Genomic DNA, 57,047 nt, shown 5'->3' on the forward strand with positions numbered 1-57,047 from the left:
CTGGCGCTACGATCCTTCGTAGAATTTCGATGTCATTTTGCAGGGTTATGGCATCAAGTCCCTCGACTGCGGTGAGCGCGGTCTTCAACCAGCTACTCGCGTGCGGGCTCTCGAGCATTGATGCAATCATTTGATTGGCCGCGACAAGAACGGGGTTGGATCGATGTTCCACAATGTCTTCCAATTCCGGACTGTAATACCGAGGTTAATTTGGCTGCAGCGCGTCTCGACCGAAGCGCCGCCTCTGATCTCACGCAGCAATGTCCGATACGATCGCTTCAGCGTCGATCGTTGCTTCTGGCTCCCAGCGTAGATCGCCAGCGTAGCGCCAAGCCATCCGCCCGGTGTCGTCTAGCGCGAACAGGTGCAGCCAGCGGTTATCGAACAGGTCGCGCAGGCCGGGGTGGCGCTCGAGTATTGCACTCATCGCGTCGCGGGGGGCGGCGATGGCGACGGTTAGGCGCAGCGGCTCGTGAACAAACCGGTGGCCGTCGTGCACCGACTGCCACGGCAGCCCGGTTCGCAAGGTGCCGCCGTTGCCCTCGACGACCCCCATCCCGCCGACGACGTTGTGAATGAGCTTGTTGCCGCCGCCGAACAACGAAGGGGCGACGACGGAGCCGTAATATTGCAGGCTGATCCAGCTGGCGACGACGACCGGCGCCGTCAGGATCAGCTCGAGCACGCCGAAGCCGCTATCTTTGTGCCAGTCATAGTCGTGAAGGAAGGCCCGCCCGGCGAGGTCACGGCCCGTCGTGCGCGTGCGCGGAGCGGCGATGAACGCGCTGCATCCGGCGAGCGCCCATTCAGGCCGCGTCTCGGCCCAATCGCGACTGCGCCGGACGACACCTGTGGCATCCGCCGCGCGGGGCAGGCGCAGCGCCCTCTCGCCGCGGGCGATGGCACCGGCGGCGGCAAACCAGCCGCAGGCGTCGGCGATTGCTGCGGCCGGAGGCGGAATGGCAGCGTCAGCGGAATAGAGCGTAACCGCATCCGTCGTGGTGTCGTGGAGCGCCGCGATGAAGTAGGTTGTCGCGGGGATGACGATACCGTGATCCGCGAGCCCGGCGCGGACGTCGGCACCACTGAGTAGGGCGGCAAGCAACCGGGCATTGACCTCCCCCGAATAGCCCCCGCACGCGCCGCAATGGAGGGCGCTGGCGTGCGGGTTATTGACGACGCTGGCCCCATGCCCCGCGAGCACCACCAGCGGCGCGAAGTCGTCGGTCAGCCCCATCGCGCGCAATATGGTCGCCGCCATCGTCACCCGCGCCGCCGGGTCGATCGCCGGGTCGGGGTGCGGCGCGGGGTCGGCCTGCGCCGCCGCGTACTTCAAGCCGAGCGCATCGCCGACGAGCTTGACGACATAGGTGGGTGCGGCGGCCTCAACGAAGGCGAACGACGAGATGGCCGCCAGCTTGAAGCGCTCCCACGCCCGGGTGACGCGAACCGCGAGACGGGTCTGCGTATCGGCGGGGCGGTCGGCCTCGTCACCGGCCCGCGTGACGAGGCCGGGATTGAGCAGCACCGGCAGGCGGTGCTCGGCGACATCCGAGCCAAGCCGATAGTGCGACGCGGTCAGGCCAAAGAAGCCGGCGAAACCGAGCGTCTGGATGCCCGGGTCGACCGCTTCGAGCGCGCGGCGGATGACTTCCGACCGGACGTCGATGCAAAACGCGACCTGCAGTGAGGGTCGCACGGCGACGGCCGGGGGGCGAGTGTCCGCGAGGGTGGTCGCCAGTGCGCGTTGCCCGGCGCGCTCGGCGGCGTCCTGCAGAATCGCATCGACGCGCTGGCCGACCGTCGGAATTAACGGCGCCGCAAACGCCGCCAGTGTCACCGCCCACTGCTCGCCGATCTGCTCGCCGTACTGCCCCAATAAGGCGGCGTCCCAATGCAGACGGATGGCGAGAAAATCGTCGATCGTCGCGTCCTCGCCGCCGCCGAGCTCGGCCTGCCAGCGACGATAACGCGCCGCCTGCGCCCAGCCGCCGAGTGTGGTCAGCAGCCGGTGAAAGTAGCTCGCCGCTGCCGCCGCCGGGACGCCCAGACGCTCCGTCGACTTGCGCAACGCCGCAGCCGGAGCTTCGGGGGCCTCTGCCACGGTCGCCGCAAAGCCGTGCGCCCCCAGGATTTCCGGCGTCAGATCGTGGGTCGCTGCCGCCCGCCACGCGGCATAGGCCGATCGCCCTTGCGGCGCGGCCCACAATGCCTGCCCCTCGTCGAACCACCCGGCCGCCCAAGTGCCGAAGCGATCGGCGACGATTGCCGGCCAGTCGATTCCTGAGGCGGCGGCGGCAAGGTCGGCGACCGTCGGCAGAGCCGCGGGCAGCGGCCTAGGTTCGCGGAGCGCCGCCTTCAGCGCGGCGACGCTGGCGGGGCGCTGGGCCGGGCTGGCCACCGCCAGCGCCGCCGCGAGATCATCGTCACCGATGGTGCCGGCGGCGATGCGGTCGGCGTACCACGCACGCGGCATAGTTACCGACACCCCGGCGACTCGGTCTAGCCGTGCGGCGACGTACGCCAAATCCTCGCCCGACTGGCCGAGGAAGGGATTGACGGCGACCGTCGCGGCAAGAGGCCACGCCGGTGGAACGGCGTCGGCGGCGGCCCTGACTGCGCCGGTGAGGTCATCGGTCGTTGGGACAAATGTCATGCTGCAAGGCCTTGCGGTAAGGTGGAGCGGAGACGCCAGCCGCCGAGCAGACGATCGGCGAGGGCGTTGACGTACAGTCCGTGGCTCAGGTGGACCCGCAGGCCGGCCGCCGCCGGGTGATAGGCCCACAACGGAAACATCGCCTGCGCGACCGCGACCAGCCCGAAGCTGATGACCGCGAGGACGATGAGCACCCATTCTAGCGGTCCGGGAACCGGAGGTGGCGGTACGGTGCCGCCGAGAAGCCACTCAGACGAGAGGTGAAGGGCGAAATAGCCGACCGCCGCTCCGGTCGCGAGCGCTGCCAGCCGTCGGGTCAACGCCCGCGGGGCCGCGTCGGCGAGCCCCTGCGCGAGCAGGTAGGCGATGCCGAAGATCAGGATCGCGCCCAGGGCCAGTGCTTGCGCCGACTGCCCGAGGATCGCCGCGGCGGCACCGCCGATCACGCCGTAGATGGCCAGCGCGATCAGGAAAGCGCGGCCGACCGCGGCCGGGCTCGGCACCGCGACACGTCCCGGGCGGCGGAACATGGCGATCCGCTCGACAGCCCCGCCCGAAGACAAAAAGGCGTGCGCCTTGTACAGCGAGTGCGCGACGATATGGAGGAGCGCGAGCGGAAACAGCGCCAGCCCGCACTGCATCGTCATGAAGCCCATCTGTGCGATCGTCGACCACGCCAGCGAGGTCTTGACCGCAGATTGTGTCAGCATGACCAGCCCGCCGAACAGCGCGGTGAAGCCCCCGACCATGACCAGCGCGGCCAGCACCCCAGGCGACTGCACCATCACATCGGCGAAGCGGATCAGCAGAAACCCGCCGGCATTGATCACTCCTGCGTGGAGCAGCGATGATACCGGGGTCGGGGCCTCCATCACTTCGGTTAGCCAGCCGTGAACCGGGAATTGCGCCGAGTTGAGCATGGCTGCAACCGCGAGCAGGGCCGCGGCCAGGGTCATGCCGCCGCCTGCCCGCGCGCCGGCTGCAATGGCGGCGATATCGCCGGTGCCGAAACGGACCGCCAGAAGCACAGCCGCGATCACCAACGCTCCGTCGCTCAGCCGGGAAATAACGAACTTCTTGCGCGCGACCCGCCGAGCGGCCGGGCGATCGTGATAGAACAGCAGCAGCCTCGTCAGACCGAAGCTCGTCAGGCTCCACGACGCGACCAACACCACGAGGTTGCCTGCGATCACCAGCACCAGCACGCTGGCGAGGGTGAGGCACAGCCAGGCCATGAACCGGCCCTGCCGCGCTTCACCGTCGAGATAGGTCAGGGAAAAGCGTGTGACGATCCAGCCGACGAACGTCACAAGCAGAAGCATCACCGCGCTGACGACATCGAGGCGAATTGAAAGGCCGAAGCCGTCTACACCGGCCAGCGGGCTCGTCCCCGGACCGACTGCAACCAGCAATGCCACCGCCGCAACGGCGAGCGTCAATGCGGAAAGAAGCAGCGCCTCGATGATATGGCCGGCAGAGGACGGCAGCCGGCCGCCCCAGCCGGCACCGACCGCGGCCGCGATCAGAACCAGCAACGGTGCCCCGAACGGGATAAGATAGATCATCGATGCGTACCCGTTGCCCTGAACTGACCACCGATTTAAGGCGCTGCCTGACGGGCTAAAAATACATTACATCGCAATGATCATTCTTCTTTGGAGAACGATCGATGGCCGAGTTGAATTACAACCATCTGCGCTATTTCTGGGCGGTGGCGCTCGACGGCAATCTCACGCGGACGGCGACGCGGCTCAACGTGTCGCAATCCGCGCTGTCTACGCAGATCCGGAAGCTCGAGACACGCCTCGGGGTCGATCTGTTCGAACGGCGCGGCAAGGCGCTGCATCTGACCGAGGCGGGTCGGGTAGCGCTCGATCACGCCGACGCGATCTTTACCGCCGGACAGGATCTACTGGGGACGCTGCATCAGACCGGGACCGCCCGCAAGGCGGTTCGGATCGGCGCGCTGGCGACCCTGTCGCGCAACTTTCAGATCGGCTTCCTCCAGCCCCTGCTGCGCCGCACCGATACCGAGATCGTCCTCCGCTCCGGCAGCAACGACGAGTTGTTACGCGGCCTGCAATCGGTGAACCTTGACGTCGTCCTGACCAATCAGCCGCCGGATAGCGACGCGCTGACACCCTTCATCGTTCATTATCTGTCGGCGCAGCACGTCGGCCTGATCGGCGCGCCGGCGCTGCTCGGCCAGACGCGGCGCATCGCCGATCTGCTCGCGGCGCACCCGGTCATCCTGCCGACGCGGGGGAGCAGCGTCCGCACTGGCTTCGATGCGCTCGCCGACCGACTCGGCATTCGCCCGCAGATCGCCGCCGAAGTCGATGACATCGCGATGATGCGACTGCTCGTCCGTGAAGGGGTGGCGCTCGCCGTGCTGCCGCCGATCGCGGTGCAGGACGAGCTCGCGTCGGGGGCGTTGATCGTCGCCGACGAGTTGCCCGGTATCGTTGAGACCTTCTACGCTGTCACAATCGAGCGTCGGTTCCCGAACTTGGTCGTTAGGTCTCTGTTGGAAAGGGCACGAAATGCCGACTTTGCGTAGCTGCAGAAGCAGCGGGTCGCAGTTTAACCCGCGGTTCTCGGTTGGTCGGCTTGGTCAAACGTCAGCGTACCCCCGAGAGGATCCGGCAAGGGGACAGTCCACATCCGGTCCCCTTGCCGTGCCGGCACCGTTCAGCGTCATCAAACTCGCGGAACATGTAGGCGGCAATTAGCCTAACCGCATTCGGACGCAAACTTGCCCAGGCGTGTCCTTATCGATGCGTACTTCATCTCCACCCGTCGCTCGAGCCGATCGCGTCGGCATTGGGCGCGGTGACCCCCTCGAGCGTGAAACCCGCCGCCACGACAATGCGATACGCCGCCTCGCCGTTCTTCCGCGGCTCCCATGCGATCGAACGACCCTTCCTGCGCAACCCCGAGAGGAGCGCCCGAACGCTGTTCGGCTGCCAGTCGGTGACCGCGATCAGCTCGAGCGGCGTCGCGCCCTTGGTCCGCAGCAGCTTGATGATGGTCGCCGACCTGGTCGGCCCAGCGGTGGCGGGCACTGCTAAGGTGGGCTCGGATGCGGCTCACAGTGGTGTAATTGTCCCGCACGGCGATAAATGGTGATCCGGCTCTATAGCAATGCCTACCCCCGCCGTGACGGCCAGACATCCCAGCACAAAGGTCTAGATTGCCTGCCGCTCCGAAAGTGTGCTTCCCATTTTATTCATCGGATTTCGCCACTTGTCCCGGTTGGCTTTGCCGCGCGCATGGAAGCGTGGAACTCAACGCGTCGAAACAGCAGATCAAGATCTTCCCGGCTTACGTCGAAGGTTTCGCCAAGGTCGGTCAGCGCAAGGTCGATATCGGCAGGGTGCGGCATGCCCAATCCGGACGCCGCAAGTTCATGGCCCACGATAGGAACCGGGCGGTGCGGATAGGAATGGCCGGAGGCCCTGTGGAACGCGATGCCAGTCAAAATCAGGAGGAGCGAGTTGATCCCGACGGGCACGAACGGAAAGGCGTAACCGGCGCCGAGCACCGCTGGACCTCCGATCACGGCCGTCAGCGCGGCAGCGCCTCCGGGCGGGTGCAGACAGCGGAGCAGCGACATGGCGAGGACTGCGCCGCCCACAGCAACGCCGACCGCCAAATAGGGTATGGGCACGAACCGGGCCGCTGTTACGCCCACCAGCGCCGAGACGACGTTACCGCCCACCACCGACCAGGGCTGTGCCAATGGGCTCGCCGGCACGGCGAAGACCAGCACCGCGGACGCGCCGATTGGCGCCACCAACAGCGGGAGCGGTGCCCATCCGTGCAGGGCCGTCGCGCATACGAGGCTCGTTAGCGCAACGCCGATCAACGCGCCAATGCACGCGAGAAGCCGGTCACGCAGCGTCGCACCAGCGAGGATAGGCACAAAAGGCAAAGACAACTTCATGTTTTCAGGTCACCCGCTCCGACCGGTATGCCTTCTACCAGCAATACCCGTCGCGATAGTCTTGCTAGTTTCGGTCGATCTCTGCGCGCTTGCGGGCGCTCCGGACCTTGAGTAAATCGTGGCGCGAGAGGATGCCGAGGACTCGATTGGTCCCTGCCTCGACAATGGGGATACGCCCGACCCCACTCTCGACCATCAGGTCAGCCACCTCGCCGATCGGCGAGTGAGGATAACCGATCGCTTGCGATGAATCGGACAGCGTCTCGGCGAGTGAGGTATCGGGTAAATCGCCTTCTACCTGCCAGCGCAGAGCATCGGACCGCGACACCATTGCGACCAGGTGCCCGCCATCGTCCACCACGGGATAGGTCCGGTGCGTTGCGGCACCACCGAAAAAGGCGACCGCATCCTTTATCGACATAGCGCTCGGCAGCACGGCAGGGTCGTGTGTCATCACCTGCTCTGCTTGCAGAAACTCGTGCGGATCAACGGTATATTCCTGGAGAATATGGCGGCCGCGCCGCGCGATCTTTTCCGTCAGAATCGACCGGCGCATGATCAGGACGCTAATCGCGTACGCTCCGGTCGCTGCCGCGATCGTCGCGGGCAGGGCATCGAAGTGACCGGTCAGCTCGACCGCGAACAGCGCGCCGGTAAGCGGTGCGCGCATAGCTCCGCTCATCATGCCGGCCATGCCGATCATCGCCCAAAACCCTACCGACCCGGGCAGCAACTGCCCAAGCAGGGCACCCAGGGCACCGCCCATGATCAGCAAGGGCGCAAGAACGCCGCCCGACGTTCCTGAACCCAGTGCGACGAGCCACACGATCGCCTTCACGACGAGCAGCGCCAGGATAACCCGCACCGCCAGCGATCCGTCGAGCAGCGCCTGGATGTTCGCGTAACCCGCGCCGAGGACGCGGGCATCAACCAGCCCCCCGATCCCGACGACGATACCGCCCAACGCCGGCCACCACATCCAGTGCACGGAGAGTCGGTGGAACGCGTCCTCGACGCGGTAGAGTAGCGCGGATAGCAGAGCCGCCTCTAGCCCGACGAAGACACCCATGCCCAGTGCCAGGCCTCCGATCGGCCACCACGCCTGCACGGGTGCCGCCACGAACGGAAAGAGCGGTGCGGCCCCCAGCAGCATGGGCCGCCAAGCAAATGCCACCAGCGTTCCGATGACCACGGGAACAAAGCTACGGGGCTTCCACTCGAATAGGAGGACCTCGATCGCCAGCAGGATCGCCGCGATCGGCGTACCGAATATGCCGGTCATGCCGGCCGCGGCACCGGCGACAAGCAAAGTCTTTCGTTCGGCCGCGCTTAGGTGGAAGCATTGAGCGAAGAGCGATCCGATCGCCCCCCCGGTCATGATGATCGGACCTTCGGCGCCGAACGGGCCGCCGCTGCCGATCGAGATCGCCGAGGACAGAGGCTTGAGGACCGCAACCTTGAGCGACAGGCGGCTTTCGCCGCAGAGAATGGCCTCGATTGCTTCGGGGATGCCATGTCCCTTGATCTTCTCGGAACCAAAGCGCGCCATCAGGCCGATCAGCAGACTACCAACGACCGGTATCGCGACGACCGCCAGACCGACATGCGCGTTCGTGATTTCAGCGGGTGCGGACGATATCCGGCCGAACCAGAAGAGGTTGGTGACGATCGCGATCAGCTTTAGCAACGCCCAAGCCCCGAACGCAGCGCCGGTGCCGACTACGACAGCGGCTCCTGCGAGCATGATCATCCGCCCGTCGGCGCTATGATCAGCAAGCCGCTTGGCTTTTGGGATATTGATGGTGGAAGCCGTCATGCACACTCGCCGGTTTGAAACGACGATCACTATATCGTGACGCGATATAGTTCAACGGTTAGGATCTGAACGATGGTCGGTAGGGATGAGCTGACGGACGCCGACTATGCGGCGCTCGCGGATTTCCGGTATGCGCTTCGGCAGTTTCTGGTGTTCAGCGAACGCGGCGCGGCAAGCTGCGGCCTGGCTCCCCAACAACATCAAGCGCTGCTCGCCATTCGGGGGGCTACGCATGCGAACGTCAGCGTTGGCTATGTCGCCGAGCGACTTGCTTTGAAGCCACACAGCGCAACCGGGCTGGTCGATCGTCTGGAGACGCTCGGCATGGTCGCACGTCGGCCGTCACCCGACGACGGCCGACAGGCGCTGCTCGAACTAACGCAGAAAGCCCAAAGCCTGCTGCGTCAGCTATCAAACACGCATCGCGAGGAAATCGTGCGGCTCCGGCCGATGCTGACCGAACTGCTAGCCCGCGTAGACTAATCCAATTTGCAAGCCGTTCTTGATATGATATGTGTCGTAGCACGATATTTATCACCAAGGAGTCGGCGACATGCAGTTGATCCTCATGGTGGTCGAAGGCATCGGCCTGGTCGTAGGCAGTTTGGCCCTAGCCGTGCTGCTTTGCTGGTTTCTGTGGTACGCGTTCCGTCTCGTGCGGCATCCGGAGTGGGGAGCATCGTTCGTTTTGATGCTGCTTTTGCTCGCCGTCGCGGGAGAGCTCCCGAAAAGCCAATTTCTGGATATGACATTAACGTTCGCAATGTTCGTTGCGGTACCCCTCTGGATTGCGGGTCGCGCTTGGCGTGACGAACGCCGACACCCTTTGAAAAAACCGAGCGGCCAATTGGCGGAGCTGGGGCTCAGCAAAGGAACTGGACCCATCAAATGCGCGACTCTGCCCCCGCCGTACCCGGCGATCACCGCCTGTATTGGCGAGGCACGCTCGCCAACTCGCGAGGAAGTTCGCCTGGTCGCCTCACGACTTTGGCGCGAGGGATTGGCGCACAGGCTCGGGTCGCAGGCCGAGCCGGCTAATTTCGCTGTGCGACGAGCGCTGGTGCGGGCCGCCAAAGCCGCTCTGAGTGGCTGGGGTGTAGAAAGCACGCCTATGCGAGGTGTTGTAAAACTCTGAAGGGCTTCGACTACAAGGCATTTCGTGTCTGCCCGCGCAGCTCGCTACGGTTGAACCCTGCTTCACAATGTCGGCTGCAGGAATCGCTAATCAGTCTGGGTAGACCGCCATAGGTGCGGGAGTGACGCTTGTCAGCAGGCTCGCCCCTTGGCGAATGTCAGCTTTTCCCAAATTCGTTGCCGGAAGCGGTCAGTCCGGGGACGGCCCCTTAGGGATTTTTCGCGGGTGTCGTAATAACTCAGTGTGATCCCCGCTGCCGCGACGGCAATCATCGTCGTAAACGGAAGCGATTGCGGTCGCTTTAGTGCCGCGTTGGCGCCCCGATCGGTAAGCTAGCGACGACCTCACCGTCTTCGTCGACGATTTCCAAAACGCTCCCCGAAAGCTTTAAAGCGTGGTCGGCATGGCGTCGTTCCTGCCTGGCTAAGGTGAAGCGACCGATTGCGATCGCATCGGAGAGGTCACCGAAATCTGCTTCCCCGCCGTTCAAATGCGTGGCACCGCCCGTACGTACCTGAAAACTATATCGTGTCATTGATGCCTCTCGTTGTGTAACGTAACGCTTGTCCAGTCTGATCGCTATGGTCCTGGAGATCAGCTGACTCATTCGTAGAGCCGCGACGTCGGCCGCCTGCGGTGCAGTTTGGTGTGTCGGCTGAAGCCAGCTTTTTCACATTCATAGCCCGGAAGCTACCTGTCCAGAGCGGCTCCTCTTCGTGGCGTACACAGTCGCTCGACAAAATGTTACTAAAGTTCCCTGGCCTACCTAAGCGACCGGCGTCCGCCGCAGCGCGACCCCAATCAGTCGCTTGTATTCGTGCTCGGCCAGCCCGTAGCCTCCGGCGGCCGTCGTCTCGAGGCCGCGGCGGTCGCGAACGATGATGATGCCGCGTCTGGTTTCGATCATGCCACTGCCGGCTAGCGCAATCATCGCTTCGGTGACGCTAGAACGCCGAACGCCGAGCATCATTGCGACGAACTCGTGGGTCAGCGGGATATCGTCGTCATCGACCCGGTCGTGGCACATCAAGATCCAGCGGGCGAGCCGCTGCTCGATGCTCTGCCCGGCGGCGGTTATCGAGCTCGACAGCTGGATTACCATTGCCTGGACATAGCGGAGCAGGTGGCGGCGCAACGTCGAGCTTTTCTCAAAAGCCGTGGTGAGCACCGCGCTGGGAAGCTTTAGCCCCGAAACGCCTGCGGATTGGACATACGCCGCGTGAGGAGAATGGTCGGTGCCGAGCACCGTCGCAGTCTCCGACATGCCTTCGCGACCGAAAACGCCGACCTCGCACTCGTCGCCGTCAAGCGTGATGGCGACAATGGAGATGATCCCGTCCTCGGGAAAATAGACCTGCTCGATTTTTTGCCCCGCGACGTGGAGCTGCATCCGAACCGGCAACGGGATCCGCTGGAGATACGGTTCGAGCAGTGAGAAGTCGCTTGCTGCCATCGTCGCCAGTAGCGTGTTGCGCACCGATGTCTGCTGCAGCGCCACGCTCGTTCCCCGATCTGCTCCACGGTACAGCATCGTACGCTAGCTTAAAAGCGGGGACCGCGCCTGGATCTTAAGCGCTTTCTCGGCTGACACGACAAAAGTAAGCGCTGTGCTGCCCCCGCCTTGCTGATGACGACGTAACCCGCGAGGCTGTTTACCTGGCGGCGGCAGTTGCGCCGTCCGGTGGAGACCGCCGAACCGCTATTGTTTGTGCCGGCGGTCGTCGAGCGTGAAGCTGCTCCGGCGCCGCTACCGGCACAGCGGCAGCAGCGTCGCCGATCAGCTCGCCGTGGTAGCAGTCCGGCGCCGATCGAGGTTAGCATGGATGGCATTTCGGTGCGGATCGGCCGCGGGGCCGATGCGACCCTGATCGCGGCGGTGCTGGATGCGCTGAAGGCCAGCCGGTGACAGGACCGGGCCCCGCTGGCGCAACCCGGGTCCTGGTCGCGACCCGACCGGTGGACTTTCGCAAGGGGATGGACGGGTTGGCGGCGCTACATGCAGGTCGAGATCGCGGGCGGCCTGCACCGCCGTCATACGCCGTTCCCGCACCTGCTTCACCGCCTCGAGCTCAAACTCCCGGCTGAACTTCCGTCGTTGCATCGTACCCTCCAGCTTCATGAGACACCTTATCTCGGTGTCCACGAAACCCGAGGCAGCTCACGAAGACACGTCTAGCGAGAGTGTGAAGCGCTTACATCCGCGCTGCTCCGAGCCTAGCACTGTCGGAAAACTTTACACCTTGGTCGTTGGCCTTGTGGAACGATCCTTGAAACAATTCGACTTTTTCGACTGGCACGAATTTTGCTTAATCGTTGTTAAGCAAAACTAGGGAGTGCAATATGCCGAAGAGTTTCTACGCCGTCGCTGCAGTCGCCGCCGTTGCAATTGCCAACGTTGCCAGTGCCGGCACGACGACCATTGACTTCAATAATCACACCGCTCCGCATTTTACGGGCAGCTATACGATTTACGATTCCAGCATCACGAACGTCGCAGCGGCAGTCAACGACACGCCGTTCCTCGCAGTACCCGTCGACGGTGCCCGTTTCGGCCAAGCCTACTACAACAGCGACAAGGCGATCACATCGATCTCGTTCGACTGGGGCAGCCCGGATTCGTACAACACGATGGCGTTCATTAGCCCTGATCACGGCAACGCGTTTGTCAACCCGATGGGCTACAACAGCCAGGTGACGGGATCGAACGTTACCCTTGTGAACGGTCGTGCGACATTCAACTTCCTTGCCAGCGACAAAGTGACGAAGGTCGCCTTCGCCTCGTCCGAGCGTGCATTCGAGATCGACAATTTGTCGGCCACAGCGGTTCCTGAGCCGGCTGCTTGGACGCTGATGATCGTCGGCTTCGGCATGGTCGGCTTTGCAGCTCGTCATCGTTCGCGATTCGTGGCCGCCTAGAGCGATCGACTCATTTCGTTAGAAAGGGCGGGGGCTGATGCCTCCGCCTTTTTTTTTGCCATGAGCACAGGGCGGTGCGGTGATCGAGCAGTTTACGTGAGCGCTGGTTTCTTGCTGATTGCGGGTAAGTAAAATCAGGCCAGTGGTGCGTTTTCCTTTCGGCGCAACTGGGGATGTTTGCCGTAGAGCCCTATTCCAATGCCACGGCTTTTATTTGTCGAGGGCCACAGGCGGCGCGAGGCGACCTGGGCTTGTGGGTTAAGCCACGAGACGGAGATGACGCTCCATTGACGTTAAGAAAGAGTAATTGTTCATGGTTAACCTACCTTAAGATCATTTTACGAGAGGCTAATATCTGCTAGGTGTGCGAGATCGACATGCAGGGGAGTGTTTCGCCATGAACCGTATATTTTATGCAGCGTGTATCGCGTCAATTACGCTCACAGCCGCTCAAGCAGGCGCGTCGACGACGATAATCGATTTTAACGATGGCTCAGCACCAGGATTTTCCGGGAACTATAAGGTTACATCCGGGACCGACTCGACGGCGGCCGCTCCCGTCATCGGCGGCGTTCGAGACGAGACGCGTTATCTCGCTGTGCCCGGGACTGGCAGCTCGGGTAGCGCCTTCCTTGATGTCGGCGCATTGGGCGGCGGCAGCGTATTGACCCGTTTGAACGCCGACTGGGGGTCGATCGACAGCTATAATACCCTGACCTTCTACGCCGGCAGTACTTTGGTTCAAACGATTACCGGGAGCATGTTCCCGCCCGCAAACGGTGATCAGAGCTCTGCCACTACCAATCGTAACATTACCCTCGATTTCAACCGCAATCTCGGGATTACGCGCGTCGGGTTCAGCTCCGGCCAACTGGCCCTTGAACTGGACAACCTTTCTGTCGGAGCAGTTCCCGAGCCGGCAACTTGGGCGATGCTGGTGCTGGGCTTTACCATGGTCGGCGCTGCCGCACGGCGTCGCTCAAAGGCAGTGACTGCCTGAACAAACTGGCAGGTTGCAGCATTTGCGAGCGCTTCAATCTGCCAGCTCATTCTTCCAGATGCCTGCTGCCAGACTTGTTTGCAGGGCGGGACGTTCGTTATCGCGCTCTTGGGCCCGCGGATCGATGCCCCAAGGCGGTCGAACAGAAATCCTAGAGCTCGCTATTTGGCACTGGCCTGGCCGAGCCGGGCTAAGAGCAGCTTGCGAAGTGTTTCGGTGACGGGTCGACTATGTAGGTGGCGAGGTACCCTGCGGCCGTCCGGCGCATAGCCGCGGATACTGTCCTCGGCGGCCGTCGACAGATGAGACGAGTCACTTCAATGTCGATGATTGGATGCGGGAGCCGGCATCGGATTTTTGGTTCGTCGAACGGCAGCTATGCCGCATTTGATACCGGATAGCGGACAGGCGGCTTCCGGCCCCATTCCGGCCCGACAACAGGTTATAAGCGTCCGCTTTCGAAACGCGGTTGACCGGCCTCTAGCTTGACTTCTGGGTGTTAAAACAAGGCGTCAACGCTTGCATATCGGTGATCACTCAATCGACTAATAGAACACCGACGGTCGGCAAATCCGTCGCTATAGGCTAGCGGCACAGACGCTTGTGGTTTCCTGGCCTGGATTATCGAGAGCTATAATCGTAATTACGGAAGACGCCGGAATGCCGTTCTTGATGAGCGTAGAGCACGCGTTGCTTCGATAGGATGACACGGCACTTCGCGATTTGACGGTCAAAATCCACCCTGCGGAAACAATTTTGACCGATTTGGTTCGAGGATCGGCTCGCAAGGCAATTTCGGAGCGTGCCAGCGGCGACGTGTCGATCAAACCATCGAATGGACCGCCGCGCGATACTCGCAGAGGTAGCCCACCCATCATGTTCAGCGGTGCGGCCGCGACCGTGAGCGACAGGGCAGCGGTCAAGGCCATAAACTTTACGCGGCACATGACAGACTGTCCTTTTGCCAATGCACAATGCCTAATTTGATGGGAGAGCCGCTTGAACAAGATTTGTAACCGCGGGCCTCGAGCGTTCGTCCGATTAAACCCGAAGCGATCAGCGCCGCTATGATGGACAGGAGCGCTACAGCTGCCGTCGCCCATGTCCAGCGCCCCATCTTCTCACTCGGGCGTTGCCGAGCTGGCAGCGATCGAGCCGTAGCAATCGCCAGCGCAGCCAAAAATAACGCTGCGAACGGCAGAGCGAAAACCGCACCTGCCCCAACGGTAATTGCGGGTGACTGCCATTGATCGACAAGAGAACGGACACTGTCGAAAGCGACGAGTGCGGCACCGACCGTCATTGCCGTGAAGGCGGCGGTGCCGATCAAGAGCGCAAGCCGTGAGGGACCGGCCACAGTCAATAGCGGGGCATCGGGAACCAGACTAGACGTTCCACACCCCGCGACACATATCGCACGAAACGCCGTCCGGCTTCATCGACAACTTCATGTAATACGGCACCTGCCATACGCGCCGCGGCCTCGAGCATGCCTTCTTTTGCATCGTCGACGGCTTGACCCGCCGCGGCTTTGGCGTCCTCAACTTTTCGAGCTGCGACCGCGATGACATCGCGAAGCATAGTCGTGCATCGCTCCTTCAGCTTATAGCGATCGTCCAGATAATCGAGTGCCATGCCAACAGCGAAGCCAACGATAACCGCGACCGCAAGGGGGCCGAGAGCGAAGCTAGCGCCAACCGCGCCTGCTCCATAAAGCAGCGACACCGCGGCAAAACCGGCGCCCGCCCCAATGGCCACTTTGGCAACATCGACGGCGAGTGTGCCGATAAGACGGGTCAAGCTGGGATGGTCCGAAAGAACCTCGGTCAGCACATCGACCACACTTACGAGCACCGCTGTTAGGATGCCGCCGCCCCGAATGGAGTCCACAGCCCCCTTATAACCCAGGCCCATGCTCAGGATTTTCGCGTTTTCCACGCCATAACGAGGGCCGGTCAAAACTGTCCGAAGCTTCGCATTTCCTTTCAAGATCAGAAACAGTTTTCCTGTGTATTCCTTGACATAAAACGACTCTAAAGGCCCAAAATCTCGCGCGAGGCGAACAAGCGTTTGCAGATCACCAGCAGTTGAAAAATAGGATGCAGCCTTCTCGGGAAAAACTTCCATTCGTTATAAAGCTTCTTTGCCCCGACAGCGGATATTTTGCCCTGATTCATTTGGTCGTTCAGCCACGCTCCCCACGCCTCATCGCGCGAGTATATATAAATAGTGGAGTCCTGAGGTAGATCGACACGCGGTTGGGGTTTAGGTTCAGCCATATGCGCACAACCTTACATCGTGAGACGGACCAGCAAAGTCAGACCAACGCTTCCCCATAACGTATCAATCTTACCGTCCGGATCGTTCTCCCGTCAACGATTGGGGTGATCTGCCGGCTCTAGGCGTGGGTCCAAGAAGGTATCGAAACACGTTGTCGATCAGCGCGCACGCTATGGTGGCGATCGCCGGTCACCGACATGGTACAGCGGTCTTGTAGGTTACCTTTCGCCCGCTCGAGCACGGCATCTAATGCGTCCCACGCGACGTCAGCCGGCACGATATGCAACCGATTAGCCTCCGCCACCCGCGCGCGCTGATCGGACTAGTCTCTCTGTGAATTGACCTGCGACCCACTCAACGAATAAACGGCAATTCCGATCGTCGACACGGTGGTGGATAGGCATCGAAAATGAAGACCTTGGCTCTTGCGCTCGCGCTGCTCGCGGTAGTGTGACCTACCGCCGCGCAGGAGGCTCCCCGGCATCGCTTGACACCGGCTGACGCGGCCCCTTTGCTGGCGAACCCCGCAGCGCAGGACCTGATTGCGCAAAAGCTCGCTTCGCTCGCGAGCATCGTACTTGACACCAAGGTCGGGCCGCTTGCGGCGATGACAGACCCGCGCGAAGATGTCCGCCCCGACGACACGCTGTACTCGATCGAGCAACGCCACGACCCCGATCTCGACCGCCATCTTTACGAGAGATCACATCGTGCCGTCGCCACTGCAGGTGCGATAGCTGGCGGCGCGGTGACGGAGGCGGCCGAGTTGCGCCGCACGACTGCCCGTCTGCGCGACGCGCTCGCCCCGTTAGTCGATGCGTCTGGGGCGCCCAACTCTGGCCAGCAAATACCCGGCTACTAGATGGAAAGCATCTAAGGGGACCCCGCCGCACAATAGCGGCAAGGCTCGCAGATCTGAATGAACGGTTGGTTGGAGAAGGGGTTAGAGCGCCTCGTCGGTTGCTGGGTTTTCTCAGCGCACAGAGGTGACTGAACGAAAGTCCGCTTTGCCACGTCGGACGCCCATAAGCTGCCAGGCGGCAACCGGCCCCTAAGCCGAAATCGACATATGAACAATCGCGACTTTCGGGAAGCAGCGGGGCCCGGCTTGATTTCCGATTTGGTTTGCTACGCCGCAAAAGCCGACGGACGCAAGCTCCCTATCAGTGAGTTGGCTGCTTTTGCATACCAAAGCTATTGGAAACGATCGCTGCACCAGCTGCGTCTGTCAGCCGAAAACGAAAGGGGCCCGAGCCCCAATACATATTGCTATGACAATGGGTTTCGCATTGACCACTGCATGACCAACCGCGCCAAGGAGGCGGACTAAGGGTCTGCTTCGGATTAAGCGTGATCGTGGCGACGGGTACAGCGATCCCGTCGATGGGACATGAGCCTGCCAAGCTCATCTCCGTGATCAGTGGCTTCCAAGTCTTGCCGTCCGAGCCTTCGACAATCACACTGCCCTTGATTGTGATCACTGTCGTGGTTGGATTGGAGACGACCAGCGTACCGCCGTCATGAGCAGCAATGACGAGCGAAGACACACCTGCGGCTGCAGAGGATGTGCACCCGTTCGACAGGAGTGCCGCCAAGGCTGCTGACGCGATCGCTAGCCGAACGGTCATCGATGAACTCCTTCGGTGACGATCTGCTGAGCAATTTCCTGGTTCGCGATGGTATTGCAGGTCGTGACATTCGCCGCTGTAATAAGCGCCGCGAACCGATGATCGGTTACAGCGCCCTCGATGATTGGCCCGAAGTTCATCACGTTTTTGCCCTTGGAAGCGACCGGACTTACCGTCGCTCCCGCGCCTCCCGCCGAAGGCACAGCGGTGAAATTAACATTCCAGTGCACGTTCCAGTAAAAGCACTTGAGCTGATGAAAAGTCCCATCCTGTCGCCTGACGAGTAGGACGGTACAGAAATGGAATTCCAGCTGCGCCCAGTCGAGATAATTCGGCTTATTGGTCTTGGAGTTTACTCTTCGGATGGGCCATGTGTCGGCTGGCGAGTCGGCGTGCGAGACCTTGACTGTTTTTGGCAGGCCGGATACCGTGGCAAAATCGATATTCAATAGGTTCTGAGGTGAGTAGCCCTGAAGCGGCTGCGATCTGGGCGGATAAGTGAATGGATCAGTGCTGGACGCGACATCCCGACACGCCTGCGCCGGACGTGCCGGTGGTCGATCGCGCTTCACCTCGGACCACCCGTCGGCTTTGGTTAGCCCACTATAAGTCGCTCGGTTGGTCTCGATCCATTAAAGTTGGGTGTATCCTAGTCGGTATCCGGCTCCCGTCTCCGTTGGTCCACCTTGCAGATTAACCTCGGCTACGGCCTCAAAGAAATCGCAGGTGAAGACGGCTTGTGTGCCATTTACCGAGACATGGGACTTTGTACCTGGCTTGACCAAGCGTAGCCGCGAATCGGTCACTACGACCATACAGATAGCCTCCATTTACTCCCGCATTGTGCCGCGCCATACGTTCGGCGACAACGCAATCCAAGTAGGCCGTATCGGAGATAAACAGGCGACTGCTCTCGGGAAGCGATTAAGAGCGCCGGAGTAGCGGCTTCCGAGTCATCCCGGTGCACGGAGGTGGCTGAATGAAGGTCCGCTTAGCTGCATCCGATGCCCGAAAGCTGCCAGGCGGTAACCGGCCCCTTTGCGCGCCGTACTGGGCTAATTGCTCGAAGACCGAAAACTGCGTGGCCTCGGTCCAGCACAAAAAATCGATGAAGAGGATCGTCGAAGGTTACAACAACGCCTGCATAACTCACTGTCCGGGCCGACGGCGGTAAAGAGCGAGCTTACACAGTCTCAAGCAGAGACTTATCTCTTTCCGCTCGACGCACAAACTAGGGAGCGCAATGCCAAACCTAGACGTGAGGCTCTCCGTATCTCCTTTTGGATGTCGCCCACTGCCGGCGTGGGCTCGACACTAGAGGCGGAAGCGAATCCCAAGCGAGAAGACGCTCTCTTCGTAGCGGACCGAACGAGGCAGAACGACCGTCGGGCCGCCGGTGAAAATGGTTTGCTCGTAAATTCGCACCGGATGCCCGAGGATATTGGTGGCGTCCGCTGTCAGCGTCAGATTCTTGAATAAATCGTAGCTCGCCGAGACGTCGAGCCGGCCGATCGGACTTGTCGACTCTGTATAGTTGCGGAATCCGTCATTATAGCCACTGCTTGACGGGAAACCGCTGCGCAGGTTGTACGACAGACGCGTCGACAGGCCAGCGTACTCGTAGATCAGGTCGGCGTTATAGGTCCACTTCGACACGCCCACGATCCGCTGTTGCGCCGTCGCGGCGGTGCCGCCGAGTGCCGCCGGGAAGCCGGTCTTGGCGTCTAGGTAGGTGATGTTGGCCTGGACTCCGAAGCCGCGCGCCCATGCCGGCAGGCTGGCGATGTCGGCGAACGCCGTGACCTGCGCCTCGGCACCGTCGATCCGGCCTGCGCCGCTATTGTACGGGCGGGTGACGAGGACCGGCCCCAACGCGTCAGTTTCGGTCGTTTGGTAATTCTGGATGAAGCCATTGAGATCGCGCCGGAAAATGGCGACCGATGCAGATCCAGCCTTGGCAAAATAATATTCGAGGCTTGCATCGTAGTTGTCGGATTTCAACGGGTTGAGCTGTGGATTGCCGCCGGTACCGAAGCGGCGTGCAGACGGATCGGTCTGCGTGGGATCGACCGCCACGCCTGGGTTGTACTGACCGAAGTCAGGCCGCGTCCGGGTTTTGGTCGCCGAAAAGCGAAACTGAAGCTCGTCAGTAAAGCGCACGCGCAAGCTCGCGTTGGGTAGCCAGTCATCATAGCGCTTGCCGACCGTCAGAGGCGTCACGGGTCCGCCGCGCACGACGGTCGACCCAGCGATCGACAGGTCGGTGCCGACGTAACGCAACCCGACCGCGCCGTCGACGCGGACACCGCCCTCCTGGCCAAAGGCATAGTGCGCCTGGACGTAGCCGGCGTACGACTTTTCGTTGCCGGAATAGGTGATGCTCGGATCGACCGGGGGCGTGCCCGCCGGGAAGCCGACGAAGGCGCGAAGCTCGGCGATGTTGCTCCGGAGACTGTCGTAGGTCGGCGATAGATAGCTGCGCAGCGTCTCAGGGTCCTCGCTGGGGAAGCCGGCCTTGGTTAGCGCGAGCGACACCGGCGCCGCGGACAGCGGGATGCGGTTGCCCTCCTGTGCGCTATAGCGGCTGCCATCCTCGAAATGAGAATCGCGGTCGACGTAGCGTGCGCCGAACTCGATCTTGGGCAGGAATCCGAAGCCTGTGTCGTAGACGAAATCGAGCCGCGCCTGAAGGTCCTCGCCGCGAGCGATCAGCTGGCGGTCGTAGAAGCCACGGAAAATATAGGTCGACGCCGCCTTGGGATCGAGCGGACTGCGGATCGTGAACTGCGGCACGGTGGTGACCGCATCGACCGTGACCGGGGCAATATAAGCCGTGTCGAAGCTGTAGACCGAATCGAGGAAGCGGCTCGCGGTGCGCGCAATGTCGGCCGAGATCTTGAGCGGCCCCGCGTCGTAGTTGCCGCCGATCGCATACTGGTAGGTGTCGGTCGTCCCGAAGGTTGCCCCTTGGAAGCCTTCCGGGCGGTTCGGATTGATCGCCGTCAAGCTCTGGGCAACGTTGTTCGGACCGAGGACGACGTTCGAGTATGACCGGGCCCCGTAAAGTGGGATCGAATATTCGTGGTCCGACACCTTGTTGCGGAAGCCCTGCCACAGCGTCTCGCCGTAGAGCGTCAGTCGGTCACTTGCCTTCCACTGCAGCGCGCCGTTGACCGACGGCCGCTGCCGGTCGCCTTCGCCGAAAGTGGTCCGCTGGATGTCGGGGAACAGCACAGCCGACCCGCCGGTGCCGATGCCCGGGTTCGCGACGAAGTCGGTGTTGGACCGCGTCGAGTCGAGGTAGTGCAGCTCGGTAAAAGACACGTTGATCAGGGCGCCGATTTCGCCGATCCCGGTCTCCCAGCGGTCGGTGACGAGAAGGTTGCCGTTGGGATCGACCTTGCCCGACCGCTGGGCGTATTGGCCCCATGCCGAGCCGGCGACGTGGAAGCCGTCGAAGTCGAATGGCTTGCGCGAGCGGACGTTGACCTCGCCGGCGAGCCCGCCCTCGACAAGGTCGGCGGTCGTCGTCTTGAAGACCTCCAGCGCGGCGATGGCGCCGGCAGGGAAGTCCTGGAGAGCAACCGAGCGCGCTTCGGCGGTAAAGATTTCGCGGCCGTTGTAGGTGGTGGTGAAGTTTGGCAGACCGCGTACGAGGACGCGCGATGCTTCGCCGCCGCCGCGCTCGACCTGAACGCCGACGATGCGCGCGGCAACGTCGGATACGGCGACGTCAGGCAGTTTGCCGATATCCTCCGCCACCACGGAATCGATGATTTGTGTTGAATCCCGCTTGATCGTCTGCGCCGACTGGATGCTGCGCTTGACGCCGGTGACGACGATATCGGTTGTATCGGCGACGGCCTCACCGCTCGCTGGCGCGGAAGTTGCATTCGATGCGCCGGCGAAGCCCGCTGGGTCTTGGCCCGCCGGCACGACCTGGGCGGATACGACCACGGCCGAGGCAAGGGCGAATACTGCCGTCGAGGCCAAGATAGTCGATTTGGTGCGCATATTGCTCCCCTTTGGACCCGCGCCGCGCGTTTTATCGCGAATGCGCCTTTCGCTTGCCGATAAATCAGGCGTCTCGACAGCAACAACTCATTTATCATATCAATCGCACCGACGAACGGATTTGCGCGGCGCTCGTGGTTTCCGGGACACAGGTTTGGTACGGCAGCACACGGAGTGCACGCGATGAAGTTGGGTAAGCTGACGAAGCTCACGGCGGCGGCGACACTGACCGCGATGGCGAGCATGCCCGCGGCCGGGGTCGAGGTAGCGCGTTCGGTGTTCGGCACGCTGCCCGATGGCCGTGCCGTGCCGTCGGTGACGCTGACCAACCGCCACGGCGTGGCGGTGACGGTGATCGGCTGGGGCGCGGCGATCCAGTCGCTGGTCATGCCCGACCGCAATGGTCATCGTGCCGACGTCGCGCTCGGCTATGCCGCGCTCAAGGACTATCTGGGGCACCCGCAGTATTTCGGCGCAACCGTCGGCCGGTTTGCCAACCGCATCGCCGGCGCCAGGTTTACCCTCGACGGCAACGCCTACCAGGTGCCGGTCAACGATGGTCCCAATTCGCTGCATGGCGGCACAGCCGGCTTCGACAAGCAGCTATGGACCGTGGTCGACACCGCCGGCGGGGCATCGGGTCACGTCACCCTGCGCCATGTCAGCGTCGACGGCGAGCAGGGCTATCCCGGCACGCTCACCGTCGATGCCACCTACACGCTGGGCGAGGACGACCGGCTGACGATCGAGTATCGCGCGACGACCGATCGGCCGACGATCGTCAACGTCACCAATCACAGCTACTGGAACCTCGGCGGCGAAGGTTCGACCCCGGGGGCGATGGGCCATCTCGTGACGATCGCAGCCGATAGCTATCTGCCGACCAATGCCACCGCGATCCCGACCGGCGAGGTCCGCCCGGTCGCCGGCACCGCCTTCGATTTTCGGACGCCGCACGCGGTCGGTGAGCGGGTGCGCGATGCCACCGACCAGCAGCTCGTCTTCGGCCGCGGCTACGACCACAACTGGATCGTCGGGCGCACGGTTACTGCCGACGAGCACCTGATGGCGCGCGCGGTCGATCCGGCGTCGGGTCGTGGCTTCGAGCTGTGGTCGAACCAGCCGGGGCTGCAGTTCTATTCGGGTAACTTTCTCGACGGCACCTCGGCCGGCAAGGCGAAGCGCATCTATCGCGGCGGTGACGCGATCGTGTTCGAACCGCAGATATTCCCCGACACGCCCAATCAGCCAGCATTCGGCTTGGCCCGGCTCGCGCCCGGCGAAGTCTATCGCAACGTCATGACCTATCGCCTGAGCTGGGGTGCCGCCCGATGAAGCGACTGATCGCAGCCGCACTGATTGTAGCGGCGTTTCCGGCGGATGCGCGCGACCTTTGGACCAAGCCGCAGGCGGCGAAGTGGTATGCGGCGCAGCCGTGGCTGGTGGGATCGAACTACACGCCGGCGACGGCGATCAACCAGCTCGAGATGTGGCAGGCGCCGACCTTCGATCCGGCGACGATCGATGGCGAGTTCGCCGCCGCGCAAGGGCTTGGCATGACGACGATGCGTGTCTTCCTCCACAACCTGTTGTGGGAAAACGATGCCGCCGGCCTCAAGGCGCGGATGAACATCTTCCTCGATATCGCCGCCAAGCATCACATCAAGCCGGTGTTCGTCCTGTTCGATAGCTGCTGGGATCCGAACCCCGTCGCCGGGCCGCAGCGGCCGCCGATCCCCGGCGTCCACAATTCTGGATGGGTCCAGGCCCCCGGCGCGGCGCGGCTGGCCGACGCGACTCAGTATCCGAAGCTCGAGGCCTATGTGCGCGACATCGTCAGCACCTTCGCCCACGACCGCCGCGTCCTCGCGTGGGACGTATGGAACGAGCCGAACAACGGCGGAGGCGGCAATTATGGTCCGACCCCCGACAAGACGAAGCTCGTTGCCGGACTGCTCGGGCAGGTGTTCGACTGGGCCGAGGCCGCGGACCCCGACCAGCCGTTGACCAGTGGCGTTTGGATCGGCGACCATTGGGATCGGATTGAGACACTCGACGCGGTCGAGAAGATCCAGATCGCCCGCTCCGATGTCCTCAGCTTCCACGATTATAACTGGCCTGAGAAATTCGCCGAGCGCGCCCGCCAGATGCTGAGCTACGAGCGGCCCGTCTTGTGTACCGAATACATGGCGCGCGGTGCAGGATCGACGTTCGATGGGTCGCTGCCGATCGGCAAGAAGCTCAACATCGGCATGATCAACTGGGGGTTCGTCGATGGCCGGACGCAGACCCGGCTGCCATGGGATAGCTGGAAGAAGCCTTACACCTATGCCGAGCCACAGGTATGGTTTCACGAGGTGTTGCGCGCCGATCTCACGCCGTACCGGATGGCCGAAACCGATCTGATCCGCCGCCTCGCCGCGGCACCGAAGTCGGTGGTTCCGGTGCGATGAAACGCGCGGTTGTCGCGCTCGCGCTGCTCTGCGCAACCGTCGCTGCATCCGCCGAAACCGCGTCGATCCTGCCCGGAGCCGACCCGTTCGCGCTGAGCGACGGCGGCAGACTGTATATCTACCCGACCGGGCGTGGAGCGACGCTCGACGTCTGGTCGCAGGCTGCCGCCGGCTGGCACGACGACCGCGTACTGTTGACCCTCAAGGCGATTTCGTGGGCCGGCGACGACCGGGTGGGGAAGCATTTTCTCTGGGCCCCCGACATGATCGCGGCGAACGGGCGCTATTACTTCTATTACGCCGTCGGGCCGCAGGATCCGACACCGAGCCGGCTGGGGGTCGCGACCTGCGACGGGCCGGAGGGGCCGTGCACCGACAGCGGCAAGCCGCTGCTGACCGGCGGCAATGGCTTCGAGGCGATCGACCCAATGGTCTTTATCGCTCCCACGGGGACGCGCTATCTTTACGCCGGGGGCAGCGCCGGGGCCAGGCTGCGCGTGTTCACCCTCGCCCCCGACATGGTGACAATCGAGCATGAAGTCGCGGTCGACCAGCCGCCTGCCTTCACAGAAGGTGTATTCATGCACGAGCGCAACGGGATCTATTACCTGTCGTACAGCCACGGCCACTGGAATCGCAGCGATTATTCGGTCCATTACGCGATGGCGCCGACGCCGACCGGTCCGTGGAAATACCGCGGCGTGCTGCTGGCGAGCGAGGGCAAGTACAAGGGGCCCGGCCACCATAGTTTCGTCCGCGATCCGGCGACCGGCGACTGGCTGATCGTCTATCACCGGTGGGAGGGTAAGCGCGGCGACGGCCCCTACGAGGGCGATCGCCGGACAGTGATCCAGAAGATCGACTATCTGCCCGACGGCGAGATCGCACCGATCCACATGGTCGACTGATTTCAGGTTGGCCGCTCTGCATCGTTACCCGTCGCGTCGATCAGGGCGATGACTTCATCGATTAGCGCGCGCATCGCGGTACGCGCGGCGGCGGCATCTCCCGCTAAGATCGTGTCGCGAACGGCGGCATGGTCGGCGAGGCTTGCAGTCCGCCCGGCGACGCGATTGGTGACGCGGATCGAGGTTCTTAGCGCGGCGGCGACGATGTCGCGGAACTGACGGTAGAACGGGTTCTGCGAGCCTGCGAGAATGGCGAGATGAAACGCAATGTCGGCGGCGAGCGGATCGTCGGTGCCGGTCTCGGCTGCCGCCATCCGGTTCCAGCCAAGGCAGATCGCGTCAAGGTCGGCCGGGGTAGCGAAGCGTGCGGCGAGCGCCGCTGCCTCGGGCTCGATGGCGATGCGCAATTCGTTGAAATGGCGCAAAGTATCGAGCGAAAAGCGACGCTCCATCAACCATGCGAGGACATCGGGATCGAACAGGCTCCACGCCGTTGCCGGGCGGACGACCGTTCCTTGGCGAGGCCGGGCGCTGAGCAGCCCCTTCGCGGTCAGCATCTTGACCGCCTCGCGCGTCACCGATCGGCTGACCCCGTGCTGCTTCGCCAGTTCGGCCTCGGTCGGAAAGACGGCCTGGTCATACATGCCCATCACGATCTGCCGTCCAAGCCTGTCGAGCAGGTCGTGGGTCAGGTTACGTCCCGGCGGCCGTCCCGCAGTCGCGGCTCGTGTCGCCACCTTCTGTCTCCCGCCCCGCAACACCACCGCCCAGACAAGCCGGATAAGTCGGATAAATCAATGGTGCGTCGAACGGATGACAATCGGGGATGGCTGGTCACGGTGCCTCATAACTTGTGACTCCCGCGCTATTGCGCCGCCGCCGCGATCGATGCCAGCCAGCGGAGAACGGCGACCTGAAGCGCGACGCGATGGTCCGAGTAGCTGTGATCGGTCGCGAAGTGGCCAAGCTTGAGCCGCGCCCCGTCGATGGCCTGGACTTCGCCCGCGAGCGCATCGCTCCCCGCAGCGAGCCGTCGTTCGAGGTCACCAACAACAACTTCCGTCCTGCGAGGCAAGCCGCGTAGTTGGCCAGGCGCCAGTGATCGGCGTTCGACCGCGCTTCGTCGGCGAGCGCCCCGGGAGAGGTGCCCGCGAGAATATGCAGCCCCGCACCTGTGCCGACATTATCGTCGACACGTGCCACCGCGCGGTTCCAGTCCAGGCTTCCGAACGATCGCCCAAGATCAACCCCCGAGATCATCGCGGCACCTTGCACCTCGCTCCGCCCAGCGGCGACATGCGCCGCGACGAACCCGCCCATGCTATGACCGGCAAGAACGATCCTGCCGGGGTCGAGCCGGAGCGCCGCATCGCGCGCGGCTTCGCGGATCCAGTAGAGCGCCGCCTCGGCGTCCTCGAAGCAGTGCGCGAAGCTGAAGCTGCCCGGGCCGCCCCACGAGCCTCGATAGTGAATCGTCAGAACGTTCCATCCCGCCCGGCGGCCACGCGGCAACGGCGCGCCGACTACTTCGAGGCGAGCTTGCACTGGCTCTGTTTAAGGCGAAGCAGAATTTATGGCCCGGCCCGTGACGTACGAAGCATTTACATCCGACCGAGTTCATAAAGACAGGCGAGGCAGAATAGCGCCATCGCGCATGGCAAGTTGCTACAGGCGACCGCGCGAGAAGCACTAGCCTCACCGCGCGGTCTGGGCCGTGGTACAGGGGGGCACACGACTTATTGAAGCAATGAGCATTAATCATCGAACCGCCAAGGCGACCGAATGGCGCGTCCGACCATTCGAGGATCCGCTATGCCATGATCCGCTTCTAGCCTGCCGGCCCTTGCGTGATATTCCGTGATCTCGACATGAGACTTCTTGGCGTCGGGATGGACGGCTTCTTCAGCCCATTCACGGTGCTGACGCTCGCGCTCGGCGTGCCGGTCTCGCGCCTGATCTTTCGTCATAGAGTTCGATCGCATACGCGGGGAGCGCTATAGCGTCTCTCAGCCAACGACTCGCAGGTGAGTGCCATCGGTACGACTAGGTACACTGTGCAGCTTGTACTCGCGAATCGGCAAACTTTGTCGTGGACGCGACCGACGCAATCACCAGTCGACGCGAAGACAGTGCTTTACGCAAAGCCCGCCGAACACCACTGCCTGCGGGGCCTGACGGCAGCTCATCCGTGCAACATCGGCACGCCCCTACCCAACCTCGTCAAATGTTGGACGGTAGGAACTGGGATAGTCCGTGTAACCAGAGGGTCGATGGCTTTTGACTGGGGGCTTGGTATGCTGATGCCGATAAATATCGACCGACCGTTGGAGCAGGCCAATGATACGTATGACTTCTGCTACGCTATTGACGTTCAGCTTGTGTGCCTGTGGTTCAAACGGCACAACCTTCTCGCATGACAGCAATGGTAACGATACGGTTACGACCTCGATGGGCGCTGGTGGGCCGGAAATGAAGGCGACACGCTACGCCAACGCGTCAGTGCCTGCGGACATGCCAGCATGGGCTCCCGCCTACCCGGGCGCAAAAGTGATTCAAGTCGCCGGCGTGGACTTGCCGACCGGTCAAAGCGGTCCAACCGGACTGCAAAAACAGGTACTCTTGACGACGTCAGACCCGGTCGCGACGGTCACGGCATTCTATGACAAAAAGCTTGCCGCGCTCGGCATTGTCCCAACATCGTCCAGCAATATGGCGGAAGGCAATGTGCGAATGGTGAGCCCTAATCAATCTCATCAAAGTACGCTGATGGTCGCAAAGAACGACGCCGAGACGAGTATCGTAATCAGCTATGGAACTGCTCACTGAGGCACCTATTTACCGAACGAACTATCTCCTTCCTCGCCCCCGTCGGGATCCGTCGATCGAGGCATGGTCGAGCGATCTTGTTATCGATGGTATTTTGAGAATGGCTGACCAGCTGATCCAATCTAGGCTCGAATCCCAACTCCGTTGAGCAACGTCGGAAGCAAGAGGACCAAGAGTAGTGATCGGCGATATCCGTCGCCTCGTCGGTCGCGCTGACAGCCGCTCAGGGCATCCGCTTCCCCGAAATCTGTTCCCGATTGATCTTTTTCGAAATTGCCGCTCGGCGATGGAGAAACGGGATGATCGCGCTCAACGAATGGCGGGTTTTGAGGCCTAGATCGCCAACCTGAGCGTCAGAATTTGAGCGGGAGCTGTCAGCAGGCAAGCCCGCAGGGCCGTCGGCGAATGTCAGCTTTGCCCATATTGGTTGCCAGAAGCGTTCAGTCCATTAACGGCCCCGAGGCCGCCCCAGGATTAACGGCGAGTTTGGGACAGTGGGCCAAAAGGCGGGTATGTCGCTGTGTCGGCCACAGCGGACCGACTGCTGTTTAAAACAGGGTTGAGTAAGATGTCCGATTAAGCCGGAAGCGGCTCCGACGGGCGTCGGGCGCGGCGGATCGCGAAATCCGCGAGTTAGCGCTCCGCCTTCCAACCAAACTTCTGGCTTTTCTCAAATGCTTTGCAGCCTGCGGGACAGGCGGAATACGGAAACCTTTCAACGGCGAGCTCGCTCGAAAGAGATTGTATCTGGAAAATGTGCAAAACTCATGCCGGCGACGCATTATTAGCGCCGCCGGCCTGGGTTACAGCGTCAGGCTGTCACGACGGATGAGCGACGGCGCATCGACGCTCCGACGAAACCGAAGCCACAAATCATGAGCGCCCACGACGCTGGTTCCGGAACGGCTCCGGAAGCCGCGCTCAGATCGAACTTATATTCGGTCCCGCCGGCAATGATGTTGTCGTAATGCACAAACACGTCCGGGCCAACGCCGCTACCGACGCCCACATAAATGCCGCCAACCTTCGCATCGCCAAAACCCTTGCTGGATACCCAGTCAGCCATCGTCATCTGCGTGTTTTCGTGGCCGTTGCTCTTGAGATAGAAAGTCGAATTTGTGTTGGTGACGTTCCAAGTCCCTTGAGCTGCAGCACTGCTATAGCCTCCAGCCTGATACGCCTGCTCGAATACCAGCTCATCCTTCACCAAGCCCTGATAGAACACGATCCGCAGCGCCGGGCCGTAAAGCGCGTTTACGTTTGGCGACGTCGACAGCGGGTCGACCATGTAGCTGAAGCTGAGGTCGGTAAACGTGGAAAGCGGTCCAAGATTGTTGATACCGCCATCAGTATTCGGGTTGCCATATAGGCCGACCAAACCTCCGAGCACAAACCGATCTCGGTCGCCGTGAGCCGCGACTGAGCCATTGCCGTCGTAGCTCACACCCGTGATTTCTGCGCGCCCACCGTTCGAGTTTTCCGTAGCAACATCGCTCCAGCCCTGCATCTGGTCAGGTGTTACATGGACTACAGTTTGCGAGTAAGCGCTCGAAGCGAATACGGCGGTGCTAATCAGTAGTGTTGCGATCAGTCTGTTCATTGAAAACCTTCCCAATTAACCTGGCGTGACTTTATTGACGTTCTTGGACCGAAGTCTTATTATTCGGAATATCAAGAGAGCGCATTCAAGAGCCGCCTCTTAAGGCTCGACGCGGCCGCGTATCTTTGTGCGACTACCGCGTCGTGATGTCTGCCCCGTCTTGCTTAACATATCTTAAGCAAGAGCTATGCCAGTCGTAAAAAGTGAACACGTTCAATGAACGTTCCGCAAAGGCAACGAATAATGTGTAAAGTTTTCCGACAGTTTTACACTGGATCTGCTGGCGATTGGATTTGTTCGCGTGGCCGCTTGCATCGCGGACAACCAGCGCCGGCGCGAAAAATCCTATTAGCTGTGAGTTGAGCTGGGCGGCGCATAACATATCGGCGTGATGGTATTTCATCCAGCCCGCGGCGTGACCGTTGGAGCCGCTCGATCGCAAGCGCCGTAGAGCCAGGCGAAACGTATCATCGCAAGCTTCGACAGAGACTAGACCGATGGCTATTTCTCTGGCGGAAAAACTCTACCATCCATCGTCGGCAGACTCCGGGTGCGGGCGGGCGCACAGGAGGAACGTAGGCGATCGGCCAATGACTACTCGCCGCCGCAAGATCGGACAGCGGACGTACTCTTTTGCCGTCGCCATGCACGCAGAAGCAGTGCTTACCGCGACGGGCGTATGACCGCCACCGGGGTGCATGCCGCCGCCGAATCCGCGACTTGTCGAACGGCAGCTGTTCCGCGGTTTATAACGGAAAGCAGCCAGGCAGAGATCGGCCCCCATATGGATAAGGGCGGTCTGGCGTAGACGGGAGCTCGACCTCGGCGAGGTTTCTGCTTCCGAAAGATTAGGGCACCGCGGCTTAGATTTAGGCCATGCGGGAGCCGCCGGACAAGATGAGAGCGGTTGTGCGAAAAACACTCGATGCAGCTTCCGCTTCACGCCGACGGGCGGACGTGCGATTGGGGCAGACGTGTATATTCAGTCATCCAGTCTCCGCATCACCGGGCGGCCGACGCGCCCGAGCATCTCCATCGAGGCGCCGATCTTGGCTCGCTTTACGATCGACCGCGACATTCAGGCCGTCGGTACAGTCACATTCGGCGGCAGGCACGACGAGAAATCGGCTTCCGGCTGGACGGTTGGATTCGTCCAGGCCGAATGGAGCGACAACAGCTGGGCGGTCTATCGCGGCACCAGGCAGGAGCACGGCAGCACCTTCGTGCAGCGCTCGCGTCCGCCGGCGCGGCCATTCCAAGCGTGTGCCGATTCAACAGGCCCGAACCAGCCCTTCTATGCGAGCCCCGCGGACGGCAAGGGCCAGCCGAGCAGTGGCGGCCCCGGCATCCCTTACGTGGCACCCGTTCCGACGGGCAAGCCGTTGCCGCTTTCAGTCGATGCATTTCACAGCGACCAACCGAAAAACGTGTTCCTGTGGGAGCATTACAACGACACCACCAAGAACTTCAATCATCTCCGCGAGGCGCAGCTGGAGTTCATGTTCTGCACGGTCCTGGTCGCCAAGGACCCCCAGGGCAACCTCAACATGCTTCGCGGCTTCTACTGGAACGTGGCCTGGCAGGCGGACTTCGGCGCCTTCCCCGAGAATACCCAGCACGCCAAGGCGATCCCGCGCGGCACCTACTTCCACGTCGGCCACGTTTTTGCCGGTCCGCCCACCGACCCGCGCTTCCTGCATGTGCTGAGTCGACCTCAGGCGATGAGCTGCAACGATCTGCTGCACAACTCCAGCCTCAATCCCAACGTGCAGGAGGTGGCAGGGTGGCCATTGTTCGACGTGCGGCGGTGATACTGCTCACCGCCACGATGATGGCGGCAGCGGCGCAGCCGCCAGGCCTGACGCTCGCAGGCGGAGCACGGCCCGGCAGTCTGAACATCGCCAACCGGGGAGGCGGTCCGGTCACGATCGCGCGGGCGATCGGCGTCGAACGTCGGGACCGGGATGGCTGGACCGCGGTGCACACCGAGTTCAACGCCGTATCGTCCTGCCCGATCCCAGGTCGGCCGGTTCTCGCCGCCAAGGCGGCCGTGTCCATTCCGGCAGGCGGTAACCTCAAGGTAGTACCGTGGCAGGGCTATACTTGCTCGGGCCAGTGTGAGAACGCCTGCATGGCCGACATCTATCTCGGCCCGGGCACTTTCCGCTTCGTAGCCACAGTGCTTCCCATGGGCGACCGCGTGACGGGATTGAACTTCGCCATGCCACCGAAGCACTGATCGTTAAAAAAAGCTGCCATGCATTCTCAATAGACGCATAGCACGATCGACGCTTCCCCCGTTCAGCGTCTGACCTTCAACCCGTAGCGGGAAAAGCGCGCTCGCCGGTCCCGCTGGGGCCGTCGGCAGGTTTCGCTTCCCGAAAGCCAATCACAATTGCTCTCCCCAAGTTGCCGTTCGGAGGTGGTGAAACGGGAAAGGTCGTGTTGAACGAACACCCGCTTTGGGTAGGTCGGAGCGCTCATGAGCGTCCACGGTTGGGGGCGGGAGCCGCTCTCGGATCCCGGACTTGTCGAAAGGAAGCTATACCGCGTTTGATGCTAGAAAGCGGACAGGCGGCTTGCGGCCCATGCAATACGAACACGAGAGCTGAACGAAAGTCTGTAAGCGATGTTTTGAGGCCCTTTAGCTGCGGAAGTTCCAGGGCATGAGCTGATCGAGGTTTTGGCTGGAGTGGCCGCGGGCGAGGCGCTCGAGGGTGTCAGTCAGCCAGGCGAGCGGATCGACGGCATTGATCTTGGCAGTCTCGATGAGGCTGGCGATGACGGCCCAGTTCTCGCCGCCATCGTCGGAGCCGGCAAACAGGGCATTCTTGCGATTGAGGGCAATAGGCCGGATGGCGCGCTCGACGATGTTGCTGTCGAGCTCGACGCGGCCGTCGTCGACGAACAGCGTCAGGCCTGTCCAGCGCGTGGTCGCGTAGCGGATCGCTTCGGCGAGCTTGCTCTTGGCACTGACCAGGCCGAGCCGCGCGGTCAGCAACCGGTGCAGGGCGATGATTATCGGCAGGCTCTGTTCCTGACGAACCGACCGGCGCATGTCCGGCGACTGACCGCGGATCGCGTCCTCGACGGCGTAGAGTGCCTTGATCAGCTGCAGCGCCTCGGTGGCTGTTGGTGAGGCGTCGGCCTTGGCGAGCTCGAAGAACTTGCGGCGCACATGGGCCCAGCAGAACGCCAGCGCCACGTCATTGCGGCGGCCGAGCTTGTTGTAACCGGCATAGCCATCGACCTGCAGGATGCCGCTAAATCCGGCGAGATGCGCCAGTGGCCGCTCGGACTTCCGGTCGGGCGCGTAGATGAATGCCACTGCCGGCGGATCGGCGCTGCCCCATGGCCGGTCGTCCCGCGCATACGCCCAGATCTGCCCGGTCTTGGTACGTCGTCGTCCCGGATCGAGCACCGGTGCCGTCGTCTCGTCGGCGAACAGCCGTGGTCCCCGCTTCAAAACGGCGAGCAGGTGGTTGCGCAGCGGGGTCAGCCACCAGGCAGCCCGGCCAGTCCAGTCGGCCAGCGTCGAGCGGTCGAGGTTGACGCCCTGACGGGCGTAGATCTGGGCCTGGCGGTAGAGAGGCAGATGGTCGGCGTACTTGGAGACCAGCACCTGGGCGACCAGCGCGTCGGTCGGCAGCCCGCCTTCGACGATCCGCGGCGGTGCTGGCGCCTGCACCACCTCGCCTTCGCACGACCGGCAAGCATAGCGCGGGCGACGCGTTACCAATACACGGAAGCTTGCCGGAACCTTGTCGAGACGCTCGGCCACGTCCTCGCCGATGGCATGGAGGTCGCCGCCGCAACAGGCGCACTGCTTGCTGTCGACGTCGATCAGCTGCTCGACGCGCTCGAGATGCGCGGGCAGCTGGCCGCGGTTGGTACGGCGCTGCTTCTCGGCCCGCGCCTTGGCCGAACTGGCGGCATCGAGCTTGGCTTCCACCTTGGCGATGGCGATACCGAGATCCTCGAGCACCAGCTCGAACTGGTCGTCGTCGAGCTTCTCCGAACGGGGTCCGAAGCGGTGGCGCATGAAGGCCGCGATGATGCTGTTCAGCCGCGCGATCTCGCCATCGGCCTCGGCCTGGGCGATCGCCCTCAACTCCACGTCGGCGTTGATGCGCTCGACCTCCGCCGTAAGCAGCGCCGTCCTGGCGTTGGCGGCGACGATCATGGCGCGGAGCACCTCTGGATCGTCGGGGAGATCAGCTGCGGCGAGCATGATAGGGGCAGTGAATCACGCGCGCGCACGCGCGTCGAGGACTTCCGGAAAGCCGAGTCAATCTACCGCAGATACAACGCGTTATCCCGCGATCTGCGGTACTCGCGTGCGCCTTGCCTGATGCACGCGGCGCCAGTCCAGGCCTTCGAGCAACGCGCCGAGCTGGGCGGCGGTCACTCGCATCATGCCGTCATGCACCGATGGCCAACTAAAGGCGCCGGCTTCCAGCTTCTTGGCCATCAGGCACAGGCCGGTGCCGTCCCACCAGACCAGCTTTACCCGGTCGGCCTTCTTGGCGCGAAACACATAGACAACACCCGAGAACGGATCGCCGCCGAGCTGGGCTGTCACCAGCGCCGCCAACCCGTCCATCCCCTTGCGAAAATCTACCGGCCGCGTGGCAACCAGCACGCGGGTCGCACCGCTTGGCCCCAGCGCCGTCAACGGCTGCCCTTCAGCGCATCGAGTACAGCAGCGATCAGAGTCGCGTCAGCGCCCCGGCCGATCCGCACCGAAATGCCGTCCATGCTCACCTGGGCTACTGCCGCGGCGAGCTGATCGGCGACGCTGCTGCCGCTGTGCCGGTAGCGGCGCCGGAGCGGCTTCACGCTCGACGATCGCCGGCACAAACAATAGCGGTTCGGCGCTCTCCACCGGACGGCGCAACTGCCGCCGCCAAGTGAACAGCTGGCTGGGGCAGATGCCGTTGCGGCGCGCCACGTCACAGACGGTGATGCCGTCGCCGGCATAGCTCTCTGCAACGATCCGCGCCTTCTCATCATCGGACCAGGGTCGCCGCCGCCTCGTGCCGGTGAAAACCTCAATCCGCGCCGCACGACCGCCCATCGAGCTAGCATCGTCACATGACATCATCATAGCATCAGCACCGGCAGCCCCAGGGACCAGCAGGACTCGCGCGTTATGACGTCGTCAACAAGGCGGGGTCAGCACAGCGCTTACAAAAGTCTCGTTCTTGGACGCTCTAGAGTCGACTCAAGTGAGCATGATTAGAGTGCCCTCGGCAAATAACCGTCAGAGAAGTGCAGGGATAATCGGCGGCAGCGATTTGAACCCGGGCCGGGCAAAATAATAGCCTTGGATATAGCGAACGCCAAGCGCGCGAAGCGAAGTAAGCTCGCCCTCAGTCTCAACGCCTTCGGCGACGACGGTAACACCTAACGCGCTGCACATCTTGACGATCGCATCGACGATCGTCCGCCGTCGCAGGTTTGCATCGAGGCCTTGAACGAGCGCCATATCGAGCTTTACCGTGTCCGTCTCCAACTTGCCGAGCAGCGCGAGGCCCGAATAACCCGTGCCGAAGTCATCGATCGCAGTGCCGAAACCCATCTGCTTGTATGCGGCAACGATGCCAATGACGTGCTCGGGGTCGACCATCTCTTCGTTCTCGGTAAATTCAAACGTCAAACGATCAAGTGGAAAGCCGACCGCCGCTGCGGTTGTGAGTGTGAGCCGAATGCATGACGCTGGCGAATAGACCGCGTTCGGCAGGAAATTTATCGACAAGCGCGCGCTCGTGCCGATCAGCCCGAGCGCGGCCGCCGTCTCGATCGCAACGACCCGACAACGCTGATCGAAGGAATAAAGGGTCTCGCGAGAAACCTGGGCGAGCACCGAGGCCGCGCTTTCGCCAGCGGGTCCACGAACCAGAGCTTCATAAGCATAAGGTCTGCCAGTCATAACGTCGACGATCGGCTGGAACGCCATGGCGATTTCGAAATCGAGGCCGGCACCGTCACGGCAGCCCGCGCATGGCACCGGCAGGGCAGGCTTCGATTGTGCTGGCATGATCTTGATATCAAATCTCCGCAGTCAAAATCAGACCGCCGTGGACCCGATTTCGTCCAGCTCGCTTAGCGGCATAGAGCTGAGCGTCCGCGTCTGCGATAAGAACGTCTACAGTCGAACGCTCGTCAGATGCCGATGCACATCCGAAGCTCGCAGTGATATGAAAGATCCCCTGGGGCGACAAAATCGGCATGGCCGCGACCGCGGCACAAAGACGATCAGCGATCTCGGTAGCCTCCTCGAGCGAGCTGCTGGGCAGGAGAGCGGCGAACTCCTCGCCGCCCAGGCGCGCAAACAGGTCGCCTGGACGCAGGAGGCCAGTGCAGACCCGCGCCACCTGCTTTAAGACCAGATCTCCGGTGGGATGGCCGTATGTGTCGTTGACCGCCTTGAAGTGGTCAAGATCGAACATGATCAGTGACAGCGGTTGCTGATCGTCGCGCCATCGGCGCTGCTCGCGGACGAACGTCTGAAGAAAATGGGTCCGGTTGGCTGCGCCAGTCAAATGATCGAAAAATAACATCCGCCGAAGATCTGACGTGTCCGACTCGTCGTGGACGACGTCGCGCAATACCACCGAAAATCCATCGGGGGTTGCGCCATCGCTCCCGGTTCGCGCTGCGAACAGGCGCTGGCACCAGTAGGTCTCGCCGGTACTCCGCTGCTGCCAGCTCTCGTCGAGATACCATCCGTCCCGCTCTGCCAGCCGCAATTGGTTCGAGAGGCTTAGCGCTCCCGACCGCGAATCCGTGTTCAGGATCGCATCGAGCGACTTTCCCGCCACCTCCGCAAAGTCACGGCCGGTTTGCCGAGTGAAAGCCGCGTTCACGCTATCGACAATCCCCTCGCGCGTGATCGACAGGACGGCATAATCGTTGACGCCCCCGATCAGCGACGCGAACCATGTCTCCGCCTGCTTGAGCCGCCGTTCTTGAGCAACCTGCACTGTGATGTCGGAAAAGGTGGCGACCGCGCGGGTCGGTCCAAGTTTTACCAAGGTGCAGGCAAGCACCTTGGAATCCCTGCCGGCCCGACTGATGCCAAGATCGACAGCGATCCGATGTCCTTCGCAAACCGGTCCCCGATCCTGTTGGTAATCTCCGAAGAGATTACGGAGTTCTGGAGCACACTCCTGTAGCATCGTGAAGAGGTTAGTTGGGTCACGGTCACCTGCGAGCGGCAGCAGATGCTTCATTGCATGCGGATTAATGATCGAAATTGTGCCCGTCGCGTCGAACTCGACGAGACCGACGGGGCAGGCATAGAGAAATTCGAGGAGCCGTTCATGCTCTGAATTGAGCTCGTCAAACATCGCTGCTCAGCGCTCGATCAAAATATAGTTCAGCGGCACCTCCGGCGTCGCGAGCAATCGCAGGCGAACCGGGGTGGGCCGCATTCGCAGCGTGAGGACAAACGGAATCGTCTCGTCGATTACGGCTTCATCGATAAAGCGTTGCGCAACGAGGTAATTGTTCATGCACTGCGCGATTGATTCGAAAAAGGCCGCACCAATCGCATTCTCCGGACGTAGCCCCGCAAGTCGGGCTTCGGTCGCGTTGTAAATTACCGCGACACCCTCAGCATCGAGGCCGATGACGCCAAAAGGGAGGAGGTCGCACTCGGCCGGGGCAAGTTTTCCAATATCAGTCGCCGATATGGAATTGAAGCTAAGAGAAGTGTTGACGACCACTGTGTTCCTAACAACATGAATTCATTGGCGCGTGATCTTTGGCTTCGGACGCCATACCACCCAAAATTTAACACATCGTATGCCTATTGCGGATCAGTAAATGCACGGGTTCCATACGTTGCTCCGTCGGAATGATCGACAAGCGTCTGATCGGGAAGCACGAAGTTTTCGGAAACGGCTGGTCTGGGCCGTTCCGCCTAGATCCCGATGTCCGTCATTCTCGACCATCCGCCGAAGAGCGCGACGGGGGCGTAGCGTCTGGCCGCCGTCTCGGCGGCCGCGATCGGCCGGGCGACCAGTGTCAGGATGGCGCTTTCGTGACTCGAAGTGCCCACCGAGCGAGCGCCGCGCCTGCCAACCCGCGAGCGGCTCTGCTCGCTGGCGATCAACTGCTGCGGCTTGATACCGCAGGACTGCTCGCGGACAGTGGTCGACAGATTGGCATCGGTATGCTGACTTAGCTAAGGTACATAGGTCGGTGCACTGAGCGGAGGTCGGACGATGGGGCGAGCGACGGCATCGATGACCATGCCGGAAGTTGACCGCGGCAGTCTTCACGCGCTGGAAAGTCATTTTATTGCCAGCGAGATCTACCGGCGCGAGGATTTGGCACAGCGTCAGGCAAGGATCGCGCGATTGGTGTCGGGCGACATCGTTCCACGCCTGTTGCAACTCCATAAGAATATCATTCCCGAAGCCCTGCCGGACACTCAGCTGATCGAAGTGCTGGCGCCGAATAGCGCAGACATCGGCGGCCTTGCCGACGTTGTACTCGGCAGCGATCTGGAAGCGGCGGTCGCCTACATCACTGTGCTAAGCGACCGGGGCTTGGCCTTGGAAACATTGTTTGTGGAACTGCTGGAGCCTACCGCGCGCCGGCTCGGCACGATGTGGGACCATGACGAGTGCGATTTCATCGATGTGACGCTCGGCGTTGCGCGTCTCCAGAAGCTTCTCGCGATCTTTAACGGGACGCACACTCTTCCCGACCTAGCGACCAAGCGCCGCGTGCTGATGGCCATGACGCCCGGGGATCAGCACTCGTTCGGCGTCATGATGGTCGAGCGGTTCCTCTCAGCTGCCGGCTGGCAGGTGCAGACCGAGATCGCCGCCAGTGCCGACGAGATCGTCGAGACGGCGGCGTCGGACTGGTTTGCCGTTATCGGCCTGACTGCGGGATCAACGGAGCGGCTTGCGACCTTGCGAGATCTCATCCCAGAGTTGCGGGCGAAATCGCGCAATGGGCGAGTCGGAATCATGGTTGGCGGGCCGATGTTTACGGCCAAACCCGAGCTTGCACAGGATGTCGGTGCGGACGCCACCGCCTGCAGTGCGCCCACAGCCGTGCTCATCGCGCAGAAGCTGTTTGATCTAAGGGTCGCGGCCTAAGCTGAAAGTCCGCTTCCGCACCTAGTCGCCCGAGCTGTTAGGCGGTAACGCCCCGTTGCCCCTATGTCGCGACAGGAACCCCGTGGCGGCACAACCGCTCTTCGGCGAGAAACCCAGAGGAGACAGACAATGTCAGATGCGCCCGAAGATCTAAAAGATCTGTACGCCGAGGAGATGAAGGATCTCTGGTCGGCGAATGACCAGATGACCAAAGTCGTCAAGAAAATGGCCGGCAAGGCGACCGACGCTGAGCTCAAGCAGATGTTTGATAAGGCGGTCGATGGCATCGGCAAGCATACCGAGGTCCTCAAGACGCTGATTGAAGCGGCGGGCGAGAAGGTCAAGAAGGAGCATTGCAAGGGCATGGAGGGCCTCGTCGCTGAAGCGACCAAGCACTGCCTCGGCGAGGAAGCTCCCGAGGCGGGTCCGGTCCTCGACGCACAGATGATCGCGCAATACCAGAGGATGACGCACTACGGCATCGCCGGCTTCGGCACCGCCGCTGCGTATGCCAAGGCGCTTGGCGAAAAAGACGCGGCGTCGAAGCTGAGCGCAGCGACCAAGGAAATCTACGGTGGCGATGAATTCGCGACGAAGCTGGCCGACACTGCAGTCAATGCCAAGGCGAAGTAGTCTCGCAGTTTCTCTTTAAACGGGAACGTTACATTAATTGATTGGCTGAATTAATGGGGTGACAGACGACCTCACAATGCCATCATTTCGTAATTCAGGGACGGGCCAGCGATGACCCGTCCCTAACTATTTCTACTTCATGCTGTCGGGTACCTTCCCGCCATTCTCGGCGAGCTTGGCCATCACCGCTTTGTGAAGGGCAATGTTTTCCTCGGCAGTGCCGTCGGCTCCGACATGGACCTTGAGCTCGTTGGCCAAGCCCTTGCGTGCATCAAGGCTCGAATCAAGATCGAGGAGCTTGAGCAGGTCGACGATCGACGTCTGCCAGTTCCCTCCACCGCCGTGTGTTGCAGCCATCGCCGTCAGCACCGCCTCGACATCAACGGGCGCGGCTGACGCAGGCGCCAATGAAACTGTTCCGGCCACTACGGGGGCTGATGCTGCCGGCGCGGTCGCTGCTGGTGCAGGCGCCGCTGCTACTGGATCGTGGAAAATCTTGTCCATGATGGTTCCGAATAGGCTCATTGCTCATACTCCGTGACACGTGGTTGCCGAACGCGCGAAAAGCGTCCTCCCATCAGACAACTATCGCGGGGAGGTGATGGGTGCGCTACGAGACACCATCGCCAGCGTTAGGTAGTCTGCGCTACGGTATCTATCCCATTACGGATCTTGATAAGCTGCCTGGCGTATTTCGGCCCCGATCCTAATCTACTGGGTTCCGACTAAGCTTGGTGGCGTTAGTTTAGGTGCGATGACGATCATATCGAAGCCGTAGACAATCCGTCTCCACTCGGCAGGCATATCTCGCGGCCGCTGGGCTCGGAGTGAGCGCAGGTCAAATAGCAGCCAGTTGGAGGCGAGGGTCTCATCCGGTGACAATGCGTCGCTCAACCATGCGTAATCAGGGTCGTCCGTCAAAACGAAAGGCTCGTGACGCGCCTCCCCGCAGTCCGCACTCCGATCATTGGATCGGCCGCCTCGATCCCGGCGGGCACATTGCCCGGCAAGAACATCAGCTGCTTGTCGAGGCCCGCCTGATCGGTGGCGAGCTTGTCGATCGTAATCGTGCCGAGCTTCACCAGCCGACGGGTGTCCGGCCATGCTTTTACCGGATCATCGATCACGTCGCCGGTTCCAGCGACCTGAGCGAACCAGTCGAAGCGGATCGGCGCCTGGTGAACACGGACGGCGATATCACGCATTAGATAGTCGGCCGGCTTGCTCTTCAACGCGCTGCTATCGAGATAATGTTCGCCCGCAGCCGGTACGAAGCGATAGCGCACCGCCATGCTGTGGCCACGCGCGTCGATAAAGCGAAATGAATTCACGCCGAAATAGCCGGTGGTCGTAAAGCTCGTCGGCGATTTCTGGGTGGTCAGAAACGTTTTGGCCACCGGGTGCGCCGCAAGGAATTTATCGAGCGCCGTTGGCTTGGCAGCTTTGGGCCCACTCGCTGCGATCGCCTCGAACAGGTGGCCAAAATCTGTCGCATTCGAGACGGGAAAGCCGTTGAAACTATGCGCGACGATATCGAGGCTGGCATCGTCGACGGTGCCGAACTTGATCGCCAATCCACGCGGGTTGGCATTCTCGTCATTGTCCGGGATCGCCGGGAGGCCGGTGAAATCTGAAAAGCGGACGATAATCGGCGACGCATGCCGAAACAGCGGAGCCTTGCTGATTGCATTAGCCCCAGGCGCCGGGTCGAAGTGTCCAGTCAGCACGATGCCTTTGGCATGAATTGCACGTGCGTGGTTATCTCCGAACGTTGCATGCAGGTCCGTCACAAGCTTGCCAGGTAGATCGGCTTGATCGGCACCGCGAGCCGGCGCGACAATCGCGGTAGCAATGATACCGGCTGCGAGTAGACAGGGCCACGCGGCTAGCCGGTGGCCTGGTGCGACATCGACGATATTCATGGGGCCTCCCGATAAATCTTATCCGAGATCATGACTGGTCTCTCGATCGGTGATAATATCCGAGATTGCGGAATTGCTGTCCCGGATTGCTGTGGTCGATGAGGTGATCTCATGCAGGGTCACGGTGCGAGAAAATTTACGGAGTCGCGACTGCTTGCGTCGTCGGCTGCTTTCGGCTGGCCGTCGTTGGACGTTGAAATCCGCAGCCACGTCGCCGGACCCATTCCAGCGTTCGTGACCGAGCACACCGAGCTCACGTTGATTCTCGAAGGGGACGGCCAATCCAAGGTTCATCGCGCGGCTCACGGCGTCCGCCAGCATGCTGCGGCCGTCCGGGGCACGACTTTCGTCATCCCCGTCGGTACGCATGAGGAGGCGACCTATTTGACCGCCGACATTCCTGAGGTGATGCATCTTTACCTCTCCCGTCGCCTGTTCGAGGCCGTCGCTGTTGAAGACCATCTGCCGTGCTTCAATCCGGCGAACATTCGCTATGTCAGCGGTATTTGCGATGCGTCGCTCTCCTGGATCGGCACGGTTGTCGCGCGCGAGCTGCGGCATCAGACTTCGAGCGCTTCGATCCTAGTCGAGACCATTGGGCTTAGTATCGCCGAGCGAATGGTCGCCAACTATGGGGAGGGCGTCAGCATGCGCGCCGCCCGCGTCAGCGCCGCCGGGGCCCTCGACTCGTTTCGGCTACGCCGGATGCTCGCTTATATCGAAGGTAATCTTGGAAGCGAGCTTTCGATCCAGGCACTTGCAGCCGTTGCCTGTCTCAGCCCGTTCCATTTTGCCCGTGCATTCCGCCAGGCAACCGGCGGTTCGCCGCGTCGCTACGTGTCCAGCCGCCGTCTGGCCCTGGCCAAACAGCTTCTTCGTGACACCGATTGCTCGCTAGCCGAGATCGCGGCGATTTGCTGCTTCTCGTCCGCCGCCAATCTATCGCGCGCTTTCTCGCGGGCAGTCGGCTGTGCACCCGGCAGATTCCGTACGCAGACACACTTTTAAGGCACCAAAAATGTTTAGGTTCGAACATCGTGAGCCAGGCCAGCGATGTCTTCTTCCGAATGTGAGCAGTTGATCTTACGCAGCGGAAACCGAAATATCTGCAGGTCTTTGCCGTCTATTCGTTCTAGGCGTCACCACGCAGGGCAAGCTCTCATGCATTGAAGTTGAGAGCCCAAAAGGCTTGCTGATCTGACATGAATGAACGGCCGATTGTGAGAGCTGGCGCGGGTTTGCTGAACGACCGGACCGCGGCGACGATGCTGTGGCCCGACGATTGATTAAGCGGCGACGGCGGTCGGGTCGCGGCGCCGCGCGGCAGCACCGACGAGCCCGAACCCGGCGACAAGCATGACCCACGAGGCGGGTTCGGGTACTGCGCCCGCGACCGTGTCGAGCTCAAATGAGTTGCTCGAAGACGCGAAGCTGACGCGGTCGATGGCAGCGCCGTCGAACCCAAAGCTGACGCGACGGTTGTTCGTCGGAGCGCCTTGGCTCCCATCGGCAGGGGCCGCGGGAACCTGGCTTCCGGTGAACGACGCAACCAGGGCCGAACCCGAGAAGAAGCTGACCGTGTTATAGTTGTCGATCGAGCCCCAGTAGAAGCTCAGCGCCTTGACCGCAGGCGAGATCGCCAGTGAGGCGATCTGGCCGCCAAGGACTGTCAGATACTGGGTCGTGTCGCCAAGCGGCGCGGCATACTGGCCGCTCGATGAGCACAGCTCCCGCGACAGGGCCGTGCGCAGATCGAAAGGTGGCGCCGCTTCCGCCAAGAAAGCGAGACATCAGTCCAACTCAGTTGTCGTAAGCTGGACACCAAACATGGTCGTTGCGCATTGTGGATCGTGGTGCGGCAATCCTCCGATCGGCAGCTATCGCACGCTTCGCTCCGGATAGTCGACATCCCGCTTACGGCCCCAAGGCCGCCCGGGACACCGAAGCCGCGCCAGCGGCGACTGGGGCGTAATCAGCTGCCATTCGCCGGTGATCGGTTCACCCATGTCCGAACCCGGGCGGTAGCCTCATCGAGTATGGCGGAGAGAGTCTCGGTTGCTCCTTCCCAGCGCTGTTCGAATTTGCTTTCGTCGTAGGTATCGACGGATCGGGCAAGCACGGCGACACGACCCCCAATAGGTTGATCAACCGAGATTTGAAAGCATTCGAACGGGCGCAAACCGGGTAAATAGGCAAACCTAGCAGGCCGCTCCGCCCATTCCGTGAAGAGCTTTTTCACGGTCGCCGCTGCCCAAGCGTCAATGATCGGATCCACCTCGGCATAGGGTGTCATCGCCGGAGTTTGCGGCATCGGCAAAATATTCGCAACTAGGGCGTGAGCCGCCACGGATTTGCAACTATTTAAGCGGCAGCTATGCCATTCTACGCCCAAAAGCTGCCAGGCTGTTATCGGCCCCGCCTTCACATAAAGGTCGTCGCTGCGGTTAGGGCAGGGACGCGGTGGATTGCTGCCATTACGGTCCGATGCCGAAGAGCGTAGCAATTACGCCCATTGCCAACAAAGACCATAACAGCAAAAATAGTCCTGCAAGCGGCCAAACGCCGTCGCCGCGATCGAAGCCCCGGTCAAACGCCCGAGCCACGCCGAACGGAATTCCCAACATCCACAGCACGTTCCAGCCCGATCGATAGTTAAAGGCATCCGTTGCCAGGATCGCTATGCCAAGAAGGATCGTAACCACTACGATCATCGCAACAGGACGGATAGCCGATATCATTTCCGCAGTTTGGGACCATCGGATCATGTCCGCAACTGGGGCGGGGGCCGCCATTGGATCTGCGACGATTTAAACGGCAGCTATGCCGCGTTCCACGCCTGAAAGCTGTCAGGCGGCAACCGGCCCCCTAGGGGTCACTCGGTGGACGATCTTTCGGCGCTTATGGGTGGAGCATCGTTTTGCCGTCGGCAAGCCAAAGGGCAACGCCATTGGCAACATTAAGGAAATCGCGGTTCGGTCGACTGATGCCGGCAATCTCGTCGTAGAAGGTTATGCCATCCCAGAGGTCGACGTGTCCGGTCGCCCGCTGATGCGTGATGGCATCGACGCCGAACAGAATGTCGAAACTGATTAGGCCCTTTTTGCCACGGAAGCGGTCGCGCGACACGGGCTTGCCTTTGACCTCGATGTCGGGTGGGCCGTAACTGTGCCGCAACCATGCGTCAAATTCACGAGCGCGAAAGCCGTAGCGTTTGTGGTCGCACCGGCGACCGTGACGAGATGAGGCGTTACCTTCGGGATGACCGCACCGGCGTAGTTGAAAGCGCGGCTCATGCGGATCGTGCAGGTGTCTCCCTCGGACCACCAAGCCACTGCTGGGGTCCGGCCGGCGCGGACCACCAAGCCACTGCTGGGGTCCGGCCGGCGCATGCGTATCGTCGATCGCTCCGCCGATCTTCTGCTTTATCTCGGCCGGAGTCTCGCGGTGCGGGTAAACGGCGACGAGCGCATCGAAGGAGGGCAGTTGCCGGTGTGTCATCAGTGCGCCTTCCGATGGGCTGTAAGCGACATCTCGTCGATATGGCCGGGAAGTTGACGCGTCTCGGCAGTGTCCCCCATGGTCAGGCGAGCGATGCCATCGAGCTGCAGAGTATAGCCGTGATGACGAAAGGCGGCGGCGATCGGTGAAGCGGCAATCACTGCCGCCAACTCGTAACGAACCACGGTACCGTAATCGCCGTGTCGCGGCTTGCCGGCTGATAGGTTCCAGTTCGCGCTAGGTTGGCGCAGCCGTCGGCGCAGTTCATCCTCAAGGGCGTCACGAGCGTCGCCAAGCGTCACCTGAAAGGCGTCTGGCAATGGCTTACGAGCAATGCTTTTGCCGAGCAGACGATCAACCGCCGCGCCGACCTGCGCATCCGAAAGTGCATGTCCCGTCGTGTCGATCTGGACCACCGTATGAGACTGTGGTGGTGGGTCGTCGTAGCGGTCGACGGCGACCCGCATTGGACCTGTGCCTTCGGTAACCGCATTTGGTCCCAGAGGACGCTGCGGTGCAGCAGCCGTCGCCACGGAGAGGCCGGCTAGAATCGTTAGGGCAACCCGCATGCAGCCTCCGTCGCTTGTTCCTGTGTCTCGACAACGGCCAAGGGCGCAATGTGTGCCCTTGGCACTCTGGAAGTGCCGAATTCCTGTCGGGCAATGGTGCAACCCAGGTATCAGTCGGGTTATGAACGAAAGCCGGACTTCGGGTCGGGCCGCGCTGGCCTTCGCCCGCACCCGGCCAGAATTAACGGGATTGCCGCTGGGCCTCGTCGGCTGGAGCGAGGGTACGACCACGGCGATGGCGGTAGCGGCGGAGGAGCCGTCGGTGCGCGCGGTGGCGCTGATGGCTCCGGTGGTCGAGGCGCCCGCACGTGTCGCGCAGGCGCAGTACGGTCGCATCGGCAAACCCTATCTCATGCGCTTCGCGACCGACGGTGCGTTAGATGCCGATGCGATTGCCCGCGCCGAAGCCGGCCCCGGCGGTGATCTCGCGCATATCTTCGTCCGAATGTTCAGAGGTTTTGGGCCGGGTGAGCGGGTCAATCCCTTGCTCGACACCAACCATGACGGACGTATCACCTTCACCGAAGCCGATCCTATTATCGCCTCTTGGTATGCCGACACGCCCGATAGTGGCCTTGGGATGTCATCGACCGCACGCGCGTCGAAGGGGGTCGCGGATGCCTTCGCCGCAACGCATTCCCGACTTCTCATTCTTCAAGGGCTGACCGACTCGATGATCGACCCAGCAGCGGCGCAAGCGTTCGCGGCGCGGCCTGACGTGCGGCCGCGGGTGACCTTGATCGACTATCCTGGATTTGGTCATTCGCTTGGGACCGCGCATTCAGCCCAGGAGGACCGGCTTTTGCCGGTAGCAGACAAGCCGCTCGACGACATGGCTACTCTGTTGCGCAAAACTCGACGCTAGGGTCCCGACGATCAACCGCCGGCGGCCGCCTTCGTTGATCGAATGGCTGCTTTGCAGCCGATCATGATCGATAGTAGTCAGGCTCCAACCGGCCCCCTTTTGATATGCCACCTTGGAGGGATCAGACTTCTCCTGTGTCGGATGAACTGTAGAACGACCGCGCCGTTGTTCCAGATGCTAACGCATCGGGAGTGGCCGACCCTCGCTTGAATAACCGCGTATGGGTCATTTCGTCATCAGCTGAGTTGCTTTATCGAAGGTCTGCTACCGAAGTCGGCCACTTGAGAGCTGCCGCATCAAGGCGGTTATTTGGCTAGAGCATTTTCCTATCAGTAAGCGTCATAGCCTGCGTGCCTGAAGTAGTTGGCGCATTCGGTGGGTGAGAAGGCGTCGATGCTCTGGCCGATGACGGTCCAAAGCTGTTCGACGGTGCGAGCGGCGGCCTTGCGGAGCAGTGCCTTGAGCTTGGCGAAGGCGTTCTCGATCGGGTTGAAGTCGGGCGAGTACGGCGGGAGGAACATGAGCCTCGCGCCGGCCGCCTCAATGGCTTCGCGGACCGCCGTGCCTTTGTGTGCCGGCAGGTTATCCATGATGATGGTGTCGCCCCGGCGTAGCGTCGGGACGAGGACTTGTTTGGTATAGGCGAGGAACCAGTCGCCGGTCATCGGCCCGTCGAGGACCATCGGCGCAGTCATGCCGGTCAGGCGCAGAGCCCCGACGAACGTCGTGGTTTTCCAGTGGCCATGCGGGATACTCGCCCGCAGCCGTTGGCCGCGCGGCGCGCGTCCGTGCAGCCGCGCCATCTTGGTGCTGGCGCCGGTCTCGTCGATGAACACGAGGCGGTGCGGGTCGAGGTCGAGTTGACCCTCGAACCACGCCTCGCGCCGGCTCAGGACATCTGGACGATCCTGCTCCGCCGCATGCCCGGACTTTTTTTGAGCGTGATCTTCCGGCGCGCGAAGAACCGCCACAGCGTTGCGATCCCCACCGAGACGCCGTGCCCGGCCAACTCGTCGCGCAGTTCGGCCAGTGTCACGTCGGACTTCTTCGCTACCGCCGCCAGGATCACTGACGCGTGCGCCTCGATCCGACCCGAGCGCCGGTCGCCGCCCTGTCGCTTGGGCGTCGCGTTGCCGGTCCGCCGCGCCAGCGCGTGCCAGCGGATCGCACTCGAGACGCTGACCCCGAACCTGGCCGCCGCCTGGCGGCACGATACCCCGCCGTCGATCACCGCAACCACACGTTCCCGAAGATCAACCGATAGCGCCTTGGTCATGCATGCCGACCTCCTTCGCCAGCATGCGCCTTGAATCAGACATCGGCCGCCTTGGGAATCCCCCGCGAGTCAGTCAGCTCGGAAGATGCTCTAGATGTCTGCTTTCGGGAAGGCTCCGCGCTGCCCTGGACGTCCACTCGTGGTTCGTAGGGAGCGCGGAGCCAGCTGAACGAACGTCCGCTATCCTCATATGATCGCCCCAATGCTGCTAGGCAGCAATCGGCCCCGAGGCCGCCTAAGCCCCTAAAGCCGTGGCAGCGGCAACTTAGGATTGATTCTTTTGAAGACGTCTGGGCTTCTCCACCTGTTTATGGCTCTTGCTCAACGGGACACAAATCTATGACGTAGATAATCTCTATTCCCCCCAAGAAGCGACTGATATCAACGCTCGCGAAGCGTGACTCGCGCGGGCGATCTGCCTTGCGAAAGTCGCTTGCTTTGGCGGCGGCGGTCTGTTTCCGGGGCGGCTTCACAGCGGCGGAGCTGCGGCGGTTTTTTGCGCGGTCGCGGAACGATGGCGGGCAGGGTCGTCGGCTGTTGGCACTGGCGGTGATTTATGATGGCGGCAATCGGGGTGAAGCGGCGCGGATCTCCGGCGTCAGTCTGCAGACTGTGCGGAATTGGTGCTGCGGTTCAACCGCGACGGACCCGGTGGCCTGGTCGATGGCAAAGCACCGGGGGTCGCCAGCGCCTCGACTTGAACCGGCGAGCGGCGCTGTCGGCGGCCGTCGAGAGTGCCCGATCCCCGTAGCGCACGGCGTCGTGCGTTGGCGTCTGGTCGACCTCGCAGCGTGGAACCCACGATAAGTTTGCGGTGTCGATCGGCACGCGGACGCTGAGCCGCGAGTTGCGCGCCATGGGCTTTCGCAAACTGACGGCGCGCCCACGGCATCATGCGTGATATGATCAAGACAAATTACCCAGGCGGCGATGCTCGGGATCGTGCGGTCACAGATAAAAGCCCCGACGGTCGGATAACCGCCGGGGCTTTGGAGCTGCTTTATCGCTCAGGCGGCAAGGATGACCTTTCGGCGGCGCATTACGGTTCCGATCATGCCGAAACCGCTGATCATCAACGCCCAACTTGCCGGCTCGGGAACGGTGCCACCGACTTGCTGGCCGATGAAGCCGATGAGGTTTTTTGTCAGCTGCTGCGATTCGAAGTTGGCATCGGTCTGCAGGAAGTTGACATCGAAGATCGCCGTCAGCGCTCCGGCATGAGCATTTGCCAGTGTTCCGACACCAAACGCGACGCCGCTGCCGCCAGAAGCGTTCGAGGTGATGAATTGCCCGGTGCCCGACGTCGTTACCCCGCCGGCTGCCAGATATTGGATCGTCGACACCGCGTTAGGCCCAGTAAACGGGGCAATTACGGTCTGCGCGTCGCCGGGTATGGTGTAAGATAAAGACCCGCCTCCCGCAGCAGCGATCAACGAAAGAACACTGTCATTGCGAGTTGTGAAGGAGGCGTTCTCCCCCATCGCAAAGATGCCGCCGCCGCCCGCGAGATAGTTGACGTATTCGGTCTGCAGTGCTGAGTCGATCGGGCTGCTATTCGAGAAGCGGATATCCCAGACCTGCTGATAGCCGGCAAGACTGAGGGGTGCCATGTCGACGACGGTCACTGTATTTCCAGCGGCGATATGAAGCTGTGAAATCTGGGTCGTGATCGATGCCGTCGTACTGGCCTCCGACGACTCGGCTGCACCGTTGACAATCAGTATGCTCCCGGCGCTTGCAGCTGTGGAACAGCCTACGAAGATCAATGCGGCAACTATTGTTCTTGGCATAAATGTCATATCGAGCCTTTCAGCGGGATCATCCCCGAAATGTCCGATGCAAGATCAATGCCATCCAATTCTTCCAAATAACGCATTGTTAACCTTGTTGTTCGAAAATTGGGCCTTTAACGATTGTAAAGAATTCCGACACTTCAGTCATGGCCCTCTGGTCACAGATGGATGAGTTTGGGGCACGGTCGTTAAGCCATCGGCGGGCTGGCAGCGATCGACATCCCGCCTGCGTCGTCCCCGCGTCGGGTAACAATTCGGTACGTTTTGATAAGGGCATTCGTTCAGGAAGTTACGTCGTCAAGGCGTTGGTCGCCGAGGCAGCCGCGGCTGAAGTAGACCGGCCAAGTTTCCGTGGGATGCTCTGGGAACCGTTCCCTGTCGACGGTAAGAGGGGACGTGACTGAGCCGCGTCCCCCCCCCCAATGACTTAACGTCAGGTCACGACTGTCAGTGGCTTCCGGGCGCGTCGGGCTACACCAACCAGGCCAAAGCCGGCGATCATCATCGCCCACGAGGTCGGCTCCGGCACTGCACCTCCAACCACCAGATTATCGATGCGTGCATAGCTGTTCAGCGTATTGTTGGCAGTTTCACCGGGTAAAAAACTGAAGGCAACGCTGGTGACACCGGCCATGCCGAGTGTGTAGGTCTGCAAAGCGCTTGTTATCGGAATTGCCAGCGCGGTGGGCGTGCCGCCGTCGAAGGCAACCCGTAGAGTTCCACCGAAACTGTCATTGTTGACGTTTCCCAGATCGAGCGATGTAAAATTGAAGATGCCGCCGCCATCCTTGGTCAAGGTGTAGGTCGGCCCTTTGTAATTGAAGGTCAGCGTACCGTCGTTAGCGTAGGTGCTATATGCCCAGCCGTCCGACTGTGGGAACTCAAATCCTGTGCCGGTGAGCGTAAAGCCTTTCTCCGAGTAGGTCGGGCCAAACAGCATATTTTGCGGCACCGAATTAAAATCGATTGTGGCGGCGGTGGCGGCAGCAGGCATCGCTGCGATAGCGATGAGGAGGATCAAACGGCTCATATGCGACTTCCTTTTTGTTTCCCCGCCATCTCACAATCCGCCCATTTCGCGACTGTCCGCTACGCCCGAAGGGTTAGGATCCATTAATAATAGTTTCACCGTGGACCGAAGCTGCTTTATCAAAAGATCGCAAGATGTGCCTGATCACTTCTCGCCAATGAAGATCTACTAGGAGACGGATGTGTAAAAGGTGCCGGGATTCTTTACACTTATTACGTCGTCATTAAAATCGCGTCAGCCTTAACAACGTCTTAAGATTTGGCACGAAGCTTGCTTGGTCAAGCCTGGGGTATCATCCCCGCCATTTTTAAAGGTGTGTTATGCGTAAATATTTCGCCACTACCGCACTGCTCGTCGCTGCCGGCAGCGCCAACGCCATGACCCTGGTTTCATCGACCAATGGTCCCGACATGGGCCCCGCTGCCAACCAGCATATTATCGCGGACTTCAGCTCCGCCGCTGGGTTGACCGGGTCGTATACACTAGCGACTGGTTCCGTCTCGAGCCAATATGCTGCGCCACTCGGCGATTCGACGCAGTATCTTGCAGTTCTCGCTGGTCAGGTCGCCTCGTTGGCGATTTCGCCCGCTGTGAAGACGTTGAGCTTCTATTGGGGCTCGATAGACGATTACAATACGGTAAAGTTCTTTTCCGGCGGCGCCGAGGTCGGATCGTTTACCGGCAGCCAGGTTCCGCCCGCACCAGCTGACGGTAGTCAGGGAAATCCCCTGAACAATCGCCGGGTGTTTTTCAGCTTCGATGGTGCCAAGGTTGACGCAGTGCAGTTCAACTCATCGAAGAACGCGTTCGAGCTCGACAACGTTGCTGCTGCGGTTCCTGAGCCGGCGTCGTGGGCACTGCTCGTTGTCGGCTTTGGACTGGTGGGCGCATCAGCTCGTCGTCGTCACTCGACTGTCGTCGCAGCCTGAAAGTACGGTTGCGATCCAGCTGGATCGCAACCATACTGCTTTCGCGTGTACGCCCGCATACCTTGATATGCTCGTGGCCGTCGATCAGGTATTGAGGTCGCTGAGCAGCGCGTCTCGAGGGCGCAATGATCGTTTTAGTAGACGCCGGCGCCAATAACTGAAGTCGCTCCTTCCCCGGCGAATAGCTCCATTCAATTTCGCGATTCGAGGTCGCGTTAGAAGAAAAGCGCCTTGACCGCTGGTGAAGTCATAATGAGGCAATCTGGCCGCTAAGAACCGTCAGATATATAAAGGACCAGCTTTTAAAAGAGGGTTTCCTTGGCGTAGATGCACGCCTCCGCAGCATTTCTTTTTTCGGCAACTTCGGAAATTGATCGAAGACCGATGGCAGCGCCGTGCGCGCCTCATCATGGTCTCGAACTGGTTGCGGGGTCGTAGTAGCAGAAATGGGCGGGCTGCGCGGGCAGGCGAGGAGCAAGGCACCGATGAGCACTTCACCCAAGATCACTCACCTTGAATGGGGCAACATCGAAGCGGTCGGCGTCGCGGCCACCAAGGACCTAAAACTATTCCCAGGTGGCGGCCGAGAGTGGAACTGGGACGAAACTGGTACTCGTCACAAGCCTGGCATCCAGCTTTCCGACGTCCAGGAGTTGATCGATCGCGGAAGCGATGTCGTTGTTCTGACCCGCGGCATGCACCTAAAGCTTCAAACTGCCCAAGAGACGATTACGGCGCTTAAAGCGGCGAACATCGAGGTTCACGTGTTAGAAACGCGCGAGGCCGCGAGCCTTTATAATCAACTGGCGGAGACCCGGCGCGTCGGCGGGCTGTTCCACTCGACCTGCTGATACCGCCTTATCGGGCAGAAATAATGACAGAAGCCGAATTTAAAGCGTGCCTCGAGCAAGATCGGCAAGAAGGAGCGCAACTGTGCATCCTGCGCGTGAAGGGAACATTTATCGCGATCCGGAGGCTCGATGGCGACGAGGTGGTTTGCGAGCACGGTATACGGGTATCGCTCGGCCACCTCGTACGGGTAGGTTCCACTTTTATTGAACGCCCCCGTGCGTCGGCTGGGCGGTAAGGCTGCAGTACACTGCTCAGTCTTGAGTCGACCGAATTATCATCTCAAATGCGACCCGCCCGGCATCACGCTCTTTGTTACCCCGATCTGTTGCGAGCCAATCGCACAAGTAGGAGCAAAACCGACGCCTTCAGTGAGCGCCGCAAACATACACCAATTTCGATAGTTTCCGGTGAGTATTTCGCGCCTCGGATGATGTCGCAGTGTCGGCATTTGCTAGATGCGCCGACGCACGTTAAACAGGATAGTCGAAGCGGTTCTCAAGCCTCATTTTGCCAAACCCTATAATTAGCGTTCGGTTAGGATGCGGCGTGCTCGTAGACAGAATTAGTTTGATGATAATGACGAGCCGCCACGCGGGAGGGATGCTTACGCGGCGACTCTGGCGGTCCGTGCGGAGGGCATGAACCAGTAACTGGGATGGCAGAAGTTAAGAAGCCGAGAACAGCTCGCGATCGGCCAACAATGGGTCTCTCGACCGCCGCTTAGGCTCAATACAGGTCCGCTATCGCTATCTGGTAGCCTGAAGCGGACAGACCGCTTACGGCCCCAAGGCCGCCTGGGACACGGAAGCCGCGCCAGCGGCGATTGAGGGGTGGATAGCTGCCGTTCCCGAAAAGGATCGAGTTTTGGGAATGGCTGGGGAAAGTGCTCAGGCGCTGCGGAGCCGACCCGGCGACATTCCTGTGATACGGCGGAATGCCGCCCCGAACGCGCTTTCCGAGCCATAACCAAGCTCACGTGCGACGATCGCAGTCGGCACGCCTTGCGCTAGTCGGTCACTGGCGAGCATCATCCGCCAACGGGCAAGGTAGGTGATCGCCGGCTCTCCACAAGCATCGGAGAAGCGCTGGGCGAAGCCAGACCGAGACAGACCGGAAATTTTGGCCAGCGCATCCAACGTCCAGCGCCCGCCCGGGTCGGCGTGCATGGCTTCGATCGCCCGCGCGAGCTGCGGGTCTGCGAGCGCTGCGAGCCAAGTCCCGGTCCGCTGGGCCGCGGTCGCCAGATGCAGCCGAAGTGCCTCGACGAGCAGCGTCTGCGAAAGATGCTCGGCAATGAGGCGTCCGCCTGGGCGAGGCGTACGCAGCTCGGCCATCAGGCGGTCTACCAGCCACAGAAGCCCCGACGCGTCCGCGCCCGCTCCCAGCCGCACCACAGGCGGAAGCGCTCGCAACAACTGGTCGGCCGCCACACCCGCCATTTCGAAGTAGCCGCCGAGACCGCGGCAATCGCCGCCTTCTTCGAAAATAGCCGTATCTCCCGACGCCGTCGTAAAAAAGCGTTCGAGGTCTATTTTTGGGGCGTCGGGCCTGCTTCCCATGACCAGACCTTGACCCTGCGGCAATAGAACGAAGTCGCCCGCCGCGAGCTGGACCGGCGCAACGCCGTCCAGCCAAAGCCCGCATGCGCCCGTTCGCAAAGCATAGCAGCGAACGACAGGTTGGGGTGGCAACCAAAGAGACCAGTCGCCGCCGATATCTAGGCCGCGAAAGCCATAGGCTCGCGGTCTCAGCAGTTGAAGGACGTCGGAAAGCGGGTCGGCTGTCATTCTGGACGATCGCTACAACATTGCGGACGTTCAAGGATACCCCGTCCAGTGCTCTCGCTCTACCTCAAGCGACGTATCATCACGGGCACCCATAATGGCGCATAATGATTTTCTGCTGCTCAATCCGGTATACGCGGTAACGACGATCGGCCTCGGGATGCTGGCGCTTGTTCCGTTGGGCGTGTTCTGGGCGCTGCTCGACACGCGCCGCGTCGGCCATGAACGGGTGGCGATCAAGCCGACCAAGTTCGCGCTCTCTATCGCGGTTTACCTGCTGACCGTCGCCTGGATGCTGCACTATGTCCGCCCCGCACGACTTGAGTCAGGCTTGGTCCAGCTCGCCACCTGGGGGCTGTTGATCGGAGCGACGGTCGAGTTTCTGTGCATCGTTGGTCAGGCGGCGCGCGGGCGCCGCTCCCACTTCAACCGCGCGACACCGCTCGACATGGCCATTTCGACATTGATGGGGGTGTTGGCGATCCTGTTCGTCGGCATGCTGCTGCCGCTGGCGTGGGAAATCACGGCACGGCCACGCGCGGACACTGCGCCCTTGATGGCGGCAGCAATTGTCGCTGGGCTGGTGCTGACCTTTGTCTTCGGGGCGCTGACCGGATCGAGCATGGCACGGCTTGGCACGGCAACGGTCGGTTCTAGTGGAGCGAGGATAACGCGGGACGAGCGACGCCGGACAGGCCTTCGCCTGCGCCTGGCCCATTTCTGCGGTATACACGCGATGCAGGCAATGCCGCTGATCGCCTTCCTGGCTTTGCGAGTAGGGGGCCAAGCGGCCGCGCTGCTGCTGGTGGCTGGTACGATCGGCTATTCGGTCATCACGTTAACCCTGCTTTTCCGTCCTACATTTCCCGAGGCGTGGCTGGCCATCGGTGCCGCCCCTGCAACCGACCGGAGCTAGATCATGGTTCAGCCATCCACCTTTCTTGTGCTCGGAGCGACTGGGGCCACAGGCAAGCATTTCACGGCCCAAGCCTTGGCGGACGGGCACCGAGTGCGCGCGCTGGTTCGCACACCGGCCAAGCTCGCATCGAACAGCGAAAGACTCGAGGTCGTGCACGGCTCGATCACCGACCCGATCGATACCGATGCGCTGGTCGCAGGCGTGGAGTACGTCGTCGTGATGCTGGGTGACAAAGCCGTACAGCGACACGCCAAGATCAACACCGCCTTCATGCGGCGCCTGATACCCGCGATGCGTCGGCAGGGCGTCAGGCGCATCCTGTACCAAGCTGGCGGTTTGAGCCGGCCTTATGGCGGCCATCTCTCGCCCTCCCTTTGGCTCATCCGCAATACGATTGCCCGATCGTTCATCGGGCAGCACCTTGATAATGAGGCGGTCATGGCTTTTTTGGCAACGGAGGCCAACGATCTGGAATGGATCGTACACCGCGCTGGCATCTATTCAGACGGTCCGTCCAAAGGCAGTCTCCAGCGTTCCAAGCGTAAGTTCAGCGTGGCGACTTTTCGCGACTGCTCGGACTACAATTATCGGACGGTCACCGACAGTACAGCGGTGCATACGGCTGACCTGAGTCATTACGATTAAGCGCAATTACGACGGATCGTCTGGCCGTCGATGTCTACCTGTGGAGTTTGTGATGAAGCGCATTCAATATAATCGATACGGCGGACCCGAGGAGCTGCGCCTAGTCGATATCGACACCCCAAAACCAGACCAGGGTCAGGTTCGTGTGCGGGTGATGGCGGCCTCGGCTAACCCGATGGATTGGGTGATAAGGCAGGGCAAAGTGAAGATGATGACAGGCTCCAAATTCCCTCGGGGATTAGGGCACGACTTTGCGGGGTTGGTCGAAGCGGTTGGACCCGGGGTGACGGGGCTTAAAATTGGAGATGAGGTGTTCGGCTTCACGACGCTGAAAGAGGCAGGCACGTTCGCGGAAGCTGTCGTCACGGACGCCAAGAACGCCTTCATCAAGCCAGCGGCCCTCCCGTTTGAAGTCGCCGCCGCATTGCCGATCGTTGGCATTACCGCTTGGACTGCGCTGTTCGACAAGGCCAAGCTGAAAGCGGGGCAGTCAGTGTTCATAACAGGTTGCCTCGGCGGGGTGGGCAGAGCGGCCGTACAGTTGGCTCTTGCGCATGGCGCGAAGGTTGCGGGCAGTTGTAGCGCCTCCGGACGGGAGGAGGCTTTAGCCTTGGGGGTGGGCGAGGTGTTCGACTACCGCGCCCTCGACGTCCGCTCTCTGCGTCATCAATTCGATGTTGTTTTAGACACGGCGGGCACCCTGAAGATGCGGGAATGCGATACGATGTTGAAGCGCGGCGGCGTCGCCTTGCACATCGTCGCCACGCCCGCCAAGATTATCAGAAGCCTCATATCCTCACGCCATCAGACGGTGTTTGGAACAGCAACGCCGGAGGGTATGGCTGGCCTTGTCGATGCCGCCCTGCGAGGTAGGCTCACGGCCAAGATCGGTCGAACTGTTCCTCTGACCGAGGCAGTTCCGGCGATCATCGCGCTCGAGAAGACAGGCTCGCCTAAGGGAAAATTGCTCGTCATCCCTGGAAGGTGAGGCCAGAAAACAATGCCTATTACCGCGTAGGGTGGGTTAAGTAACAAAAGCCAAACTGAACGCCTGTCGAGCTGCCGTATTTTGCGCATAAGACAGTACGCAAAGAGGCGGGCGATTGACGTAATCTGGCATTTGCGAAAAGGCCCCCCGGTGCGTCCAGGAGCATCGCGGGCCCGCCTTTGCGTCGGTGTCCGCACATCACGACCCTTCATCCAACAGATATCAGCGGATACCATGGGTGCCCGCCATGCCTTCCCGCAAAGGAACCCGTAGCGAGGGCCATCGCCTCGTCGGTCGCGCTGACAGCCGTCGAAGGCATCCACTTTCCCGAAATCTGTTCCCAATTGATCTTTCCCGAAATTGTCGCTCGGAGATGGAGAAACGGGAATGATCGCGCTCAACGAATGGCTGCTTCCGGGTTCCTCATTCGCCCACCTGAGCGTCGGGATGTGGGGGCGGAAGCCGCTCTCGATCCGCGACTTGTCAAACGGCAGCTATGCCGCGTTTGATGCCGGCAAGCGGACAGGCAGAGATCGGCCCCATCGCCGCGTAAAGCGCCGTCGCTGCCGCAGGCAAGGCGGTGGCCTTGATCAAGCCGCGAGCCGCTGGCGGAATCCTGCAATAAGCGCCTTGAGTTCAGGTTCCGCGACGGCATCGGCGGCGTCAATTAGCCCAAACCATTTCGTTTCGCGCTCGTGCTGCTCGGGCCAATGTTCGGCGCGACCAATGACGGCGAGGGGGAACACATCGACGCGCGCTGCACGAATTGTGCCGTTGTTGCGGGTCTTATCATAGCCATAGCTGACAATCGCCTCCGGGTCGGCGACGCCAGATATGCCTGCCTCCTCAAAGGCCTCGCGCGCTGCGGCCAGATGCGCCGACAATCCGCGGATGGGGATGCCCTTCGGGATCACCCAACGCTTTGTGCCGCGTGACGTGATCAACAGCACCTCGAACAATCCGCCCGGACCTTCTCGGGAAGAGCAACGCAGCAATTTGCTTGAGGGCAAAAGTCCTCCGTGACTACCCGTACTGTGCGCCGAAAGC

General features: G+C 61.5%; 55 protein-coding genes and 2 pseudogenes. 23 read left to right on the top strand and 34 right to left on the bottom strand.

Translation table 11 applies throughout. The annotated features are described in order from the left end of the window. Positions 1-250: 250 nt before the first annotated feature. Together KZX46_RS00005 and KZX46_RS00010 are read right to left on the bottom strand one after the other, a co-directional pair. Complete coding sequence (locus KZX46_RS00005; protein WP_219773962.1) at positions 251-2,656, bottom strand: YbcC family protein; 2,406 nt, start codon at positions 2,654-2,656, stop codon at positions 251-253. Then, a complete protein-coding gene (locus tag KZX46_RS00010; protein WP_219773963.1) occupies positions 2,653-4,221 on the bottom strand; it encodes a proton-conducting transporter membrane subunit in 1,569 nt (522 codons plus the stop codon). Before KZX46_RS00010 ends, KZX46_RS00005 begins: the two co-directional genes overlap by 4 nt. A 104-nt stretch (positions 4,222-4,325) precedes the next feature. Here KZX46_RS00010 and KZX46_RS00015 point away from each other — a divergent pair, with 104 nt between their 5' ends. Beyond that, positions 4,326-5,216, top strand: a complete 891-nt coding sequence (locus KZX46_RS00015) for a LysR family transcriptional regulator (protein WP_219773964.1) — start codon at positions 4,326-4,328, stop codon at positions 5,214-5,216. 226 nt (positions 5,217-5,442) lie between these two features. Here KZX46_RS00015 and KZX46_RS00020 read toward each other — a convergent pair whose 3' ends face one another. The 3 genes from KZX46_RS00020 to KZX46_RS00030 all read right to left on the bottom strand — a co-directional run bounded on the left by KZX46_RS00020 (position 5,443) and on the right by KZX46_RS00030 (position 8,418). Then, positions 5,443-5,721 (bottom strand): DUF3489 domain-containing protein, encoded by a 279-nt coding sequence (locus KZX46_RS00020; RefSeq protein ID WP_219773965.1) that lies wholly within the window; start codon positions 5,719-5,721, stop codon positions 5,443-5,445. A 164-nt stretch (positions 5,722-5,885) separates the two neighbouring features. Next, positions 5,886-6,602, bottom strand: a complete 717-nt coding sequence (locus tag KZX46_RS00025) for an HPP family protein (RefSeq protein WP_219773966.1) — start codon at positions 6,600-6,602, stop codon at positions 5,886-5,888. 64 nt (positions 6,603-6,666) lie between these two features. After that, positions 6,667-8,418: a chloride channel protein gene (locus tag KZX46_RS00030; protein WP_226895852.1), complete on the bottom strand. Its 1,752-nt coding sequence runs from the start codon at positions 8,416-8,418 to the stop codon at positions 6,667-6,669. A gap of 72 nt (positions 8,419-8,490) precedes the next feature. Here KZX46_RS00030 and KZX46_RS00035 point away from each other — a divergent pair, with 72 nt between their 5' ends. Further along, the gene (locus KZX46_RS00035) at positions 8,491-8,901 is read left to right on the top strand and encodes a MarR family winged helix-turn-helix transcriptional regulator (protein ID WP_219773967.1); all 411 of its coding nucleotides are present in this window, start codon (positions 8,491-8,493) and stop codon (positions 8,899-8,901) included. Positions 8,902-8,971: 70 nt separating this feature from the next. Then, the gene (locus KZX46_RS00040; protein WP_219773968.1) at positions 8,972-9,553 is read left to right on the top strand and encodes a hypothetical protein; all 582 of its coding nucleotides are present in this window, start codon (positions 8,972-8,974) and stop codon (positions 9,551-9,553) included. Between the two features lie 766 nt (positions 9,554-10,319). Here the strand turns inward: KZX46_RS00040 and KZX46_RS00045 are convergent. Then, positions 10,320-11,051, bottom strand: a complete 732-nt coding sequence (locus tag KZX46_RS00045; RefSeq protein ID WP_226895853.1) for a Crp/Fnr family transcriptional regulator — start codon at positions 11,049-11,051, stop codon at positions 10,320-10,322. Between the two features lie 183 nt (positions 11,052-11,234). Here KZX46_RS00045 and KZX46_RS00050 point away from each other — a divergent pair, with 183 nt between their 5' ends. Continuing rightward, entirely contained in the window at positions 11,235-11,459 is a 225-nt protein-coding gene (locus tag KZX46_RS00050; protein ID WP_219774269.1) for a hypothetical protein, read from the top strand. A 90-nt stretch (positions 11,460-11,549) separates the two neighbouring features. Here KZX46_RS00050 and KZX46_RS00055 read toward each other — a convergent pair. Continuing rightward, positions 11,550-11,654 (bottom strand): annotated as a pseudogene (locus KZX46_RS00055) (transposase); the annotation flags it as partial. A 239-nt stretch (positions 11,655-11,893) separates the two neighbouring features. Between KZX46_RS00055 and KZX46_RS00060 the strand changes: the two are divergent. Together KZX46_RS00060 and KZX46_RS00065 are read left to right on the top strand one after the other, a co-directional pair. Next, complete coding sequence (locus KZX46_RS00060; RefSeq protein WP_219773970.1) at positions 11,894-12,469, top strand: PEPxxWA-CTERM sorting domain-containing protein; 576 nt, start codon at positions 11,894-11,896, stop codon at positions 12,467-12,469. A gap of 397 nt (positions 12,470-12,866) precedes the next feature. After that, the gene (locus KZX46_RS00065) at positions 12,867-13,469 is read left to right on the top strand and encodes a PEPxxWA-CTERM sorting domain-containing protein (protein ID WP_219773971.1); all 603 of its coding nucleotides are present in this window, start codon (positions 12,867-12,869) and stop codon (positions 13,467-13,469) included. A 934-nt stretch (positions 13,470-14,403) separates the two neighbouring features. Here KZX46_RS00065 and KZX46_RS00070 read toward each other — a convergent pair. Continuing rightward, positions 14,404-14,799, bottom strand: coding sequence for a hypothetical protein (locus tag KZX46_RS00070; RefSeq protein ID WP_219773972.1), 396 nt, complete (start codon positions 14,797-14,799; stop codon positions 14,404-14,406). 29 nt (positions 14,800-14,828) lie between these two features. Next, complete coding sequence (locus KZX46_RS00075; RefSeq protein ID WP_219773973.1) at positions 14,829-15,596, bottom strand: hypothetical protein; 768 nt, start codon at positions 15,594-15,596, stop codon at positions 14,829-14,831. A gap of 664 nt (positions 15,597-16,260) precedes the next feature. Between KZX46_RS00075 and KZX46_RS00080 the strand changes: the two genes are divergently transcribed. After that, complete coding sequence (locus tag KZX46_RS00080) at positions 16,261-16,611, top strand: hypothetical protein (protein WP_219773974.1); 351 nt, start codon at positions 16,261-16,263, stop codon at positions 16,609-16,611. 301 nt (positions 16,612-16,912) lie between these two features. Here KZX46_RS00080 and KZX46_RS00085 read toward each other — a convergent pair whose 3' ends face one another. From KZX46_RS00085 to KZX46_RS00095, 3 genes are all read right to left on the bottom strand, one after another. Then, the gene (locus KZX46_RS00085; protein ID WP_219773975.1) at positions 16,913-17,377 is read right to left on the bottom strand and encodes a hypothetical protein; all 465 of its coding nucleotides are present in this window, start codon (positions 17,375-17,377) and stop codon (positions 16,913-16,915) included. After that, on the bottom strand, positions 17,374-17,949 hold the full coding sequence (locus tag KZX46_RS00090; RefSeq protein ID WP_219773976.1) for a hypothetical protein: 576 nt from the start codon (positions 17,947-17,949) through the stop codon (positions 17,374-17,376). The genes KZX46_RS00085 and KZX46_RS00090 overlap by 4 nt, the downstream gene beginning before the upstream one ends. 742 nt (positions 17,950-18,691) lie before the next feature. After that, positions 18,692-21,391: a TonB-dependent receptor gene (locus tag KZX46_RS00095; RefSeq protein ID WP_219773977.1), complete on the bottom strand. Its 2,700-nt coding sequence runs from the start codon at positions 21,389-21,391 to the stop codon at positions 18,692-18,694. Positions 21,392-21,574: 183 nt separating this feature from the next. Between KZX46_RS00095 and KZX46_RS00100 the strand changes: the two genes are divergently transcribed. Genes KZX46_RS00100 through KZX46_RS00110 form a run of 3 tightly spaced genes read left to right on the top strand, consistent with a single transcriptional unit; the run spans position 21,575 to position 24,752 of the window. Further along, on the top strand, positions 21,575-22,726 hold the full coding sequence (locus KZX46_RS00100; protein WP_219773978.1) for an aldose epimerase family protein: 1,152 nt from the start codon (positions 21,575-21,577) through the stop codon (positions 22,724-22,726). Beyond that, a complete protein-coding gene (locus tag KZX46_RS00105; RefSeq protein ID WP_219773979.1) occupies positions 22,723-23,844 on the top strand; it encodes a 1,4-beta-xylanase in 1,122 nt (373 codons plus the stop codon). The genes KZX46_RS00100 and KZX46_RS00105 overlap by 4 nt, the downstream gene beginning before the upstream one ends. Then, positions 23,841-24,752 carry a family 43 glycosylhydrolase gene (locus tag KZX46_RS00110; protein WP_219773980.1) on the top strand — a complete coding sequence of 304 codons (912 nt, stop codon included), beginning with the start codon at positions 23,841-23,843 and terminating at the stop codon, positions 24,750-24,752. Before KZX46_RS00105 ends, KZX46_RS00110 begins: the two co-directional genes overlap by 4 nt. A gap of 2 nt (positions 24,753-24,754) precedes the next feature. On the opposite strand, the gene KZX46_RS00115 is transcribed toward KZX46_RS00110, so the two are convergent. Both KZX46_RS00115 and KZX46_RS00120 read right to left on the bottom strand, forming a co-directional pair. Next, on the bottom strand, positions 24,755-25,489 hold the full coding sequence (locus tag KZX46_RS00115) for a FadR/GntR family transcriptional regulator (RefSeq protein ID WP_226895854.1): 735 nt from the start codon (positions 25,487-25,489) through the stop codon (positions 24,755-24,757). Positions 25,490-25,586: 97 nt separating this feature from the next. Then, a complete protein-coding gene (locus tag KZX46_RS00120; protein ID WP_219773981.1) occupies positions 25,587-26,297 on the bottom strand; it encodes an alpha/beta hydrolase in 711 nt (236 codons plus the stop codon). A gap of 792 nt (positions 26,298-27,089) precedes the next feature. Here KZX46_RS00120 and KZX46_RS00125 point away from each other — a divergent pair. Next, the gene (locus KZX46_RS00125) at positions 27,090-27,578 is read left to right on the top strand and encodes a hypothetical protein (protein WP_219773982.1); all 489 of its coding nucleotides are present in this window, start codon (positions 27,090-27,092) and stop codon (positions 27,576-27,578) included. An 811-nt stretch (positions 27,579-28,389) separates the two neighbouring features. Here KZX46_RS00125 and KZX46_RS22560 read toward each other — a convergent pair. Next, positions 28,390-29,178 carry a PEPxxWA-CTERM sorting domain-containing protein gene (locus KZX46_RS22560; protein ID WP_226895855.1) on the bottom strand — a complete coding sequence of 263 codons (789 nt, stop codon included), beginning with the start codon at positions 29,176-29,178 and terminating at the stop codon, positions 28,390-28,392. A gap of 974 nt (positions 29,179-30,152) precedes the next feature. Between KZX46_RS22560 and KZX46_RS00135 the strand changes: the two genes are divergently transcribed. Then, positions 30,153-30,989 carry a hypothetical protein gene (locus KZX46_RS00135; protein ID WP_219773983.1) on the top strand — a complete coding sequence of 279 codons (837 nt, stop codon included), beginning with the start codon at positions 30,153-30,155 and terminating at the stop codon, positions 30,987-30,989. Further along, positions 30,962-31,417: a hypothetical protein gene (locus tag KZX46_RS00140; RefSeq protein WP_219773984.1), complete on the top strand. Its 456-nt coding sequence runs from the start codon at positions 30,962-30,964 to the stop codon at positions 31,415-31,417. Before KZX46_RS00135 ends, KZX46_RS00140 begins: the two co-directional genes overlap by 28 nt. 405 nt (positions 31,418-31,822) lie before the next feature. Here the strand turns inward: KZX46_RS00140 and KZX46_RS00145 are convergent, their stop codons facing one another. The 7 genes and pseudogenes from KZX46_RS00145 to KZX46_RS00170 all read right to left on the bottom strand — a co-directional run bounded on the left by KZX46_RS00145 (position 31,823) and on the right by KZX46_RS00170 (position 36,908). After that, a complete protein-coding gene (locus KZX46_RS00145; RefSeq protein WP_219773985.1) occupies positions 31,823-33,409 on the bottom strand; it encodes an IS66 family transposase in 1,587 nt (528 codons plus the stop codon). A gap of 81 nt (positions 33,410-33,490) precedes the next feature. After that, positions 33,491-33,844, bottom strand: coding sequence for an IS66 family insertion sequence element accessory protein TnpB (tnpB, locus tag KZX46_RS00150; RefSeq protein WP_370647442.1), 354 nt, complete (start codon positions 33,842-33,844; stop codon positions 33,491-33,493). A 5-nt stretch (positions 33,845-33,849) separates the two neighbouring features. Then, the gene (locus KZX46_RS22565) at positions 33,850-34,017 is read right to left on the bottom strand and encodes a hypothetical protein (protein ID WP_226895922.1); all 168 of its coding nucleotides are present in this window, start codon (positions 34,015-34,017) and stop codon (positions 33,850-33,852) included. Positions 34,018-34,072: 55 nt separating this feature from the next. Next, positions 34,073-34,285, bottom strand: a pseudogene (locus tag KZX46_RS22570) (transposase); the annotation flags it as partial. A gap of 156 nt (positions 34,286-34,441) precedes the next feature. Then, a complete protein-coding gene (locus KZX46_RS00160; protein ID WP_370647426.1) occupies positions 34,442-35,218 on the bottom strand; it encodes an EAL domain-containing protein in 777 nt (258 codons plus the stop codon). 10 nt (positions 35,219-35,228) lie between these two features. After that, complete coding sequence (locus KZX46_RS00165; protein ID WP_219773987.1) at positions 35,229-36,530, bottom strand: sensor domain-containing diguanylate cyclase; 1,302 nt, start codon at positions 36,528-36,530, stop codon at positions 35,229-35,231. Positions 36,531-36,536: 6 nt separating this feature from the next. Beyond that, positions 36,537-36,908, bottom strand: a complete 372-nt coding sequence (locus KZX46_RS00170; protein ID WP_219773988.1) for a PAS domain-containing protein — start codon at positions 36,906-36,908, stop codon at positions 36,537-36,539. A 522-nt stretch (positions 36,909-37,430) separates the two neighbouring features. Between KZX46_RS00170 and KZX46_RS00175 the strand changes: the two genes are divergently transcribed. After that, the gene (locus KZX46_RS00175; protein ID WP_219773989.1) at positions 37,431-38,297 is read left to right on the top strand and encodes a B12-binding domain-containing protein; all 867 of its coding nucleotides are present in this window, start codon (positions 37,431-37,433) and stop codon (positions 38,295-38,297) included. Between the two features lie 129 nt (positions 38,298-38,426). Beyond that, positions 38,427-38,930: a ferritin-like domain-containing protein gene (locus KZX46_RS00180; protein ID WP_219773990.1), complete on the top strand. Its 504-nt coding sequence runs from the start codon at positions 38,427-38,429 to the stop codon at positions 38,928-38,930. 132 nt (positions 38,931-39,062) lie between these two features. On the opposite strand, the gene KZX46_RS00185 is transcribed toward KZX46_RS00180, so the two are convergent. Beyond that, positions 39,063-39,455, bottom strand: coding sequence for a DUF3597 domain-containing protein (locus KZX46_RS00185; RefSeq protein WP_219773991.1), 393 nt, complete (start codon positions 39,453-39,455; stop codon positions 39,063-39,065). A gap of 392 nt (positions 39,456-39,847) precedes the next feature. Beyond that, on the bottom strand, positions 39,848-40,852 hold the full coding sequence (locus KZX46_RS00190) for a catalase family peroxidase (RefSeq protein WP_219773992.1): 1,005 nt from the start codon (positions 40,850-40,852) through the stop codon (positions 39,848-39,850). Positions 40,853-41,038: 186 nt separating this feature from the next. Here KZX46_RS00190 and KZX46_RS00195 point away from each other — a divergent pair, with 186 nt between their 5' ends. After that, a complete protein-coding gene (locus KZX46_RS00195) occupies positions 41,039-41,860 on the top strand; it encodes a helix-turn-helix domain-containing protein (protein WP_219773993.1) in 822 nt (273 codons plus the stop codon). Positions 41,861-42,138: 278 nt separating this feature from the next. Here KZX46_RS00195 and KZX46_RS00200 read toward each other — a convergent pair whose 3' ends face one another. From KZX46_RS00200 to KZX46_RS00220, 5 genes are all read right to left on the bottom strand, one after another. Then, positions 42,139-42,630 carry a PEPxxWA-CTERM sorting domain-containing protein gene (locus KZX46_RS00200; RefSeq protein ID WP_219773994.1) on the bottom strand — a complete coding sequence of 164 codons (492 nt, stop codon included), beginning with the start codon at positions 42,628-42,630 and terminating at the stop codon, positions 42,139-42,141. Positions 42,631-42,824: 194 nt separating this feature from the next. Then, positions 42,825-43,277 carry a hypothetical protein gene (locus KZX46_RS00205; protein WP_219773995.1) on the bottom strand — a complete coding sequence of 151 codons (453 nt, stop codon included), beginning with the start codon at positions 43,275-43,277 and terminating at the stop codon, positions 42,825-42,827. 49 nt (positions 43,278-43,326) lie between these two features. Further along, entirely contained in the window at positions 43,327-43,644 is a 318-nt protein-coding gene (locus tag KZX46_RS00210) for a hypothetical protein (RefSeq protein WP_219773996.1), read from the bottom strand. Between the two features lie 106 nt (positions 43,645-43,750). Then, positions 43,751-44,350: a T6SS effector amidase Tae4 family protein gene (locus tag KZX46_RS00215; RefSeq protein WP_219773997.1), complete on the bottom strand. Its 600-nt coding sequence runs from the start codon at positions 44,348-44,350 to the stop codon at positions 43,751-43,753. Beyond that, entirely contained in the window at positions 44,350-44,817 is a 468-nt protein-coding gene (locus KZX46_RS00220; RefSeq protein ID WP_219773998.1) for a hypothetical protein, read from the bottom strand. Before KZX46_RS00220 ends, KZX46_RS00215 begins: the two co-directional genes overlap by 1 nt. A gap of 154 nt (positions 44,818-44,971) precedes the next feature. Between KZX46_RS00220 and KZX46_RS00225 the strand changes: the two genes are divergently transcribed. After that, positions 44,972-45,784, top strand: coding sequence for a serine aminopeptidase domain-containing protein (locus KZX46_RS00225; protein ID WP_219773999.1), 813 nt, complete (start codon positions 44,972-44,974; stop codon positions 45,782-45,784). 329 nt (positions 45,785-46,113) lie between these two features. Here KZX46_RS00225 and KZX46_RS00230 read toward each other — a convergent pair. Continuing rightward, a protein-coding gene (locus tag KZX46_RS00230) for an IS630 family transposase (protein WP_219774000.1) occupies positions 46,114-47,060 on the bottom strand; the annotation gives its coding sequence in 2 pieces (ribosomal slippage) (positions 46,114-46,724 and positions 46,724-47,060; 948 coding nt in all). Positions 47,061-47,874: 814 nt separating this feature from the next. Here KZX46_RS00230 and KZX46_RS23345 point away from each other — a divergent pair. Next, the gene (locus KZX46_RS23345; RefSeq protein WP_219774188.1) at positions 47,875-47,961 is read left to right on the top strand and encodes a winged helix-turn-helix domain-containing protein; all 87 of its coding nucleotides are present in this window, start codon (positions 47,875-47,877) and stop codon (positions 47,959-47,961) included. Between the two features lie 106 nt (positions 47,962-48,067). Here KZX46_RS23345 and KZX46_RS00240 read toward each other — a convergent pair whose 3' ends face one another. Together KZX46_RS00240 and KZX46_RS00245 are read right to left on the bottom strand one after the other, a co-directional pair. Beyond that, the gene (locus tag KZX46_RS00240; RefSeq protein WP_226895856.1) at positions 48,068-48,685 is read right to left on the bottom strand and encodes a PEPxxWA-CTERM sorting domain-containing protein; all 618 of its coding nucleotides are present in this window, start codon (positions 48,683-48,685) and stop codon (positions 48,068-48,070) included. A 601-nt stretch (positions 48,686-49,286) separates the two neighbouring features. Further along, complete coding sequence (locus tag KZX46_RS00245; protein ID WP_219774001.1) at positions 49,287-49,883, bottom strand: PEPxxWA-CTERM sorting domain-containing protein; 597 nt, start codon at positions 49,881-49,883, stop codon at positions 49,287-49,289. A 410-nt stretch (positions 49,884-50,293) separates the two neighbouring features. Between KZX46_RS00245 and KZX46_RS00250 the strand changes: the two genes are divergently transcribed. Then, a complete protein-coding gene (locus KZX46_RS00250; protein ID WP_219774002.1) occupies positions 50,294-50,812 on the top strand; it encodes a PEPxxWA-CTERM sorting domain-containing protein in 519 nt (172 codons plus the stop codon). 485 nt (positions 50,813-51,297) lie between these two features. Continuing rightward, entirely contained in the window at positions 51,298-51,663 is a 366-nt protein-coding gene (locus tag KZX46_RS00255; protein ID WP_219774003.1) for an Mth938-like domain-containing protein, read from the top strand. Positions 51,664-52,551: 888 nt separating this feature from the next. On the opposite strand, the gene KZX46_RS00260 is transcribed toward KZX46_RS00255, so the two are convergent. Beyond that, positions 52,552-53,451 carry an AraC family transcriptional regulator gene (locus KZX46_RS00260; RefSeq protein WP_216710720.1) on the bottom strand — a complete coding sequence of 300 codons (900 nt, stop codon included), beginning with the start codon at positions 53,449-53,451 and terminating at the stop codon, positions 52,552-52,554. Positions 53,452-53,608: 157 nt separating this feature from the next. On the opposite strand from KZX46_RS00260, the gene KZX46_RS00265 reads away from it, so the two are divergent. The 3 genes from KZX46_RS00265 to KZX46_RS00275 are packed head-to-tail and all read left to right on the top strand — an operon-like array spanning position 53,609 to position 56,000. Further along, positions 53,609-54,364: a hypothetical protein gene (locus tag KZX46_RS00265; RefSeq protein WP_219774004.1), complete on the top strand. Its 756-nt coding sequence runs from the start codon at positions 53,609-53,611 to the stop codon at positions 54,362-54,364. A gap of 3 nt (positions 54,365-54,367) precedes the next feature. Further along, positions 54,368-55,012: an NAD(P)-dependent oxidoreductase gene (locus KZX46_RS00270; RefSeq protein ID WP_219774005.1), complete on the top strand. Its 645-nt coding sequence runs from the start codon at positions 54,368-54,370 to the stop codon at positions 55,010-55,012. A 52-nt stretch (positions 55,013-55,064) separates the two neighbouring features. Further along, positions 55,065-56,000, top strand: a complete 936-nt coding sequence (locus KZX46_RS00275) for an NADP-dependent oxidoreductase (protein ID WP_219774006.1) — start codon at positions 55,065-55,067, stop codon at positions 55,998-56,000. A gap of 590 nt (positions 56,001-56,590) precedes the next feature. Here KZX46_RS00275 and KZX46_RS00280 read toward each other — a convergent pair. Continuing rightward, positions 56,591-56,950 (bottom strand): NUDIX hydrolase, encoded by a 360-nt coding sequence (locus KZX46_RS00280; protein ID WP_226895900.1) that lies wholly within the window; start codon positions 56,948-56,950, stop codon positions 56,591-56,593. Between the last annotated feature and the right edge of the window lie 97 nt (positions 56,951-57,047).

Origin of the sequence: Polymorphobacter sp. PAMC 29334 (assembly GCF_019431245.1) — a bacterium.
GTDB classification, from domain to species: Bacteria; Pseudomonadota; Alphaproteobacteria; order Sphingomonadales; family Sphingomonadaceae; genus Polymorphobacter_B; species Polymorphobacter_B megasporae.

Excerpts from the sequence above, each read along its gene's own strand:
- KZX46_RS00005 (WP_219773962.1), bottom strand. The coding sequence starts at position 2,656 with ATGACATTTGTCCCAACGACCGATGACCTCACCGGCGCAGTCAGGGCC.
- KZX46_RS00010 (WP_219773963.1), bottom strand. The coding sequence starts at position 4,221 with ATGATCTATCTTATCCCGTTCGGGGCACCGTTGCTGGTTCTGATCGCG.
- KZX46_RS00015 (WP_219773964.1), top strand. The coding sequence starts at position 4,326 with ATGGCCGAGTTGAATTACAACCATCTGCGCTATTTCTGGGCGGTGGCG.
- KZX46_RS00025 (WP_219773966.1), bottom strand. The coding sequence starts at position 6,602 with ATGAAGTTGTCTTTGCCTTTTGTGCCTATCCTCGCTGGTGCGACGCTG.
- KZX46_RS00030 (WP_226895852.1), bottom strand. The coding sequence starts at position 8,418 with ATGACGGCTTCCACCATCAATATCCCAAAAGCCAAGCGGCTTGCTGAT.
- KZX46_RS00035 (WP_219773967.1), top strand. The coding sequence starts at position 8,491 with ATGGTCGGTAGGGATGAGCTGACGGACGCCGACTATGCGGCGCTCGCG.
- KZX46_RS00040 (WP_219773968.1), top strand. The coding sequence starts at position 8,972 with ATGCAGTTGATCCTCATGGTGGTCGAAGGCATCGGCCTGGTCGTAGGC.
- KZX46_RS00060 (WP_219773970.1), top strand. The coding sequence starts at position 11,894 with ATGCCGAAGAGTTTCTACGCCGTCGCTGCAGTCGCCGCCGTTGCAATT.
- KZX46_RS00065 (WP_219773971.1), top strand. The coding sequence starts at position 12,867 with ATGAACCGTATATTTTATGCAGCGTGTATCGCGTCAATTACGCTCACA.
- KZX46_RS00075 (WP_219773973.1), bottom strand. The coding sequence starts at position 15,596 with ATGGAAGTTTTTCCCGAGAAGGCTGCATCCTATTTTTCAACTGCTGGT.
- KZX46_RS00085 (WP_219773975.1), bottom strand. The coding sequence starts at position 17,377 with ATGACCGTTCGGCTAGCGATCGCGTCAGCAGCCTTGGCGGCACTCCTG.
- KZX46_RS00095 (WP_219773977.1), bottom strand. The coding sequence starts at position 21,391 with ATGCGCACCAAATCGACTATCTTGGCCTCGACGGCAGTATTCGCCCTT.
- KZX46_RS00100 (WP_219773978.1), top strand. The coding sequence starts at position 21,575 with ATGAAGTTGGGTAAGCTGACGAAGCTCACGGCGGCGGCGACACTGACC.
- KZX46_RS00105 (WP_219773979.1), top strand. The coding sequence starts at position 22,723 with ATGAAGCGACTGATCGCAGCCGCACTGATTGTAGCGGCGTTTCCGGCG.
- KZX46_RS00110 (WP_219773980.1), top strand. The coding sequence starts at position 23,841 with ATGAAACGCGCGGTTGTCGCGCTCGCGCTGCTCTGCGCAACCGTCGCT.
- KZX46_RS00125 (WP_219773982.1), top strand. The coding sequence starts at position 27,090 with ATGATACGTATGACTTCTGCTACGCTATTGACGTTCAGCTTGTGTGCC.
- KZX46_RS22560 (WP_226895855.1), bottom strand. The coding sequence starts at position 29,178 with ATGAACAGACTGATCGCAACACTACTGATTAGCACCGCCGTATTCGCT.
- KZX46_RS00145 (WP_219773985.1), bottom strand. The coding sequence starts at position 33,409 with ATGCTCGCCGCAGCTGATCTCCCCGACGATCCAGAGGTGCTCCGCGCC.
- KZX46_RS00160 (WP_370647426.1), bottom strand. The coding sequence starts at position 35,218 with ATGCCAGCACAATCGAAGCCTGCCCTGCCGGTGCCATGCGCGGGCTGC.
- KZX46_RS00165 (WP_219773987.1), bottom strand. The coding sequence starts at position 36,530 with ATGTTTGACGAGCTCAATTCAGAGCATGAACGGCTCCTCGAATTTCTC.
- KZX46_RS00175 (WP_219773989.1), top strand. The coding sequence starts at position 37,431 with ATGACCATGCCGGAAGTTGACCGCGGCAGTCTTCACGCGCTGGAAAGT.
- KZX46_RS00180 (WP_219773990.1), top strand. The coding sequence starts at position 38,427 with ATGTCAGATGCGCCCGAAGATCTAAAAGATCTGTACGCCGAGGAGATG.
- KZX46_RS00185 (WP_219773991.1), bottom strand. The coding sequence starts at position 39,455 with ATGAGCCTATTCGGAACCATCATGGACAAGATTTTCCACGATCCAGTA.
- KZX46_RS00190 (WP_219773992.1), bottom strand. The coding sequence starts at position 40,852 with ATGAATATCGTCGATGTCGCACCAGGCCACCGGCTAGCCGCGTGGCCC.
- KZX46_RS00210 (WP_219773996.1), bottom strand. The coding sequence starts at position 43,644 with ATGGCGGCCCCCGCCCCAGTTGCGGACATGATCCGATGGTCCCAAACT.
- KZX46_RS00215 (WP_219773997.1), bottom strand. The coding sequence starts at position 44,350 with ATGACACACCGGCAACTGCCCTCCTTCGATGCGCTCGTCGCCGTTTAC.
- KZX46_RS00220 (WP_219773998.1), bottom strand. The coding sequence starts at position 44,817 with ATGCGGGTCGCCGTCGACCGCTACGACGACCCACCACCACAGTCTCAT.
- KZX46_RS00245 (WP_219774001.1), bottom strand. The coding sequence starts at position 49,883 with ATGAGCCGTTTGATCCTCCTCATCGCTATCGCAGCGATGCCTGCTGCC.
- KZX46_RS00250 (WP_219774002.1), top strand. The coding sequence starts at position 50,294 with ATGGGCCCCGCTGCCAACCAGCATATTATCGCGGACTTCAGCTCCGCC.
- KZX46_RS00255 (WP_219774003.1), top strand. The coding sequence starts at position 51,298 with ATGAGCACTTCACCCAAGATCACTCACCTTGAATGGGGCAACATCGAA.
- KZX46_RS00260 (WP_216710720.1), bottom strand. The coding sequence starts at position 53,451 with ATGACAGCCGACCCGCTTTCCGACGTCCTTCAACTGCTGAGACCGCGA.
- KZX46_RS00265 (WP_219774004.1), top strand. The coding sequence starts at position 53,609 with ATGCTGGCGCTTGTTCCGTTGGGCGTGTTCTGGGCGCTGCTCGACACG.
- KZX46_RS00270 (WP_219774005.1), top strand. The coding sequence starts at position 54,368 with ATGGTTCAGCCATCCACCTTTCTTGTGCTCGGAGCGACTGGGGCCACA.
- KZX46_RS00275 (WP_219774006.1), top strand. The coding sequence starts at position 55,065 with ATGAAGCGCATTCAATATAATCGATACGGCGGACCCGAGGAGCTGCGC.